Source organism: Streptomyces sp. NPDC051940 (assembly GCF_040680895.1).
In the GTDB taxonomy this organism is placed as follows: Bacteria; Actinomycetota; Actinomycetes; order Streptomycetales; family Streptomycetaceae; genus Streptomyces.
The window spans coordinates 1-55,613 of sequence record NZ_JBFAXR010000037.1; the positions used below are offsets into that span (position 1 = coordinate 1).

A 55,613-nucleotide genomic window follows, 5' to 3' on the forward strand; every position below is an offset into this window, starting at 1 on the left:
GCGGTGGGCCGGTGGGGTGGCGCCGGCTCCGCTGCGCTCCGCCGTCCGGATGCGAAGCGAGCGGCTCCGCTGGCGCTCCGCCGAGGGATGCCGACGATGGCCCGGTGCGGCTGGACCGTCTCCGCTGCGCTGCGCCGGCATTCCAGCCCGACCGGCACCGATCCAGCCCGTCCGGCGTTTGAGGACTGAGGCGCGAAGCGCCGAACCGCGCCGCAGGCGCCAGCGGAAGCCGCGGTCTCCAGCGGGACCGGCGTTTGAGGACTGAGGCGCGCAGCGCCGAAGCGCGCCGCAGGCGCCCGCGCGACCGCACCGGACACAGCCCGTCCGGCGCCTGAGGACTCCCGCCGAAGGCGGGGGCGCGGCACCGCGACGGCCACCCCCGCCAGGGGGCTACGCGCGGTGCTGCGCGTCCAGCAGGGCCGCGGCCGTGAAGAGTTCGACGCCGACGGCGACCGCACCCTCGTCGACGTCGAAGTCACCGGAGTGGAGATCGCGCGCAGCGCCCGTGTCGCCGACCGGGCGGACCCCGAGCCGGGCCATCGCGCCGGGGACGCGCTCGAGGTACCACGAGAAGTCCTCGCCGCCGAGCGACTGCTCCGTGCCCTCGACGGAGCCGACCCCCTGCCGCGCGGTCATCGCCTCGCTGAGGAGGCGGGTCGTGGCCGCCTCGTTCACCACGGGCGGGACGCCCTGGATGTAGGAGATGGTCGCCTTCGCGCCGTGGAGGGCGGCGACCTCCTCGACCGCAGCGTGGACGAGGTCCGGCGCCGAGCGCCAGGTGTCGATGTCGAGCATCCGGCACGTACCGGACAGCTCCGCGTGCTGCGGGATGACGTTGCACGCGTGGCCGGTCTCCAGCCGGCCCCAGGTGACCGCCAGCCCCGCGCGGGTGTCGACGCGGCGGGAGAGGACCGCCGGGACGTCCAGCGCGACCCGCGCCGCCGCCGTGACCAGGTCCGTCGTCAGGTGGGGGCGCGCGGTGTGGCCGCCCGCGCCGTCGAGGCTGATCTCCAGGCGGTCGCACGCCGAGGTGATCGCGCCCGTACGCAGGCCGATGCGGCCGACCTCGACCCGGGGGTCGCAGTGGACGCCGATGATGCGGCCCACGCCGTCGAGCGCGCCGTACTCGATGACGTCCGTGGCGCCGCCCGGGAGCACCTCCTCGGCCGGCTGGAAGATGAGCCGGACCGGGGCCGGGAGCCGGCCCGCGCGGGCCAGGGACGCCAGGACCAGTCCCGCGCCGAGGACCACGGTCGTGTGCACGTCGTGGCCGCACGCGTGTGCGCGGTCGGGGAAGGTGGAACGATACGGCGCCGACTTGGTGTCCGGGATGGGCAGCGCGTCGATGTCGGCCCGCAGCGCCAGGAACGGGCGGGTGCCGTCCCAGCCGTCCATGCCGATGTCGCAGACCAGGCCCGTGCCGGGCGGGAGGACGCGGGGCTTGAGGCCCGCCTGCTCCAGCCGGTGCTTGATCACGGCCGTGGTGCGGAACTCCTGGTTGCCGAGCTCCGGATGCATGTGCAAGTCACGGCGGAAGGCGATGAGTTCGGCGCGCAGCTCGGATGGCAGCGCGCCGGCCAGTCCCCCGCCGGGGGAGTCGTCGGCGGTTGCCTCGGTGGCTGACGGAGGCGACATCAGTTGGTTCACCTTTGACAGCGTAGAGCGCCGAGGGCCCCAACTGATACTCGATCAACAAAAATTCAGCCCGATGGGGGGTTAGCAGGCTGCCGGTCTGGGTATCCTCTGCCATTCTTCTGTGCCGACTTGTCACGCCGCGGGTGATGCTATCGGCAACTGCACGGCTCTGGCGCCTTTCTCCCGCTGTGCCGCCCCCGCGACCGAGGTGAGGAAGCCGTGGGCGCGCGGCGAGGCGTGCGCGGTGAGCCAGGTCGCGTCGATGTTGATCACCGCGACCTGTACGCCGGTGCCCGCGAGGGCCAGCGGCAACGTGTGTACCACGGTGCTGGGGAAGCTCACGACCGTATGGCCGATGGGTCCGCGGCGCGCGATCAACTCCAGCGGGAGGTCCGGACGTACGATCTCCAGTCCCGTCTCCTTGTGGATCTCGTGCAGCTTCGCCGCGCTCTCCCTGCGGTGCGCGAAGTAGCGCGTCGCGCCATGCGTACGGGCCAGCAGACGGACCGCGTCGAGATACCGGGCCTGGTCCACGACACCCGTCTCCACCAGCGACGTTCCGACCAGGTCGGTGCCGCGGCCGACGCGCGGCGGGCCGAAGCGGGCCCTGGTCCAGGCGAACTCGCAGCGGGTGACCCGCACTCCGGGCGGCGGCGTGACCGGCATCGAGCTGAAGACCTCGATGTCGCGGTCGGTGTTCGGGGTCAAGCGGCGGCGCGCAGCGCCTGACACGGGAGCGAACACGAGCGCCCGCGCCCCGCCGCGACCCCGTCCGCTGCGATGCCAGCGGACGAACCGTTCCCCCCGGGCCAGCTGCCCGACGAACTCCATGGTGGCCGTGCCGTCGTCGACGACGACCACCTCGGGGGCCCGGGTGAGGGCCAGGAGCAGCTGCATCCAGCGGGAGAAGGGGTCCCCCACGATGATCCGGCGCGCGGCGCGCATCGGGGCGTACAGCCGGCGCAGCGTGTCGAGCGCACCGCCGCGCGCCTCCTCCCAGCGCACCGCGAGCCCCTCGCCCCGGGCCAGCTCCGCCATCCGGCGCAGCTGGCCCCGGGACATGGGGTCGAGCGGGGGGAGGACGATCACCGTGCAGGGGGTGACCGTTCCTCCCCGGTACGCCCACTCCAGGACGTTGAGCAGCTGCACCGGGCTCTCGACCAGTGCGAACGTCTCCTCCGCCGGCGCGGTCATACGGCGACCGGCTCCTTCTCGCCCTCGGCCTCCGCCACCACGCCGGCCACCCGGCGCAGCTTCTTCATCGGGCCGAGCTCGGAGTCGTAGACCTTCTTCACGCCGTCGCCGAGCGACGCCTCGATGGTGCGGATGTCGCGCACCAGCCGGGCGAGGCCCTGCGGCTCGACGGAGGCGGCCTGGTCGGAGCCCCACATCGCGCGGTCGAGGGTGATGTGCCGCTCGACGAAGACCGCGCCCAGCGCGACCGCGGCGAGGGTCGTCTGCAGGCCCGTCTCGTGGCCGGAGTAGCCGATCGGCACGTTCGGGAACTCGCTCTGCAGGGTGTGGATCATGCGGAGGTTGAGCTCCTCCGCCTTCGCCGGGTAGGTGGAGGTGGCGTGGCACAGCACGATGTTCTCGCTGCCCAGGACCTCGACCGCGTGCCGGATCTGGCGCGGGGTGGACATGCCGGTGGAGAGGATCACCGTGCGGCCCGTCGCCCGCAGGGCGCGCAGGAGTTCGTCGTCCGTGAGGGAGGCGGAGGCCACCTTGTGCGCGGGGACGTCGAACTTCTCCAGGAAGGCGACGGCCTCGGTGTCCCACGGCGAGGCGAACCAGGCGATGCCCCGCTCGCGGCAGTGCTCGTCGATGGCGCGGTACTCGTCCTCGCCGAACTCCACGCGGTGGCGGTAGTCGATGTACGTCATCCGGCCCCACGGGGTGTCGCGCTCGATGTCCCACTGGTCGCGCGGGGTGCAGATCTCCGGGGTGCGCTTCTGGAACTTCACGGCGTCGCAGCCGGCCTCGGCCGCGGCGTCGATCAGGGCGAAGGCGTTGTCCAGGTCGCCGTTGTGGTTGATGCCGATCTCACCGGTGACGTAGACGGGGCGGTCCGGGCCGACGGTGCTGTCGCCGAGGGTGCGGAAACGCTGGGTGGAGCTCATACGGATGTTTTCCTTACGTTGGTGTTTCTGCGGGGGTCAGAGGGAGGGGCCGAGGATCCAGGAGGCGATCTCTCTGATCGCTCCGTCGCCCCCCGGGGTGCTGGTGACGGCGCGGGCCGCCCGGCGCACCACGTCGTGGGCGCTGGCGACCGCGACGGGCCAGCCGACCAGCCCGAAGCAGGGCAGGTCGTTCACGTCGTTGCCGACGTAGAGCACGCGCTCGGGGTCGAGCCCGTGCTCCTCGCACCACGCCTTCAGCGCCTCGTCCTTGCGGTCGATGCCGTGCAGCACGGGGATGCGCAGCTTGCGGGCCCGGGCGGCGACCACGGGGTTGGTCTCCGTGGACAGGACGAGGAGCTTCAGCTCGGCGCGGCGCAGGGCGGCGATGCCGAGGCCGTCGCCGCGGTGGACGGACACGTACTCGCGGCCGTCCGCGTCGATCAGCACCCGGTCGTCCGTCTGGGTGCCGTCGAAGTCGAGGACCACGGCGTCGATGTCGGCACGCCTGGGCAGCTCGGCCAGGGTGGCGGGGCCCACGTCCAGCAGCGGGGCCAGGGCGCGGGCGCGGGCCAGGTCGTGCGGGTCGTCGATCTCCAGGACGCGGGCCGGGTCCGTACGGACGGGGGCGGTGCGGCCGAAGAAGCGGTGCCGGTGCTCGCGGAAGCCGTCGGCGCGCATGGCGTACGCGGCGCCGGTCTCCAGCAGGTCCTGGGGGCGGTCCTGGCGGCGCGGGCGGTACGACTTGTCGTGGTTGACGCCGTAGCCGCGGGAGGCGGTGCGGGTGAGGACCCCCGTGTCGCCGTTCGCCTCGGCCACCGTCCCTGCGCTGTCGGCGGCCGGGGGCTCATCCGCCTCGTCGCGCCACAGGAAGCCGTGGAACGGCGCCACGGTGAGCGCCGTGTCGGCGCCCTCCTTCAGCACCGCCGCCGCCACGCCGTCGACGTCCGCCGCGGTGAGGAACGGGCTCGTGCACTGGGCGAAGACGACGGCCTCCACCGGCTGCCCGGACATCGCCTCGAAGGCGTCCATGGCGTGCAGGACGGCCGACTCGCTGGTCGCGGTGTCCCCGGCGATGTCCACCGGGCGCTGTACGACCTGGGCGCCGGCCGAGCGGGCGGCGGCCGCGATGCCGGGGTCGTCCGTGGAGACGACGACGTCGGTCACCAGCCGGGCGGCCTGGCACTGCCGGACCGCGCGGACGACCAGGGAGGCGCCGCCCACGGTGGCGAGGTTCTTGCCGGGTACCCCCTTGGATCCACCGCGTGCGGGGATGACGGCCAGCACCCTGGCGGGGTCGGCTGCGGGCATGGCTGCTCCTTGTGGGGTGGGGGTGTGCGCGGCGCGGGGTATCACAGCGACCCCATCCGGCGGATCACGGGGGCGACGCGCTGGACGCCGGAGCGGTACGCGCCGCGGGCGGCGCGGCGCATCACGCTCCGTCCGGCGCGGTGAAGTGCGCTCCGCTCGCGCTGCGGAACGGAGGCGAGCGGGCTGCCGTCGGGGGCGAAGCCGTAACGGGCCAGCAGTCCGGGGAGGAAACCGGCGGCCCTCCGCTCGTCGAGGTACGGGGACAGGGGCGTGCGGGGTGCGGCGGTGAGGGCGGCGAGCCGGGCGCGTACGGCGGTGAACGTGGCGTCGGCGGCGCCGTGGTGGGCCGTCCAGCCGGGGTCCGCCTCGGGCAGGTGGCCGCCGTCCAGCTGGTCCCAGGAGGCGTAGCAGCCGGAGCCGAGGAAGTAGTGGTTGCCGAGCGGCTCGCGGATGCCCAGGTCGGTCAGCACCGCGGTGGGGATGCCGCGGTGCAGGGACTCCAGGGCGGCGGTGGAGCTGACGGTGACCAGCAGGTCGGTGCGGTCGAGGAGTTCGCCCATGTGCCCGTACACCAGTCGGCAGTTGGCAGGGAGCCCGCCGGGCAGTTGGCGGGCGATGCGCTGGTACGGCAGCTCCTCCACGTGCGTGGTGTGCTCCCCCGGCCGGCTGCGCAGCTTGACCAGCACCTCGCGGTCCCGGTGCAGCACCGCGTGCTGGACGGCGCGGCGCAGCAGGTACGTCCGCTCGGCGCGGGTGTCGGGGACGGAGGGCTGCACCGCGAAGACGACGGTGTACGGGCGGTCGTCGGCCGGCTTGTACGCGGCGCCCCGGAGGAAGGGCAGCGCGCCCTCCACGACGCAGGTGCTGTCGGCGCCCACGCCGTCGTACACCGCGCGGAAACGCTCCGCGTCGTGGCGGCTGTTGGCGAGGACGACGTCGGCGCCGTGGCGCAGCAGCAGGCCGTCGGTGAGCTTCTCGTAGACGACGCCCACATAGCCCGTGACGACGGCCGGCCGGGTCTCCAGCCGGGCCAGACCGTGCAGCAGCGCCTGGACGCCCCGGCCCACGAGCGCGAGGACGACGGCGTCGTACGCGCCGGCCTTCGCGGCGAACTCCGGTCCGGTGACCTCGCCGGCCACCTGGACGTCCACCCCCGTCTCCGCGAGCTGGCGCGGGGTGGGTGTGGCCCGGCCGCGCAGCAGGTAGCCGTCGACCGGCGCGGCGGGCGCGATGCGGTGTGCGGTGAGCACACCCCATTTCCACCGGGTGTCGGAATCGGCGATTACCGCTAGGCGCGGCTCGTGGGGGAAGTCGGGCACGACGCCGACGCTAGGGAGGCATTCCGGTTGGCGGCCCAACACCGTTCGTACAGCTGGTTAACAACACCTCGCCGGATCGCGAATCAGGCCGGCCGTACCCACTGTTCACCGATGCGCGGCGCGTCGTTCACCGAAACGACCTCCGCCGGACCGGTCACCCTCCGGACGTGGCCCTATGGTGCTCGTGTGCCAGGTACCAGCGCTCCCTCACCGGCCGGCTCCCCCGCGTTCCCGGGGCTGCAGATCTACTCCGCCACGTCGCCCTTCTCGATGGCGGCACTCGCCGCGGCGGTCGATTCCGGCTGCTTTCCGGAAGCCCGCGGAAGAATGCTGGTCATCGGAAATACGAGCGAAACTCCCGAGACTTCTTCACGCATCGAGGAAATGACCGGGTTCGACAAGTTGAGCGCGCGCTTCGACCGGATCGTGTCGTGGCACGACGTCATCGCGCCGCTGCATCCCGCCGAGTGGCGGATCCGCGCGCACGACGCGCCGGCGTGGGAACGGCAGCTGCGCCAGTGGTGGCGGCTCGGCGACGAGCCCGTCGGGCTGGTGCTCGACTCGCTCGCCGACGGCCAGTCGCTCGCGCTCGCCGAGATCTTCGCCTCGGCGCAGCTCGCCCTCTGCACGGGCGGAGCGGACGCGTACGCGCCGACACCGGCCGGGCTGCCGCGTCCCCTCGGTCTGCGGGTGCGGGAGCTGCTGCACCTGGATCTGCTGCCGGGGACGGCGCCGTTGTGCCTCAGCGAGTTCGGCGTCCCGGTACGGGCGCTGCCGCCGCAGGCGGTACGGGACGCGGTGGCACCGGTGACGTCGCCCGGCGGGCCGGCCGAGGGCGCGGCGCTGCTGGTGGCCCCCTCCGAGCCGGAGCTGTGCGAGCTGCTGACGCACGCGCGTGCGGCGGGCTACGGCCCGGTGGTCGCCGTCGGCCTGCCGTCCGGCGTCCGGCTGCGGGCGCTGGAGCGGACCGCGCGGGAGCAGAGCGCTCCGCTGACGGTCGTCGAACCGCCGCAGGTCACCGAGGCGTTGTACGAGGAGCTGCGCCCGGCCGCGCTGGTGTCCGCCGACCCGTCGCTGCTGCTGCGCGCCCGGGCGCTGTACGGCGTCACCCCCGTGCCGCGCATACCGTCGCCCCGTACGGCCGACGCGGCGCTGGCGACGGCGGCGGCCGCCCCCCTGCCGCCGGACCTGGCCGCGCTGGCCGGCGCCCTCGCATACACCGAACAGCCCCGCGTCTACGCCTCCTTGCGCCCGGAGGCCGCGGCGTACCTGCGCGCCGCCGGCCGGGCCCCGTACTTCCCGCGCCGCCGGCTGATGGCCCTGGGCCTCCCCGGCGGCGCCCCGGCCCCGCTGCGCCCGCTGCTGCGTACGTCGACGCTCCCGCGCCTGGCGCGCGCCGCGCTGCGCAACCGCCGGCTGCGCGGGGCGGCGAAGCGGATGCTGGCGCGCAGCGGCGCGGCGCGGGGGCTGGCGGCGCGGGTGAAGGGGCTGTAGCCGCTGGGGTTCGGGGTCCGGGCGGTCCCGGACACCGCTGGGCCCGTGGCCCGGGTGGTCCCGGACGCCGGTGTCAGACCCAGCGCCTAGAGTCCTCATGTGAAGGAATTCGCCGGTGAGTTCGAGATCCATCTGACCGTGCTGCCCGCCCCTGACCTGGGCATACGCCAGTGGGCACGCGAGCGCGGGGCCAAGTACACGCGCATCGTGCTGGACAGCGGGGCGACGCCCGACCAGCCCATGCTGACCTGGCGCGCCCGCGGCACCCTGTCCGCCCTGCGCCGCGCGGCGCACACCCACGCCGAGGCGCTGCGCCGCGCCGGACTCGAACCCACCCGGATCAAACTCGAGGCCGCCCCGTGGAACGAGGACGTACCGCGGACGGAAGCCGAGGCCGCCGAGCTGCACGACGGCTGCTACTTCGAGCACCATCTGAAGCTCCTGCTGCACGGCTCCGCCGCCGTCCCCGCGCTGCGGGCGGTGACCGCGCCGCACGGGGCACGCGTGTCGCGCAACGCCCGCCGGGCGCTGGACGCTTCGGGGCGGCACGAACGGTTCGTGACGCAACGCCGGTACGGGGTCGGGCGGGCGGACGCACGACGGGATCTGGACATGCTGCGGGCTGCCGTGTTCGCCGCGGGGTACGAAATCCTGGAGGCGGAGGAGGAGTTCGTCGTCCTGGACGACAACCCCGCCGTGGACGCGGGCTGGCTGGACGCGGCGGGCGTACAGCCGGTCGTGGACGCCGGCCGGCGCGGATGACCTCCGGGCCGGCCGCGCACCGCGCGGCTCTGGACCACGTGCTGGCCGTGATCGCCGCGCAGCCGTGGTCCGAGGCGCTGGTGCTGCGGGGCAGCATGGCGATGCTGGCCTGGGCGGGCGCGGCGGCGCGTCCGCCGGCGGACCTGGACTTCGTGGTGCGGCCGTCGCTCGCGGTACCGGTCGATCCGCTGGATCCGTATCCCTACCTCCCGTCACCGGCCGCCGTCCAGCAGTGGCCGGAGGCGCTGGACGGGGCGGGGGCGTACGAGTTCTGGCGGGAGGAGGAGCTGGAGACCGGCGGGCTGCGGGTGGCCGTCCCGCCGGAGGGCCTGGAGTGGGTGATCGAGCCGGAGGAGGAGCAGCCGCCGTACCGGGACCTGCTGCACCTGCTGACCGAGCACCCCGCGCCCGGCGTCCGCTTCGAGCCCGGCAGCGCCGAGCTGGCCGACTGGGACTACGACTACGTCTTCGGCCCGTCCACGGGCCCGCCGAGCGTCCGTCTGCTGATCCCGTACGAGGCCGACGACGGCCACCGCAGCCGCGTCCAGCTGGACTTCGCGGCGGACGAGGAGTTGCCCGAGCCGCCGGTGGACGCGCTGGTCCCGCGCGCCGACGGCCGCGGCTCGACCCTGATACCGGCCGCGGGCCGCGAGCTGTCGCTGGCCTGGAAGCTGCTGTGGCTGCGGACGGACGCGGCCGCGGAGGACGTGGTCCGGACGAAGGACCTGTACGACGCGGTGCTGCTCGCCGAACATCCGGCGACCCGGATGACACCCTGCCTGCTGCGGCGCGTCCTCGGCCAGGAGCCGCTCGACACCGCGGCGGTGCGCGGCTGGCGGGCGGACGGCCCGCTGCCCGGGGACCCGCGGGCGTGGACGGAGAGGCTGGCGCGGGTGCTGGAGGGGTGGTGACGGGGGCTGGAGGGGCGGGTGAGATGTGCGGTTGAGCCGGGCCCGGTGCTCGGGCCAGTGGTCCGGTCGGTTACCCTGCCGGTCCGTCACCGCCCTCTGGAGGCCCCATGACCACCGGTTACGCGCACTGGCCCGGCTACGGGCCCCGGTTCGCGCCGCCCACCGGGCTCGCCTCCACCCTGAGCGTGCTCGGCGCCGTGTGCATCGGGGCCCATGCGCTGCTGGCGGCCCTGGCCGTGGCCTTGCTGCGCGTAGACGCGCCGGCCACCGCGGCTCTGACACCGCCCGCGGTGAGCGGGTTCGCGGCCATGGGCCGGCCCATGGCCTCGCCCCTCGTCGCCGCGCTCCTCCTCACGAGCCTGCTACTGCTGCTGGCGGCGCTCGCGCTCGTGCTCCTGCACGTGGTCGCCGGCGTGGTGTTCCTGTTCTGGTTCGCACGGGTGCGACGGAACGCCGGGATACTCCACCCCGCCGCACCGCACCGGCACAGCCCCGGCGCCGCGATCGGCGGCTGGTTCGTGCCCGTGCTCAACCTCTGGCTGCCCAAACGGGTCACGGACGACATCTGGCGGGCCGGCCGTCCGACGGTGTCGCGGCGCCTGGTCGACGCCTGGTGGGCCGTCTCCCTCGGCACCCTCGCGTCGGGCGTCACGACGCTGGCCGTTCCGCACCACCTGCCCTGGTTCCTGGTCACCGAGGTGCTCGCGGTGGGCGCCGGCGTCCTCACGCTGGTGCTGGTGTGGCGGCTGACGTTCCGGCAGAACGCCGATCACGCAGCCGCCACGACGACCTTCGCGTATCAGAACGCGTCGGTCGGGATGTAGGTCCCCCACACCTCGCGCAGGGCGTTCGAGACCTCGCCGACCGTGGCGCGGGCGCGGAGGGCCTCCTTCATCGGGTAGAGGACGTTGTCCGTGCCCTCCGCCGCCTTCTTCAGGGCCGCCAGGGCCGACTCGACGGCCCCGTTGTCGCGCTCCGCGCGGAGCTTCGCCAGACGGGCCGCCTGCTGGGCCTCGATCGCCGGGTCGACGCGCAGCGGCTCGTACGGCTCCTCCTCGTCGAGCCTGAAGCGGTTGACGCCGACGACGACCCGCTCGCCGGAGTCCGTCTCCTGCGCGATGCGGTAGGCGCTGCGCTCGATCTCGCCCTTCTGGAAGCCCTGCTCGATCGCGGCGACCGCGCCGCCCAGCCCCTCGACCTTGGCCATCAGCTCCAGGGCCGCGGTCTCGACCTGGTCGGTCAGCGACTCCACGACGTACGAGCCGGCGAAGGGGTCGACGGTGGCCGTGACGTCCGTCTCGTACGCCAGGACCTGCTGGGTGCGCAGCGCCAGGCGCGCGGACTTGTCCGTCGGCAGGGCGATCGCCTCGTCGAAGGAGTTGGTGTGCAGCGACTGCGTTCCGCCGAGCACGGCCGCCAGGCCCTGCACGGCGACGCGCACCAAGTTGACCTCGGGCTGCTGGGCGGTGAGCTGCACGCCGGCGGTCTGGGTGTGGAAGCGCAGCATCAGCGACTTGGGGTTCTTCGCGCCGAACTCGTCCTTCATCACCCGCGCCCAGATCCGCCGGGCCGCCCGGAACTTGGCGACCTCCTCGAGGATCGTCGTACGGGAGACGAAGAAGAAGGACAGCCGGGGCGCGAAGTCGTCGACGTCCATGCCGGCGGACACCGCGGTACGGACGTACTCGATGCCGTCGGCGAGGGTGAACGCGATCTCCTGCGCGGGCGAGGCGCCCGCCTCGGCCATGTGGTAGCCGGAGATCGAGATCGTGTTCCACTTCGGGATCTCGGCCCTGCAGTACTGGAAGATGTCCGCGATCAGCCGCAGGGAGGGCTTCGGCGGGAAGATGTACGTGCCGCGGGCGATGTACTCCTTCAGCACGTCGTTCTGGATCGTGCCGGTGAGCCTGTCCGCCGGGACGCCCTGCTCCTCCCCGACGAGCTGGTACATCAGCAGCAGCAGCGCCGCGGGCGCGTTGATCGTCATCGACGTGGACACCTGGTCCAGCGGGATCCCGTCGAACAGCACCCGCATGTCGTCGACCGAGTCGATCGCCACGCCGACCTTGCCGACCTCACCGTGCGCGAGCGGCGCGTCGGAGTCGTGGCCCATCTGCGTGGGCAGGTCGAAGGCGACGGACAGGCCCATCGTGCCGTTGGCGATCAGCTGCTTGTAGCGGGCGTTGGACTCCACGGCGGTGCCGAAGCCGGCGTACTGGCGCATGGTCCACGGCCGGCCGGTGTACATCGAGGGGTAGACGCCCCGGGTGAAGGGGTACGAGCCGGGCTCGCCCAGCTTCTCCGCCGCGTCCCAGCCCGCCCCGGCCAGGCTCTCGGGCCCGTACACCGGCTCGATGGGCAGACCCGACTCCGATTGCCGCGCCATGACTCCTGTGCCTCCCGCTGGTCCGGTCCCGCGCCGCTGTCCCGCGCCGCCTCCGTGCTACGTCACCACGGACTGTAGCCACGGCCGTGCGAGCGGTGGAGTGCTCCACGCTGGGACCTTGCTCACAGCACCCGGGGGGCCTTACGTTCGGTCCCCCACCGCGGGTGTTCATGGAACTCCGCGGCAGGGAAGACAGCAGGCGAGGGCGGTATTCATGCAACCCGGGGGAGCCCATGGGACGTCAAAGAGATGTGACGAGACACACCATACGGAGAGCGGCCGCCGCGATCGCGGCGGCCCTCATATGCGGCGGGGCGGCGGCTGGCTGCTCCGCGAAGGCGGGGGCGTCACCGAGTACCCCGCAGGCGTCGGCGAGCTCCTCGCCGAGCGCGTCGGCCTCGGCTTCGGCCGGCCCCTCCGCGAGCGCGTCGGCGAGCCCGTCCGCGTCGCCGTCGGCCTCGCCGTCGAAGGCGCCGCCGAAGATCCTGCTCAAGCAGGGCGACAAGGGCGGCAAGGTCCGTGAACTGCAGGCACGGCTCCGCCAGATCGCCTGGTTCAACGCCGCGATCACCGGCAACTACGGCTCGATGACGACGACCGCCGTCAAGGGCTTCCAGGGCAAACGCGGGCTGCCGAAGACCGGTTCGGTCGACGAGGTCACCTGGCAGCGGCTGCTGAAGATGACCCACGAGCCGTCCCGGGCGGAGCTGCACGCCGGGGCGCCGGGCGCGCTGGACGCGCCGGATCCGCGCTGTATGACCGGGCGGGTGCTGTGCATCTCCAAGGCGAGCAACTCGCTGCGCTGGATGATCGACGGCAAGGTGCAGATGACGGTGCAGGTCCGCTTCGGCTCGGCGTACACGCCGACGCGCGAGGGGCAGTTCAGCGTCTTCCAGAAGAGCCGCGACCACTGGTCGACGATCTACAACACCCCGATGCCGTACGCGATGTTCTTCAGCGGCGGCCAGGCGGTGCACTACTCGGCGGACTTCGCCGCCGTCGGCTACAACGGCGCCTCGCACGGCTGCGTCAACGTCCGCGACCGCGCGGCGATCGCCACGCTCTTCGATCTGGTGCGGATCGGCGACAAGGTGGTGGTCTACCGGTGAGGCGGGGGCCGCTAGGGCCCCGGAACGAGAAGCGGCGCGGCCGGAGTTGGGGGAACGCACTCCGGCCGCGCCTTTCATATGCGAAGCCGTAGGTACGGGGGGAACCCCGGCTCCGCTCGGGCCGATGACCAGTCGGCACATTCCTTACAGCGCCAGGCGCCCCGAAAACGTCACACTCGCAGCTCAGCCCTCCCCGAACAGGTCCGACGAGAACCCGGCCACCGGCAGCAGACCGCGTCCGTCCGTCCGCCAACGCGTGAGCCCCGCCCCCTGCCGTAGCAGGGAGGCGGGGCTCAGGCGCGTGTCGCGGTGGCCGGTCGGCAGGTCAGAAGCGGCGCGTGATCAGCGCTCGCTTCACCTCCTGGATGGCCTTGGTGACCTCGATGCCGCGGGGGCACGCGTCCGTGCAGTTGAACGTCGTACGGCAGCGCCAGACGCCGTCGCGGTCGTTCAGGATCTCCAGGCGCTGCTCGCCCGCCTCGTCGCGCGAGTCGAAGATGAAGCGGTGCGCGTTGACGATCGCCGCCGGGCCGAAGTACTGGCCGTCGTTCCAGAACACCGGGCACGACGAGGTGCACGCGGCGCACAGGATGCACTTGGTGGTGTCGTCGAAGCGGGCGCGGTCCTCGTCGGACTGCAGCCGCTCACGCGTCGGCTCGTTCCCCTTGGTGATCAGGAACGGCATGACGTCCCGGTACGCCTGGAAGAACGGCTCCATGTCCACGACGAGGTCCTTCAGGACCGTCAGGCCCTTGATCGCCTCGACCGTGATCGGCTTCTCCGGGTTCAGGTCCTTGATCAGCGTCTTGCAGGCAAGGCGGTTCTTGCCGTTGATCCGCATCGCGTCGGACCCGCAGATGCCGTGCGCGCAGGAGCGGCGGAACGTCAGCGTGCCGTCCTGGTCCCACTTGATCTTGTGGAGGGCGTCCAGGACGCGCTCCTTCGGGTCCATCTCGACCAGGAAGTCCTGCCAGATCGACTCGCCCGACACCTCCGGGTTGAAGCGCCGGATCCGCATGGTGACGGTGATGTACGGGGACGCCGCCGACGAAGCCTCGACCTTGTCCAGAACAGGAGTGCTCATCAGTACTTACGCTCCATCGGCTGGTAGCGGGTCACGACGACCGGCTTGTAGTCGAGCCGGACGGAGTCGCTGCCGTCCGCGTCGACCTCCCGGTACGCCATGGTGTGGCGCATGAAGTTGACGTCGTCGCGGTTCGGGTAGTCCTCGCGGTAGTGACCGCCGCGGGACTCCTTGCGCGCCAGCGCGGAGATCGCCATGACCTCGGCCAGGTCGAGCAGGTTGCCCAGCTCGATGGTCTCCAGCAGGTCGGTGTTGAAGCGCTTGCCCTTGTCCTGGACGGACACGTTCTTGTAGCGCGCGCGCAGTTCGGCGATCTTCTCGACGGCCGTCTTGATGGTCTGCTCCGTACGGAACACCATCACGTTGGCGTCCATGCACTCCTGCAGCTCGCGGCGCAGGTCCGCGACCCGCTCCGTACCGGTGGAGTTGCGCAGCCGCTCGACCGTCTCGACGACGAGCGCCGCCGGGTTCTCCGGCAGCTCGACCCAGTCGGCCTTCACGGCGTACTCCGCGGCGGCGATGCCCGCGCGGCGGCCGAAGACGTTGATGTCGAGCAGCGAGTTGGTGCCCAGGCGGTTGGCGCCGTGCACGGACACGCACGCGACCTCGCCGGCGGCGTACAGGCCGGGGACGACGGTGGTGTTGTCGGCCAGCACCTCGCCCTCGACGTTGGTCGGGATGCCGCCCATGGCGTAGTGCGCGGTCGGCTGGATCGGGATCGGGTCCGTGTACGGCTCGATGCCCAGGTACGTCCGCGCGAACTCGGTGATGTCCGGCAGCTTGGCGTCCAGCTGCTCCGGCGGGAGGTGCGTGAGGTCGAGGTAGACGTGGTCGCCCTCGGGGCCGCAGCCGCGGCCCTCACGGATCTCCGTGTAGATGGAGCGGGACACGACGTCGCGGGAGGCGAGGTCCTTCATGACGGGCGCGTACTTCTCCATGAAGCGCTCGCCGTCCTTGTTGCGCAGGATGCCGCCCTCACCGCGGGCGCCCTCCGTGAGCAGGATGCCCATCCGCCAGATGCCGGTCGGGTGGAACTGGAAGAACTCCATGTCCTCCAGCGGGATCCCGCGCCGGAAGCAGGCCGCCTGGCCGTCGCCGGTGAGGGTGTGCGCGTTGGAGGTCACCTTGAAGAACTTGCCGGTGCCGCCGGAGGCGTAGATGACCGCCTTCGCCTGGAAGACGTGGATCTCGCCGGTGGCCAGCTCGTACGCGACGACGCCCGCCGACTTCTTGACGCCGGTCTCGGGGTCCTCGGTGATCAGCTGGTCCAGGACGTAGAACTCGTTGAAGAACTCCACGCCCTCCTTGACGCAGTTCTGGTACAGCGTCTGGAGGATCATGTGACCGGTGCGGTCCGCGGCGTAGCAGGACCGGCGGACCGGGGCCTCGCCGTGGTTGCGCGAGTGGCCGCCGAAGCGGCGCTGGTCGATGGTGCCGTCCGGGGTGCGGTTGAACGGCAGGCCCATCTTCTCGAGGTCCAGGACCGAGTCGATGGCCTCCTTCGCCAGGATCTCGGCGGCGTCCTGGTCGACCAGATAGTCGCCGCCCTTGATCGTGTCGAAGGTGTGCCACTCCCAGTTGTCCTCCTCGACGTTCGCGAGGGCGGCGGCCATGCCGCCCTGGGCGGCGCCGGTGTGGGAGCGGGTCGGGTACAGCTTGGTGAGCACGGCGGTGCGGCTGCGCTTCGTCGCCTCGATGGCGGCGCGCATGCCGGCGCCGCCCGCGCCGACGATGACGGTGTCGTACTTGTGGATCTTCATTTCGGGGGTACCTCAGCCCTCAGCGGATGTTCGGGTCGAAGGTGAAGATCACCAGCGTGCCCAGCAGGACGGTGAAGACGGTGGCCGTGTAGAGCAGCATCTTCAGCCAGAAGCGCGTGCCGTCCTTCTCCGCGTAGTCGTTGATGACCGTACGCAGGCCGTTGGCGCCGTGCAGCATGGCCAGCCAGAGCATGGCCAGGTCCCAGATCTGCCAGAACGGGGAGGCCCAGCGGCCGGCCACGAAGGCGAAGCTCACCTTGGACACGCCGCCGTCCAGCACCAGCTGGATCAGCAGGTGGCCCAGGACCAGGACGACCAGCACGATGCCGGACAGGCGCATGAACAGCCAGCCGTACATCTCGAAGTTGCCGCGGGTGGCCTTCGGGGTCTTCCCGGTGCGCTTGCGCGGGGGCTCGATCACGGGGGCGGGGCTGTCGACGCCGACGGCCGCCGAGGACTCCGTCATCTGGATCTCAGAAGTGCTCATGTCTCGCCTCAGCTCCCGAACAGCTCACGTGCGGCGTGCCCGAGGACGGGGTAGAGCGCCCCGGCCATCAGGACCAGCCAGATGCCGACGACGGTCCACAGCATCTGCTTCTGCAGGCGCGGGCCCTTGGCCCAGAAGTCGACGGCGATGACGCGCAGGCCGTTCAGGGCGTGGAAGAGGACGGCCGCGACGAGGCCGTACTCCAGCAGGGCCACGATCGGCGTCTTGTACGTGGCCACGACGTCGTCGTACGCCTCCGGGGAGACGCGGACGAGGGCGGTGTCCAGGACATGCACGAACAGGAAGAAGAAGATGAGGACGCCGGTGACTCGATGAGCCACCCAGGACCACATGCCTTCCCGGCCGCGGTACAGCGTTCCAGCCGGCACGGAAAACCCTCCGGTGCGTTGAAGGGGGTACAGCCGGCTTTGGGTGTCGGTCAATACCCGGCCGGGTACGGTCCACCGGCCGCGGCCATCGTATCGACGCGCCGTCGGTTCCCCCGCCCGGGGGCCACATGTGTGATCGATCAGGCACGGACGTCACTCGTATGACGGACAAACGCGGGCGTTTGCGACGTCGCTTCAGCGGCGGGCGGGTGTGAGGCTGCCCCGGGCGAGGCGGGCCAGCCTGGCGCGGGCGAGCTTGCGGAGCTCCTCCGCCGTGACGGTCAGCTCCTCGTCCGGGGAGTGGGAGAGACGCGTGCGGATGCCGCCGAGGACGCGGTCGAGGTGCTCGGTCGGGTCGTGGCCGTCCAGGCAGACCACGAACACGTGCCCGAAGCGGCTCTCGTACGCGGCGTGCGCCGCCTGCAGCGCGGTGTGCGCGGCGAGGCTCGGCAGGGCGGGGGGTCGCGCGGCCTGCTCCTGGGTGAGGGCCTCGCCCAGATCGGCGGGGGTCAGGTCGTACGCCGCCTCGTCCGCGGCGGCGAGCAGCGCGCCGAGATCCGGGTACGGGCGGTGCGCGGCGAGCCTGCGGGCCCAGCGGTGGCTGCCGTGACAGGCCGCGAAGACGGCCTCCGCGTCCACGGGCGGGGCGGCGTTGAGGGCAGCGAGGCCGGCCAGGGCGGGCTCCTGTTCGGGAGTGGTGTGACGAGGGGTGCGCGTGTGGGGGCGGTCGGGCGACGCTGCGCCACGGTAGTGGACGGACTCGGCGGTCCGCCCACGGGTGCGTGAACTTCACTCGTACGGGGAGGGTTTGGGCCGCTCACGTGGACGTCCCTGGGGGGTGTCCTGGGGCTTTTGCGTGCGTCCGCGCCGGCGGGGTGGGCGGATGCCTTTTCGGGGCCGGCGCCGCCCCGCGCCTTCGGCGCGGGGGTTGCCCCCGCCCGCACGCCACCCGTTACGGGGTGTCTTGCCTGACGCCGGCGCCTTCGGGTGCGGGGTCGGTGGCGGGCCGTGCCTGCCGTGGGCGGGGTGTGGGGTTTGGGGTGGAGGGGGTTGGGGAGGTGAGCGGTCGCCGTGGGGGCGTGGAGCGTTTAGCGTCGCCGGAGGGGCCGGCAGCAGCGAGCACCGGAGGTTTTCATGGTGGACCCGCGCGGAGGGCGGCGTGCGCGGGGGCGGCACGCGCGGCTTCCCCGGCCCGTCCCTGGCGCCCGCAGTCGACTCCACGCAGTCCGCCGGTCCCTGTCCGCCGTCCGTGACCAGCTCTGGGTACTAGTCCAGAGCCTGCTCCACGCGGTCGCCCGGACCGCTTCCGACGTCGGAGGCCGGCTCCGCGCACTCGCCACGACGCCCTCCCGAACCCGGAGCCTGAACCACGCACTCGCCCGGACCGCTTCCGGCGTCCGAAGCCGGATCCGCGCACTCGCCACGACCCCCTCCCGAACCCGGAGCCTGAACCACGCGCTCGCCCGGACCGCTTCCGGCGTCCGAAGCCGGCTTCGCGCACTCGCCGGGACCGTCCGGAGCTGGTTCTCCGTCCTCGTCCGGACGACTTCCGGTGCGCGAGGTTCGTTCCGGATACCTTCCGGTGTCCGGAGCCGGTTCCGGGGGCCGCTTCCGGGCCCCGCCCGTCTGCGGGCCCGGCTCGCAGGGGGCGCCCCGCGGGGCCGGCTGCTGTGGGTGGGCGTTGCCGTCGTCATCGTCGGCGTCGCCGTGCCCGTCGGGGTCGGCCTCGGCGGGGACGGGGCGCGTCGCCCGGGCGGGCTACCCGAGCGGGCGCGGATTTCGCGGCAGGCCGCCGCGGAGCCCACGCGGTACGCCGTCGCGCCGCGGGCGCCGCGGACCGTGCCCGCGGTGCGGGTGTACCGCGCGGGAGGCGGGCCGGGGTGGCGGCCCGTGGACGGGGCGCGGGTCGTCGCACGCGCGGGGGCTCTCGCCGACGAGGCGCGCCGGGTCGCGGGGGAGCTGGGGCTCGGCAGTGGGAGCGGGCGGGGAAGGACGGGGGATGTCGAGCTGGCCCTCGACAAGGGCGTGCCGGGCGGGCGCGAGGCCTACCGGATCACCGTTCCGGTGAACGGCCCCGTGCGGATCACCGGGCCCTCCGACGCCGGCGTCTTCTACGGCACCCGCACCCTGCTGCAGGCCGTGCGCTCCGGCGGCGGCCTCCCACCGGGGGTGATCGATGACCAGCCGGACCGGGCCCAGCGCGGGTTCATGCTGGACATCGCCCGCAAGCACTTCCCCCGGGCCTGGATCGAGGAGCGGCTGGTCGAGCTGGCGGACCTCAAGTACAACCAGTTGGGGCTGCACTTCTCCGACGACCAGGCGTTCCGTATCGAGAGCGACACCCACCCCGAGGTCGTGTCCGATCCGCATCTGACGAAGGCGGACGTACGGCGGATCGTCGCGCTGGCCCGCGAGCTGCACATCGAGGTGATCCCGGAGATCGACTCCCCGGGCCATCTGGGCGCCGTCCTCGCCGCCCACCCCGCGCTGCGCCTGCGCAACGCCGACGGCGACGTCGTACCGGGGGCCGTGGACGTCACGAAACCCGCCGCCGCGCGGCTGGTCGACGAGCTGCTGGGCGAGTACGTCCCCCTCTTCCCCGGCCGCTACTGGCACATCGGCGGCGACGAGTACGCCCCCCTGCTGTCCACGGACCCCGAGGCGCGCTATCCGCACCTCGCCGCCGCGGCGCGCAGGAAGTACGGCCCGAACGGCCGCGTGCAGGACCTCGCCGTCGGCTGGCTGAACGACCGCGCGAAGGTCCCGGTGAAGGCCGGCAAGCGGGTCAAGGCGTGGAACGACGGCATCTACCCGGGCGGGGTGGCGAAGACGCCGAAGGACCGCGAGGTCGAGTACTGGACGGGCAAGGAGTACCGGGCCCGGGACCCGCAGCTGTATCTCGCGGAGGGACGGCGGCTGGTCAACCTCAACGACGAGTACCTGTACTACGTGCTCGGCGAGCCGAACGACTTCGCGTACCCGACGGGGCGGCGGATCTACGAGGAGTGGACCCCGGCCGTCGTCCGCGGCACCGCGCCCGTACCCGGAGGGCTTTCCGGCCCCGACCGGATCCTCGGCGCGCGACTGGCGGTCTGGTGCGATCTGGCGGGCGCGCAGACGACGGACCAGGTGGCGGCGGGCATCCGGCTGCCGCTGGCGGCGCTGGCGCAGAAGGTGTGGGATCCGCGGCCGCCCGCGCTCTCCTGGGCGGCGTTCCAGGAGCTGGCCGGGCGCGTACGGTGACCGAACGCCCCGTGATGTCCGGAAAAAAGACGACCGGGGCCGCTACCCCCCACAGGAGCAACCCCGGCCGCCGTCCAGGTGCGGACCGACGTTCGATCAGGCCCGCATAACCTTCAGCGCCGAAGCGAGCGGAATTGTCACATCCGCATCTGTCACGCTTCTCACACCTGGTGCGTCCCCGAAATCCCATCCCCCTGGACGCGGGCCCGTCCCGCCACGTAGCGTGCTTGGGCCCGAGCTTTCAGACGCGGGCCACACAGACGCAGGACCGGACCGAAATCGGGCCGGACATCCGGGGGTTACGGAACTGACCGCAGTGCACAAGGACGACGCGGCGCTGACCGCTGCGGTGCGCTCGGCGCAAAGCGGGGACGAGGCCGCCTTCCGCGCCGTCTACCAGGCGGTCAATCCCCGGCTGCTCGGGTACGTACGCACGCTCGTCGGCGACGCCGACGCCGAGGACATCACCTCCGAGGCATGGCTGCAGATCACCCGTGATCTGCGCGGCTTCAAGGGCGACGCGGACCAGTTCCGCGGCTGGAGCGCCCGGATCGCCCGCAACCGCGCCCTGGACCACGTACGCGCCCGCTCGCGGCGGCCCGCCGTGGGCGGCGACGAGTCCGAACTCACCGACCACGCCGCCGAGGCGGACACCGCGGCCGAGGCGATCACCGCCCAGGCCACGCGGCGCACCCTGGCCCTGATCGCGCGCCTCCCCCGCGGCCAGGCGGAGGTCGTCACGCTGCGCGTGGTGATGGGCCTGGACGTGAAGCGGACGGCGGAGCTCCTCGGCAAGCGGCCGGGGGCGGTGCGGACCGCGGCGCAGCGCGGTCTGAAGCAGCTGTCGGAGTGGCTGGACGGCGATCCGGGTGTGACGGAAACGGCGGCACGGACGCTTAAGGGAATGTGATGGCCGAAAAGCCCCTCGCATGGCTGGACGAGGAGGCCGCGGAGCTTTTGCTGCGTGGCGAGAACGTCCTGCCCGCTTCGGGTTCGGCCCGCGACCAGGCCGACGCGGACCAGCTCGCCGCGTTCATCGAGGTGCTGGCGGCCACCGGTCGGCCCGGGCGGCCGGATGGGCCGGGCCAGGAGGCGGCGGTGGCCGCGTTCCGCGAGTCCCGCACCTCACGGCGCCGCTCGCACGGCGTCCTGTTCGAGCTGACCCGCCGGCTCCGGCCGGCCCGGGCCGCGGTCGCCGTGGCGCTGCTCGCGTGCACCGCGGGCGGGGTGGCGGTGGCCTCGACGGCCGGCGTACTGGACCCGTTCAGCGACCCGTCGGCGCCCCCGTCGGCGAGTGCCTCCGCCGAACCGGACGCGTCCGTCTCCTCCGCCGGGACGCCGGAGCCCGGCGGCTCCGCGTCGGCGGGTGGGGACGGCGGGGCGCGGAGCGGTGACGGGGACGGTACCGGCGACGGCAAGGCCAAGGGCAAGGACACGGGCAAGGACGCCGGCGAGGGGCAGACCAAGGTCACCGACGCCCAGCTGGACGCGGACTGCCGCGCGTACACGAGCGCGACGAGCAGCGGCGGCAAGGCCGACAAGGCGACGATGAGCCGGCTGGCCACGGCGGCGGGCGGCAGCGGGAAGGTCGCCGCGTACTGCGCGGACCGGCTCGGCCAGGGTGCGCAGGGTTCCGACGCCACCACCCCGGAGCCGGCGCAGTCCACCCCCGACTCCGAGCAGCCCTCCACCGACGGCGGGACAGGCGTGACGGCGGAGGACACGGTGCGTTCCGACAGCGCGACGGAAGCGGCCGCGCGCTGATGTCCGACGCGTGGTCGCTGGGCCGCCGCGGGCGGTTCTGGCTGGCGGTGCCGCTCGTGCTGCTCTTCGGCGGGCTGGCGCTGGCGCAGTGGCGGGACACCCCGGGGGATCACGGCCGCCCGTTCGCCCAACGGCCGCCCGCGGACCTGCCGGAGGGCACGGCGCGGTACGCCGACTGCGGGAAGGGCGAGCTGCGGCGCAGCAAGGGGACGGGGCTCGTGGTGGGCTCGTACGGCTACAGCAACGAGGGCGGCAAGGGCGCCCCGTACCGCTTCACCGTGGGCCTCGGAGTGAACGCGCCGCGCGGGGAACGCCTCGGGCCCGCCGCCGGTTTCCGGGTGCGGCTGGAGTTCTGGGGCGCGCACGGCGAGGGGCTGCTGGCCCGGGCCGAGGGGCTGCGCCCGGTGACCCGCGGCGGCGGTTCCGGCACTGGGGCGAGCCCCTCGGCCCGTCCGGACGACCCGGTGGACGTGTCGGTGGAGCTGCCCCTGTCGGGGCTCTGCGCGGGCCTGACCTTCTGGGACCTCATGGGCCCGCACGAGGGCAACGACGCCGCGGACACCCCGCCGTTGCTGGCGACCGTCGAGGACCCGGCGACCGGTCTGAGGTTCACCACCGCCTGGCCGCCCGAGACGCCGCCCGCGCCCACGCTTCAGGCACGCGCCGCCGGGTGAGGCGGGCGCCTCCCTTACGGACGGGCGGCTGCCGTACGGACGGGCGTCAGCCCGCGATCGTGCCGTAGAGGGCGAGCGCGAGCGCCAGCAGTCCGGTGAGCGCGGCGATCGACGGGAGCGGCCAGCGCGACCGCTCCAGCGCCTCGATGCGGTGGTCGTGCTCCTCGAGGATCTTCTCGGCCTGGTCGGCGCGCTGGAGGAGCAGCGCCAGATCACCCCGGGTGGTCGCGAAGCCGACGTCGATGGCTCTGCGGACGCGTTCGAGTTCCACGGCTACTGATGCCGGGGCTTCCGGCGGCGAATCGGTCATGGGGCGGAGGGCTCCCTTCCGAAGGATTCGAACGAGTGAACGATTCTATCGGAAGTGGGCCTCAGTCCGCGGCATATGCGGGCGGCGGCACGTCGCGAATCCGCCCGGCGCCCGCACCCCGCACACCCCCGCCCACGACCCGCACCGCGACACCCGCCGCGAGCCCCGCCACCAGCCCGCTCAGCAGGGCCGGCGGAGCCGCCCCGGCCAGCGCCGACAGGGCGGCGTCCGGCACCGCGCCCCGGGCGTACGGCGCGGTGGCCGCCAGCACGGCCGCCGCGGTGCGTACGACCGCCGCGACCGCCACCGTCGCGCTCACCGCGGCCAGCGCCACGGACCACACCCCCGGGCGGCGGAGCAGCGGGACCAGATGGCGCAGGGCGGACCAGAACAGGACGACGAAGGCGACGTCCAGCGCGCGCAGCGCGAACCAGCGCCAGTCGGGGGCAGCGTCCGGGACCTGCCACACGTCGAAGAAGACCCACCGGACGACGAAGTCGTTCGCCTCCGCCAGCCGGCCCCAGCCGAAGTCCACCGCCTGCACCTCGGCGCGGAAGCGGAAGTGGTTGAGCGCGGCCAGCCAGAGGGCCAGTACGGCCGCGCCGACCGTGGCGCCGAGCCGGGCGGGGCGGTCCGTGACCGGGGGCACGGCACCCTCGACCGGTGCGGCCTCCCCGGCCTCCCCGGCCGGCGCGACGTCGAGCACCTCCGTGCTCCCGTCGTGGACACGCAGGACCGCGGTCTCCGCCTCCGGGTCCACCCGCTCCGCCGCCGCGACCGCCACCGCCGCGAACACCAGCGCCGCCGCCATCCCGAACACCGCGACGACCGGCAGCCCCTCGGCCACCCGGTGCGCGACCTGGCGGGCCGGCATGTAGTGGCCCTGGCCGCTGCCCGCCACCAGCCACGGCGCCGCGGCGGTCGTCGCCAGCACCGCCGCGGCCACCGTCCACGTCCAGCACACCGCCATGGCCACCGGCAGCCGGCGCCGGGTCGTCGGCGGCAGGTTGCGGGCGGTCCACAGCGCGCCCAGGAAGGTGACGAGGACCAGCAGCAGGGTCCGCACCCGGATCCCCGTCCGCCGGAAGCCGAGGCGGCGCGGGTCGTCGGGTCCGGCACCGTACAGGGGGTCGTGCACCCAGGCGCCCAGCCACTGGCGCACCAGGTCGCGCACCCCGTCGACGGCGCTCTGCGACGGCGGGCCGGCCACCTCCGGGCGGGCGGTCAGCCACACCAGCGCGAGGAGCGCGGCGGTCGCCGCGGCCGCCGGTATCCACGCCCGTCTGAAGGGCATACGCCCCCTCCCCTCCCCGCGGCTCCCCAGCCGATCTTGCGTTTGTGACGCACAGCATACGCACCTGGCGGTCAAGGGAGTTGAACGTGTTCAAGCAAGTCGCTACCGTCCTTCCCGTACCGCCTTTTGAACACGTTCAAGAAGGGCTGGAGCCATGGATCTCACCGTGCTCACCTATGTGCTGTACATCGCGGTCAGCATCGGGCTGACCGTCTGGGTCGCCCGCACCCTCAGCCGCAACGGCAAGGTCTTCCTCGCCGACGTCCTGCGCGGCAACGAGCAGCTGGCGGACGCCGTCAACCACCTGCTGGTGGTCGGCTTCTACCTGATCAACCTGGGCTTCATCGCCCTGTTCCTGAAGACCGGCGCCGACATCGACACCCAGCAGGAGGTCGTCGAGACACTCGCGAACAAGCTGGGGATCGTGCTGCTCGTCCTCGGCGGGATGCACCTGACCAACGTCTTCGTCCTCAACCGGTACCGCCGGCGCAGCCTGCTCGACCGCGGGCAGATCCCGCCGGTGGAGCCCGACGACTGGGCCGGCACCGCGCCGACCGCGGCCGGGATCTGACCGGCGATGCGTCTCACCCAGGACGCCGCGACCCGGGGCCCGGCACCGGCCCCGGTCCGCCGGCTGACCGTGCTGTACGACGCTGGGTGCTCGCTGTGCGTCCACCTCAGGGGCTGGCTGGTCCGCCAGCGCCAGCTCGTCCCCCTCGACCTCGTGCCCTGCGGTTCGGACGAGGCCCGGCGCCGGTTCCCGGAGCTGGACCACGCGGCCACCCGCGAGGAGATCACGGTGGTCGGCGACTCGGGTCAGGTCTACCGGGGTCAGCGGGCGTGGATCGTGGTGCTGTGGGCCCTGGCCGGCCACCGCGGCACCGCCCACCGGCTGTCCTCCGGGGCCGGGGCGGGCGTGGCCCGCGCGGCGGTGCTGGCCGCGGCCAGGTACCGCAAGGCACGGGCGGGCCGGACCTCCGCGTGGGGCGGCGGCTCGTACCAGGCCCCGGACGGCTGGCGCTACGATCCGGCCGGCGGCTGGAGCCGTACCTGCACCGAGGGCGGATGCCCCGCGCCGCCCGGTTAGTCTGTCGACCCATGAAGGCGGAAGCCGACGCGGCAGCGAACACCGGACCGGCCCCCGACGCGGATGCGGGGGCCGGCCGTTCCGCGCCCCCTTCGCAGACGCCGGCCCGTACCAAGGGCGAGGAGACCCGCGCGCTCATCCTCGAGACGGCGATGCGGCTCTTCCAGGAGCGCGGGTACGAGAAGACCACGATGCGGGCCATCGCGGCCGAGGCGGGCGTCTCGGTCGGCAACGCGTACTACTACTTCGACTCCAAGGCCGCGCTGATCACCGGCTTCTACGACCGGATGTCCCACGAGCACGCTGCCGACGCGCGCGCCCGGATGGAGGGCGTGAAGGACTTCAACGAGCGGCTGAACATCGCGGTGCTGTCCTGGGTGGACTGCGCGGCGCCGTACCACGAGTTCGCCGCGCAGTTCTTCAGCACGGCGGCCGATCCGGACAGTCCGCTCAGCCCGTTCTCCGACGAGTCGCACCCGGCGCGGGCGGAGGCCGTACAGATCTTCCGCGAGGTGCTGGACGGCTCGCAGCTGGGGCCGAAGGTCGACGCGGAGCTGCGCGGGCTGCTGCCGGACCTGCTCTGGCTGCACCTGATGGGGGTCGTCCTCTACTGGGTCTTCGACCGCACGGAGGACACCGAGCGCACCCGCGCCTTCGTCCGCCGGCTGACGCCGGTGGTGGCCAAGGTGGTCCGCCTGACGCGCTATCGCGCGTTCCGTCCGCTGGTGCGGGACGCGGTGGGGCTGATGGAGGAGTTCGTGATCCCGAAGGTGCGGGCGGGCGCGAAGCTCTGACCGTCTGTCCGTCTGACCGTCTGTCCGTCTGTCCGTCTGGCCGTCTGGCCGTCTGGCCGTCTGGCCGTCTGGCCGTCCTACGGCTGGGCGTCGGCCCGCAGCAGGACCTGGACGTCGCCCGCGTGCGCCGTGTGGGAGACGATCATCCGCGCCGGGCGCAGGCCCTCGTGGGCGAGGTAGAGCTCGCGCAGGCCCGCGAACTCCCCCGAGGACGTCGCCCGGGCCGCCGCGTCCAGCAGGGCGTAGTCCGCCGCGCCCATCAGCTCGGGGACCGCCTCCGCCAGCCCCCAGCCGTCCCACGGCAGCACCTCGACGCGGTTGAGGGCGGCGAGGTCCTTGAGCAGGTTGGCCAGCACCTCGGGCAGTCCGCGCAGCGCGGGCAGGTGGCTCACGCCGAAGGTCTGCGGATCGCGCCGGCCCGTACGGCAGGCGCGCCAGGCGTCGCCCGCCACCAGGAACCGGTCCCGGGGGACCCGCAGCGGGTCGAAGGACACGGCGTACCCCTCCTTCTCGGTGCGCGCGGCGACCGGGTCGGAGAACAGCTGCGCGTCCGCGAGCGTCCAGCCGCGCTCGTCGTCCCAGTACTCCGTCACCCAGTGGTCCTCGTGGAAGCCCTCGATGAAGTACGTCGCGAACCCGCAGCGGATCCGCGCGGGCACGCCGGCGCGCCGCAGCAGGGCGCTGTGCAGCAGGGAGAAGTCGCGGCAGGTGCCGACGAACCGGTCGGCGAGCGGGCGCGGTTCGGTCAGGGGCGAGGGGTTGCGCGCGAGGACGAGGCGCAGGATGTCCGCCGCGTACCGGGTGTCGGGTTCGGCGTCCAGCCGGCCGTCCGGCAGCTCCACCTCGAACCGCCAGGACACCTCGGCCCGGTGCAGCACCAGGCCGCGGACCAGCCCCGCCAGCTCCCCGGGGTCCGCGGGCAGCCCGTCGAGCTCCGGGAGGGCACCCGGGTCCGAGGCGGAGCTCGGGCGGAGGTAGAAGGCGCGTTCGGCGTCGGTCAGCATCGGCGTACTCCCGGACCAGCGGCAGCGATCTGATCAGGCTGACAGGAATTCGGCGAATTGTTCAAGGAGCCGTCGGGCCTCTTGACCTTCCCGATAGGGTCGATCCCTTTGCGTGTACGGGGCAGTGGTCCCGCTCCTACGTGGGGCGGTCCCGCCCGGCCTCGTCGCGCTCGGCCTCCACCATCACCCGGCGCAGGAGTGCGGACAGTTGCCCCCGTTCGGCCTTGCTGAGGACGCCGAGCAGCCGCTCCTCCTCGTGGCCGAGCATGCCCAGCGCCTCCCGCCACGCCTTCTCCCCCGCGCTCGTCCATCGCACGTCGACGCGGCGGCGGTCGGCGGCGGAGGGTGTACGGCGGACGAAGCCGCGGTGCTCGAGGGCGTCGAGGCGGCCGGTGACGGACGCCGGGGCGAGGCCCAGGTCGCCGGCCAGCTCGGAGGGCGTGGCCCGGCCGCGGCGGCCGGCGAGCTTGTGCAGGGTGTCGAACTCGTGCCGCTCCAGGCCGGTGGCCTTGAGGGACCGTTCGCGGGCGCGGCGCAGATGCTTGGTCAGCAGCATGGCGCGGGTGACGGTGCCCTCGACGTCCGGGTCGAGGTCCGGCAGGACGGGCAGCCAGCGTTCGACGTGGTCGTCGGTCCAGTCGCGGGGGGCGGGCATGGCGTCATGGTAGCGGCCTCCCGTCGATAATTCGTTGACGAATTATTCGGCGCCGAAGTAGTTTGCGGTCATGCCTGCCACCGCGAAGCCCCAAGACGCCGCCGCCGTCCACCCGTTGCGTACGCGGCCCTTCCAGCTCGTGTTCGCCAGCCGTGCGCTGGCGCTGCTGGGCGACGCCGTCATCCCCGTCGCGCTCGCCCTCGCCGTACTGCGGATCACCGGCTCCAGCAGCGATCTGGCGCTGCTGCTCGGGTGCGCGCTCGTACCCCGGCTGCTGCTCCTGCCCGTCGGCGGGGTGGCCGGCGACCGCTTCGACGTGCGGACGGTCGCCGTGGTCACCGCGCTCGTACGGGCCGCGGCCCAGGTCTTCGTCGGCGTACAGCTGCTCGGCGGGGAGCCGCGGCTGTGGGAGCTGGCCGCGGCGGAGGCGGTCGGCGGGGTGGCGACGGCGTTCGCCCAGCCGGCGTTCTCGCCGCTGGTCATCGGGACCGTGCCGGGGCCGGGTCGGCAGCAGGCCAACGCCGCCGTCGGGGCCGCGGCCAGCGCGGCGCGCCTCGGCGGGCCGGGGCTGGCGGCGGTGCTGGTGTTCGGGGCGCAGCCGGGGTGGGCGTTCGTCGCGGTGGGGCTCGGCTTCGCGCTGAGCGCGGCCCTGCTGGCGCCCGTGCGAGTGCCCCATGTGCCCGGGGAGCGGCGGGCGTTCGCCACCGATCTGCGGCAGGGCTGGCGGGAGGTGCGCTCGCGCGACTGGTACTGGAGCAGCCTGATCGCGCACGCCGTGTGGAACGGCGGCGCCGCGGTGCTGGCCACGCTCGGGCCGGTCATCGCCGAGCGGGAGCTGGGCGGCGAGGGCGTCTGGGTGGTCATGTCGGTGGTCGCCGGGGCCGGGCTGCTGCTGGGGTCGCTGCTGGCGGGCCGGGCGCGGCTGCGCAATCCGGTGCTGGCGGGGAACGCCGTGCTCGCCCTGTACGCCGCGCCGCTGGCGCTGCTGGCGGTGCCCGCGCCGGCGGCGGTGGTCGTACCGGTGTACGGGCTGGCGATGGCGGGGCTGGGGTTCCTCAACCCGGTGTGGGAGACGGCCGTCCAGCAGGCGGTGCCGGCGGAGGTGCTGGCGCGGGTGGTGTCGTACGACTGGCTGGTCTCGCTCGCCGCGATGCCGCTCGGCTATGTGCTGGGGCCCCTGGCTGCGGAGGCCTGGGGGCCCGGCGTGCCGCTGGCGGTCGCGGCGGCGCTGGTGGGCGGGTCGTGTCTGGGGACGGCGCTGGTGCCGGGGGTGCGGGCGTTCTCGCTGCGGCCCGCGGAGCGGGTTGTCAGTGGGGTGGCCTAAGGTCGTGGTTGCAACACTTGTTCGGCCTGTACGGGGAGGACCGATGCCGACGACGGACCTGCGGGCGGCGGTGACCGCGCGCTACACCGAGGTCAACGGGGAGCATCCGATGACCGCGGCCGACGACGCCTATGTGAGCGCGCAGTTCACGGTGCTCGAGGAGCTGTGCGCGACGCGCGGCCGGGACGCGGCCGAGGTACGGGAGCTGATGCTGGCCGGCCGGCTGCCGCTGCCCGCGTATCTGCGCTCGGACGGCGCGGAGATGGTGCCGGTGGACTACTTCGCGCTGGCGGACCGCGCGGGCGGCGTGGACGCCCTGCGCGCGTGGTTCACCGCGCACTGGGCGGACCCGGCCCGGGGCGCGGAGGAGTGGGAGGCGTACCTCAGCGGCCGGTACGTGTGCCTGGTGTCGGTCACACCGACGACGATCCAGCGCAAGGACCAGCTGGTCGCAGCGATAGAGACGACCCTCGCGACCCCGGCCCCGCAGTCCCCGGAGTGGCTACGGGACCTGCACGCCCTGGTGGACGAACTCCACGTCCTGGAACCGTCGTTCACGCAGTACGACCGCCTCCGCTTCGGCGGCCCGACATCACGCGACCGCTGCATAACGGCGGTCCGCGAACGCTACCCGCGCCGCTCGTCGAGCCCGTCGGGCGTCTGACACGGAGACGCCCAGCGCCCGCGGCCAGGCATTCGGGCGGAGGGCCACCCCCAGCCCGTCCGGCGTTTGAGGACGAGGCGCGCAGCGCCGACACACCGGCGGCCAGGCACGAGGGCGGAGGGCCCAAACCCAGCCCGTCCGGCGTTTGAGGACGAGCGCCGCAGGCGCGATGCGGGCGCAGCCCGCGACGGGGGGCCGGGGGCGGAGCCCCCGCAGCGGGAGGTGAGGGACGGACGCTCACCCCACCGCGCGGGTGACGCGCGCCGCGAGCTCGCGGAGGTGCTCGCCGAGCGCCGCCGGCTCATGGACGGTGAAGTCGCACCCGAGCATCGCCAGCCGATACCCCACCCACTCCAACGCCTCCGCCTCCATCCGCAACCGGCACGCATCCTCCCCCACACGCTCCAGATGCGACGCCGCATCCCCGAGCCGGGGAGCGATCTCCCGATAGGGAGCGTGCAGCGTGACGTCCACGCGATACGACGCCCCCTCCCGAGTCATCCGCGAGGCGATGAACGCGGCAGGGTCCTTCGCGGGCAGCGACCGCGCAGCGAACCGCACACCCGTGAGGAACGGCTTCGTGACCCGGTCCACCCGGAACACCCGCCAGTCCGCACGGTCGTCGTCCCACGCCACGAGGTACCACTTGCGCCCCGCCGACACCAGCCCGTGCGGCTCGACCAGCCGCTTGCTCTCCGCCCCGTCCCCCGCCCGATAGCCGAAGCGAAGCCTCTCCCGCGAGGCGGACGCCGTGGCCAGCGTCGTGAGCACCGCGGGGTCGATGCGCGGACCCTGCCAGCGGTTGAGGGAGGACGTCGCCGACCCCAGCGCCTTCACCCGCCGCCGCAGCCGCGACGGCAGCACCTGCTCGAGCTTGGCCAGCGCCCGTACCGACGCCTCCTCCACGCCCTCCACCTCGTGCCCCGCCGCGCTGCGCAGACCGACGGCGATGGCCACCGCCTCGTCGTCCTCCAGCAGCAGCGGCGGCATGGCGGTGCCGGCCACCAGCCGGTAGCCGCCGACGGCGCCCATCGACGCCTCCACCGGATAGCCGAGATCGCGCAGCCGCTCGACGTCCCGGCGCACCGTCCGCGTCGTCACGCCGAGCCGCTCGGCCAGCTCGCTTCCCGGCCATTCCCGGGGTGTCTGCAGCAGTGAGAGGAGCTGCAGCAGCCTCTTCGGAGTCTCCGTCGTCATGTTTTCCAGACTGCCCGCCAACTAGGACCGAACCTGTCCTACATGGGGTCTAGCTTAGAGGCATGACCTCAAAAGACACCCTCGAAGCCACGAACGGCAAGGACGCCGCGGCCGCCGACCGGCGCCGCTGGATCGCGCTCGCCGTCCTGCTGACGGCCTCGTTCATGGACCTGGTGGACGCGACGATCGTCAACATCGCGCTGCCGTCCATCCAGCGGGACTTCGGCTCCACGTTCAGCACGCTGCAGTGGGTGACCGCGGGCTACGCCCTCGCGTTCGCCATCGGTCTGATCACGGGCGGCCGCCTCGGCGACATCTACGGCCGGCGGAAGGTCTTCCTGCTCGGTGTCGGCGGGTTCACGCTGGCCTCGCTGCTGTGCGGCATCGCCGCCGACCCGGGGATGCTGATCGCATCGCGGCTGCTGCAGGGCGCGATGGCCGCGCTGATGGTGCCGCAGGTGCTGAGCATCATCCACGTCACGTTCCCCGCGCACGAGCGCGGCAAGGTCTTCGGGATGTTCGGCGCGGTCGTCGGCCTCGGCGCGGTCTCCGGCCCGCTGCTGGGCGCGCTGCTCACCGAGTGGGACATCGCGGGGCTCGCCTGGCGCCCGATCTTCCTGATCAACCTGCCGGTCGGGATCGCCGGCGTGATCCTCGGCCGCCGCTTCATCCAGGAGTCGAAGGCCCCGCACGCGCTGCGCCTGGACCTGGTCGGCATGCTGCTGGTCACGCTCGGCTTGCTGGCGCTGCTCTACCCGCTGACCACGGGCCGCGAGCACGACTGGCCGGTGTGGGGCTTCGTCTCGATGGCCGCGAGCCTGCCGGTGCTGGCCCTGTTCGTCGCGTACGAGCGCTACAAGGGCCGTAAGGACGGCTCGCCGCTGGTGGAGCTCGGGCTGTTCAAGGTGAAGAGCTTCGCGGCCGGCATCGGCGTGCAGATCGCCTTCTCCACCACGATGGGCATCTTCTTCCTGGTCTGGACGCTGTACATGCAGCTGGGCCTGGGCTGGTCGGCGCTGCACGCGGGTCTGACCGGGGTTCCGTTCTCGATCGCGTGCTCGGCCGCGGCCGGCATGTCGGTGGGCAAGCTCGCCCCCCGCCTCGGCGCCCGGCGCACGCTGCAGACCGGCGCGCTGACGATGGCCGCGGGCGCCCTCGTCTACCTCGGCTTCGCGGAGCGGTACGGCGCGGGCATCGCGTCCTGGCAGATGGCGCTGCCGTTGGTGCTGATGGGCGCGGGCATGGGCCTGGTGTTCGCGGTGCTGACGGACGCGGTGCTCTCCGAGGTCCCGCAGCAGCACGCGGGTTCGGCCTCGGGCCTGATCAACACGACCAACCAGATGGGCTTCGCCCTGGGCCTGGCCTTCACCTCGGTGGCGTACTTCTCGGTCGTCGACGACCGGATCGCGGTGGAGCGGGCGGGTGCCTTCGTCACGGCCTTCGGGCACGCGATGTGGTGGGTCGCGGGGATCCTCGGCGTCGTCTTCCTGCTGATGTTCGCCCTCCCCAAGCGCACGGCATCCGCGCACACGGAGGCGCCGGCGGAGTCCGCCGAGGCCCAGGAGGAGGAGCGGGAGCTCGTCGCGGCGGGGTGACACCGAGGTCACGGCGCGACAGGCGAAGGGCGGCGGGTCCGACGGACCGGCCGCCCTTCGGCGCGTACGGCGGCCTCAGCCCTCGACCAGGTTCACCAGGGGGAACGCGATCGGCCGGCCCCTCGGCACGGTGCAGGTCCGCTCGGCGTGACCGCCGAACGTCCCGGCCAGGAACCAGATGTCGTCCGGCTGGTTGCGCGCGCAGTCCGCACCGCTGTCGTCGGTGACGGGGTTGGTCGCCTCCGGTTCGCCGGCGGCCCACTCCCACCACCGGCTCGGCGGCGGACGGCGATGAGTTCGCGGTCGTGGGCGGGTCTTGATTCGGGGATGCCCTGCCCGTAACGACGTGTCTGGAGGCGACCATGGCGGACCGCGAGGACTTCGCGCGGCTGGCCGATCCGTACCGGGGGGAGTTGCTCGCCCACTGCTACCGGATGCTCGGGTCCGTGCACGACGCCGAGGACCTGGTGCAGGACACGTACGTACGGGCGTGGCGGGCGTTCGACCGGTTCGAGGGGCGGGCGTCGGTACGGGCCTGGCTGTACCGGATCGCGACCCGTGCCTGTCTGACCGCGCTGGAACGCCGCGGGCGCCGGCCGCTGCCGTCGGGGCTGGGCGCACCTGGGGCGTTCCCGGAGCTGGGCGCGGGTCCGGTCGTCGACGCGGTGGAGTGGCTGGAGCCCTATCCGGGCGGCGGGCCGGACGATCCGGCGACGGCCGTGGCCGCACGGGAGAGCGTGCGGCTGGCGTTCGTCGCGGCGCTGCAGCATCTGCCCGCGCGGCAGCGCGCCGTACTGCTGCTGCGGGAGGTGCTGGGGTGGTCCGCCGCCGAGGTGGCGACACTGCTCGACACCTCCACGCCCGCCGTCAACAGCGCGCTGCAGCGCGCCCGGGCGCAGCTGCGGGCGGTCGCGCCGCAGGAGGACGACACCGCGCCGGTGCTGTCCGACGAGGCGGCGCAGGGGTTCCTCGAGCGGTACGTGGAGGCGTTCGAGAAGGCCGACGTGGCGGGCCTGGTGGCGCTGATGCGCGAGGACGTGGTGGTGGAGATGCCGCCGACGGCGGTGTGGTTCCGGGGCCGGCGGGACGCGGAGGTGTTCTTCGGCGGGAGGGTGTTCCGCTTCGGCCCCGGGTACTTCCGGCTGCTGCCCGTCACGGCCAACGGACAGCCGTCGTTCGCGACGTACGCCCGCACGGAGCACGGGCGTTACGAGGCGCACACGCTGCAGGTGCTGGAGCTGGGCGCGGGCGGCTTCGCCCGGATCACCGCGTTCCGCGACCGGCCGTCATACTTCACGCGCTTCGGGCTCCCCGAGGTGCTGCCGGACTGATCCGTCCGCCGTCGTGCGATGAGTCGGACCCTCCTCGCGGGTCTCATTCCCGTCAACTCACCGGGTACGAAGCGGGAGACCGAAGCAATGCCGTACGACGAATCGAAACGCCACCGGACGTGGACGCTGCTGCTGGCGTCCCTCGGTGGCTTCATGGCCACCCTGGACACGCTGGTGGTGGCCACCGCACTGCCCGTGCTGCGCGTCGATCTGGGCGCGAGCCTCGCCGATCTGGAGTGGACGGTCAACGCCTACAACCTCGCCCTCGCCTGCCTCATCCCCACCGCCGCCGCCCTCGGCGACCGGCTGGGACGGCGGCGGGTGTTCGTGACGGGGCTGGCCGTGTTCACCGCCTCCTCCGCCGCCGCCGCGCTGGCGGGCGGCGCCGGAGCGCTGATCGCCGCGCGCGCCGTGCAGGGCGCGGGCGCGGCGCTGATCCTGCCGCTGACGCTCACGCTGATCAGCGACGCGTTCCCGGCCGAGAAGCGGGGGCTGGCCATCGGCCTGTGGGGCGGGGTCAGCGGCGTGGCCGTCGCGGCCGGACCGCCGGTCGGCGGGGCGATCCTGGAGGGCATCAGCTGGCAGTGGATCTTCTGGCTGAACGTGCCGGTCGGGCTGGCGCTGATCCCGCTGTCGCTGCTGAGGCTGCGCGAGAGCCGCGGCCCGCGTCCGCAGCTGGATCCCGCCGGGCTGGTGCTGGCCGGGGCCGGGCTGTCCGCGCTGACCTGGGGGCTGGTCCGGGCGCCGGGCAGCGGCTGGGGCAGCACGGAGGCCGTCCTCACGCTTGCCGCCGGGGCGCTGCTGCTGGCGGCGTTCCTCGGCTGGGAGCGGCGGGCGCCGTCGGCGATGCTCCCGCTGGGGTTCTTCCGGCGGCGGGACTTCAGCGCGGCGAACGGGGTCGCGTTCCTGCAGCTCGTCTCGCTGTTCGGGGCGCTGTTCATGTTCGTCCAGCTGATGCAGACCGCGCTGCGGTACTCCCCGCTCGAAGCGGGCGTGCGCATCCTGCCGTGGACCGCGACACCGGTCGTCGTGGCGCCGCTGGCCGGTGCGCTGGCGGACCGGATCGGCAACCGGCCGCTGCTGGTCGGCGGGATGGCGCTGCAGGCGGCGGGGCTGGCCTGGGTCGCCTCGGCGGCGGGCGTGGACGCGTCGTACGGCGACCTCGTGGGCGGGCTGGTCACCGCGGGCGTGGGCATCTCCATGTGCCTCGCGCCCGTCGCCAACGCCGTGGTCGGTGCGGTGCCGCCGGCCGAGGCGGGCGTGGCGTCGGGCGTGAACAACGCCGTACGGCAGCTCGGCGGGGCGGTGGGCGTCGCCGTGGCGTCGGCGGTCTTCGCGCACAGCGGCGGGTACGCCGACGCCCGGTCGTTCCTCGACGGCTTCACCCCGGCGGTCTGGGTCACGGCGGGGGTGGCGGCGCTCGCGGTCCCGGTGGCGCTGTTCACGGCGCGGCCCGCCGCGCCCGCGCCGGCGCCGGACGTCGGGGCTGAGGACCGGGGGCGGCGGGCGGTGGTGTGAGGCGGGGTGCCGCCCTCCCGGGCCGGGTGCCGCCGACATGCGGGCGGTGGCACCCGGGGCTATAAGTGCTGGTAGCCAAGGCGGCGGCCCGGTGGGCGGCGGCTGGACCAACACGAGACCCCCGGGAGACCGCCGTGCCCCCAGCCGAATCGCCGTCGCCCTATGAGCCCCGGCCGCAGTCCGGGGAGTACGGCTCGTCGTCGCCGTCGTACGGATCGTCCCCGTCGTACGGCGGATACGACGGCCAGCCCGCCCCGTACGACGGCCACGCCGCCTCGTACGACGGTTACTCCGCTCCGTACGACGGCTACTCCGCCCCGTACGACGGCTACTCGGACGGCCACGTCCAGTCGGCCCGGCCCCGCGTCGACGCCGGGCGGCTCTGGGCCGGGGGCGTGATCACCGCGCTGGTCGCGGCGCTGACCGCGCTCGTCGCGCTGGTGCTCGTACGGGGCGTGTTCGGGCTGTCCGTCTTCGCGCCCGAGGGCGACGGGGCGATGGGCGACGCCACCACCGGCGTCCTCGCGATCGGCTCCGCGGTGGCCGCGCTCGCCGCGACGGCGGTGCTGCACCTCCTGCTGCTCGTGGCGCCGCAGCCGGGCCGGTTCTTCGCCTGGATCATGACGCTGGCGACGGCCTTCATGGTGCTGCTGCCGTTCACCCTGTCGGCCGACACCGACGCCAAGCTGGCCACGGCGACGGTGTACCTCGCGATCGGCGTCACCATCGGCGCGCTGCTGTCGGCCGTGGCCCGCAGCGCGGTCCGGCCCGCGCGGTAGGGCCGCGGGGCCGGGGTGCGGGCCGTCGGTCAGTAGGAGGGCCCCTGCGGGTAGCCGCCCTGGACGGGGTAGGGCGGGATGCCCGAGCCGGGGGTCAGGCCGAGGCTGTGCTTGACCTCCTGCATGGAGGTGAGCTTGCGGACGAAGAGGATGGCGAGGACCGCCGCGGCGATGTCCAGCACGTCCGCGAGCATCATCTGGCCGATGGCGTCGCTCAGCGCGTCCGGCTCCTCCGCGTTGTTGTACGCGGTGGCGGAGAAACGGTCGATGATCGTCGAGGCGACGAACAGGGCCCACCAGCCGGTGACCAGACCCGTCTTGGCCACCTGCCACGTGCCGCCGGGCGGCGGCGGGGTGCTGGCCTGCCAGACGTCGTTGGCGATCTTCTTCGGGATGAAGAAATTGCCGATGGGGATGAACCAGCCGCCGATGGCCCAGCCCGGAGAGTGCCGCAGCACGGAGGCGTCGAACAGCTCCGCGTTCTTGCGGGCCTTGAAGAACCACACGATGAACACCACACCGGTGGCGACCAGGGCGATCAGCTGCAGCACGCCCGTCAGCCCGTACAGACCGTCCGCGGCGTCGATCTCGCTGTCCGTGGCGGTCTCGATCCGGTCCAGCAGGCTCCGCACGTGGGCGCCCGCGAAGAGCGAGAAGACGTCGGCCGCCATGCACAGCCCGAGCAGCGCGTACAGCGCCACGGCCAGCCCGCCGAGCCTGCTGAAGGAAGGCGGCGGGGGGTATCCGTACGCCGGCTGCCCGGCATAGGGCATGCCGTGCGGGGGCTGCCCGGCGTACGGCATGCCCGGCTGCGGCTGGCCCGCGTACGGCATCCCCGGCTGGGGCTGCCCGGCGTAAGGCGTCCCCGGCTGGGGCTGACCGGCGTACCCGGGCCCGCCCGGCTGCTGCGGCGGGGTCAGGTCGTACGGGGTCGTCCGGCCGTCGCGCGGGGTGTTGAACGCCGTCGGCGCCTCACCGAAGCCCGCCGGCTCCGGCGCGGGTGCGGACGGCGCGGCGTCCTTCGTGAGCGTGGGAGCTTCGGCCCCGGCGCAGTCGGCGCAGCGGCCGTCGGGCGTGGTGGCGGGCTGGTTGCCGCACGTGCTGCAGAGCATGTCGTCCCCCTGTTCGGCGCGGCCTCCCACCGCGATGGCGAGCGGAATCTACGTCAGCCGGAGTGGCCCCGTCCACCTCCGTGGCACGGCCATCTTTCACAGCTGGCTCACGATCGACGGATCGGTGATCGAATCGTCGTCGGCCAGCAGCATCGCCTTGCTGAGGATGACGGCGAGGGTCCGGTCGCCCTCGAAGGGCAGGTATCCGCCGCCGTCCGGCGTCGCTCCCCCGGCCTGCGGCACGATGCACAGATAGCGGTCCTGGGGGGCGATCAGGATGTTCCCGGAGCCCAGATGGATCTTGTACGTGTGCCGCCGCCCCTCGACGTACAGGAACCGGCCGTCGATCCGGCTGCGGTCGCGTATCGCGAGGCGCGGCAGCAGCCGGCCGAGCAGTTCGCGCCGGGTCTCGGCGGTCTGCGACAGCTCGCCGAAGCTGTACTCCGCCCAGTACTCGCGGTGGCGTCCGCCGGGGCCGCCGTCCTGCCAGGCCGGGTCGTTGCCGACGCTGGCGACGCCGACGAACAGGTCGACGTCGCGCAGGACTTCGCTGAGCACCACGGGCGGGATGTCGGCCAGGGGCAGGGGGTCGGCGGACAGGCCCTCACCCCACGTGTCGCGGCGGTAGCCCCCGCCGCCCGCGTGGGCGGTGTTGCCCCGCGACCCGGACGGGTAGAAGCGCACCTGGTCGGTGGCCAGCCGCAGATAGGTGCCGGGGGACGCCAGCTCGTGGTGGTCCACGCCCTCGACCCAGAACTCGGCCCGCAGCCCCCACTCGGGGAGCTCCCGCTCCGCCGGCGGGAACTCGTCGTCCACCGCCAGCCGCAGCTTGTCCCGCCAGCCGCGGGCCGCGGCCAGGGCGTGGAACTGGTGCTGGCGCAGGATGTGCGCCGCGAAGCGGTTGGAGTACGTGCCGGTGGCGCGCTCGGCGTCCGTCAGCACGTACACCTCGCGGTGGGCCTGCTTGAACGGCTGGGTGACGCCGTGCCGTTCGAGCCACGCGCGCCAGGCGAGCACCTCGTCCGTGTCACGGCCGACGGGATGCCACAGCTCGACCTCCGAGCCGTCCGAGGCGGCGACCGGAACGCCGTCCACGCCACGCAGCGCGCCGTCCGCGAAGCCGCAGGACGTGCCGTCCACGGTCCACAGCAGCCGTCGCGCGAGGGCGCCGACCAGGGGGTGGTCCAGGTGGCGCGCCCGCCAGACCCGGTACGTCCACTGCCTGCGGGCCGCGAACTGGCGGTCCAGGCGCTCGGACTGGGCGGTGAGCATCTTGTCGATGTCCTTCACCCGGGCCCTGAGCGCCTTCAACTCCTCGGCGTGGTCGCGGCGTACGGCGGCGGGCGGGCTCTTGACCGCCTTTCCAGCGGCGTTGCGCCAGCCCAGCACCGCCTTGCTCCCCTGTACGGCCAGCTCCGCCACGGCTCCGCCGAGTTCGTGCGTGCTGCTCCCCGCCCCGTTCAGCCCGTACGCCGGCACGGCCAGCTCCTCGACCTCGGCGCGGCTCAGCCCGAGCGCCTGAGCGCGGGCGTCCAGGGCGGTGTTGATCTGCTTCAGCGTCGTCCGGAACGTCACCCGGGCGGACAGCCGCGCCAGCTCCGCCAGCGCCTCCTCGCCGTCGATACGGCCGAGCGCGACGACACCGGCGCCCGCGACCCGGGGGCTGCGGGGTCCGACGCCGGGCACCTTCCGCAAGGAGGTCTCGACGAGGTGACCGAGGGCGCGCGCGGTGTCGGCGTGCGGCGGGAGGAAGGACAGCAGCCAGGCGATGCCGCGGAGCGCGTCCGCGTTGAACGGGTCGTAGGTGTCGTTCGCTCCCGCGTCATAGGTGTCGGTGAACGGGAGGGTGCGCGGGCGGCCCACCGGGACCAGCCAGGACACCAGACGCTCGCGTACGGCATCCGCGCCCAGTTCGCCGATCAGGGCCCGTGCGGCCTTCTCCCATCGGGCCGACGGCCTGGCGGCGGACGCGGTACGGGCATGGACCACCAGCCGCCGCCACGCCTCGCCCAGCGCGGGCAGCTCGGCGAGCACCGGATCGGACCACGCCTCGCCCGGGTTCAGTACCGGATCCGCAAGTCCGCTCACCAGCTCGGCCAAGGCGTCCTTGCCGTACCAGGCGGTGAGATGGCTACGGCGGATCACCGCGACGAACTCCGGCGGGAGCGCGCGGCCCTCGGCGAGTTCGAGCCGGGCGAGCCGCTGCAGCTGGTGGGTGTCCGTGAACACGTCGTGCCGGGCGGCGACCCGCATCCGCTCGGGGATGTGGTCCAGGGGCGACCGCGACGGATCGACGCGCAGCCGGCCGAGCAGGCGGACGATGCTGCGCTGCACGAAGATCCCCGCGCCGCCCGCCACCGCGTCGTGCCGGTCCAGCAGCGCGTCCGTCAGCCTCCCGTGGCACCCGTCGCCGAGCGCCCTCAGCTCCTTGAGTAGCCGCTCGATCACCGGCCGCGACTCCTCCCCGCCCCAGTCGTCGCCGCACCGCTCCCCGACCGCGAGCAGCTCGTCCACCAGCGGCTGCGGATCGCCCGCGCGCAGCGCGGTCATCGCGTCCGCCGGGCGCGGACCGGCCGGGGCCGTCATCCGCCCACCAGCGGTACCAGCTTCAGGAACGTGACCTCCGTGCCCAGGGGCAGCTCTATCTCCTCGTCCAGCTCCTCGATCTGGCGGTCCCCCACCAGCACCAGGAAGCCGTTGCGGCCGAAGGCGGCGACCGCCAGCCCGTACTGCTTCTCCGGGTCGATGCGGCGGCGCTCGCGCAGCGCGTAGCCGTTGAGCGTGCGCTCGGCGTCCGTGGGCTGGACCAGGCCCCGGAAGAACTCGGGCGTACGGGCGTTGTACTCCGCGACCTCCTGGAACACCCGGCGCCGGATCAGCTCGCGCAGCGTGAGCCGCTCCTCGGCGATGTCCAGCGCCCAGGCGTCGCCCCGGGTGCCCGCGGTCGTCTCGTCGACGAAGGTGACCGTTGTCATGAGGAGGACGGTAGGGGGCGGGTCTGACAACGCGAAGCCTCGCGGCAGGGGTTGCGGCCGGGCCGGGTCCGATGTCAGTGGGTGGCGATAGCTTCGGCGGCATGGAGAACGAGGAGGGGTCGGCCGCACGGCGCCGGGAGGCGATGCGGTCGCACGAGAGTGCCTGTACGGGGTGGGACGCACCGCCGTGGCACCTGCGCCAGGACCATCGCGGGCTGGGCTGGACGGTGGCCGAGGCCGAGAGCCTGTTGGGCCGTCTCGCCGGCGACGGCGCCGTGGTGACGCCGCACCGGTTCCGCGAGGGCTTCGTGTATCTGCTGCCGATACCGCTGACCGCCGCCGCAGAGGCGTCCGCGGCCGAGCGGGAGCGGCTGCGGCCGCTGCTGTCGGCGGTGCGCGCGCTGCTGCCGGGCCGCGCGTACAGCGACGCGGCGGTGCCCTTCCGCAACCGGATCGACGTGCTGCTCGGGGACGTCCCGCAGGACGGCGCCGGTCTGCGGGCGGACCTTCTCGACGACCTCGACGGCTACGGCCCCTCGATGCGCCGTGCCCACGCCGGACTGCTGTCCTCGCCCGGTGTGGCCGCCCTACTCGTCCACGCACGCTCGCTCGGACAGGTCCGGCCCACCAAGCGCTGGCAGAAGCGGGCGACCGAGCTGACCGCCGCGGCACCGCGCGGGGCCGAGGCGGTACGCGCACTCGTGACGGGTCTCGCGGCCCAGCCCGAGAACGAGGTCGTCACCTTCGCCCACTCCGAGGACGGCTGGCGCTTCGACGGCATCGTCAGCGACGGCAACGCCGTCCTCGCCCGCGGCCTGATCTGGATCGCCGCAGCCCTCGACGAGGCGTGGGTGGTGCCGGCCGTCGGGGAGATCGCGCGGAGCACCGGGACCGGGGTGGGCGGTTCCGGCGGCTGGTGCCGCAGCCAGCCCGTGGCGACCGGCGCGGCCGCCGCCCTCGGCAGCTTCGGCGGCGAGCAGGGCGCCCAGGCGATCCAGGCACTCGCCCGCGTCAAGGACAAGGTGCGCAACCGCACCGTGCTCAAGGGCGTCGCGCGCGCCGTCGCCGACATAGCCGAGCGCAGCGGGATCACGCCCGCGCAGCTGCGCGAGCGGTCGATACCGGACGCCGGCCTGGACGCGGCGGGCGTCCGGCGGGTCACGCTCGGCGCGTACACCGCGGTACTCGCCGTGACCCCGGACCGCGCCGCGGAGTTGAGCTTCCGCGGGCCCGCGGGAGCGGTGCTGAAGTCCGCCCCGAAACAGGTGCGTGAGGCGCACAAGGAGGAGCTGACCGGGCTCAGGGCGGAGCTGAAGCAGCTGCGCTCCCTGCTGGCCTCGGAGCGGCAGCGGCTGGAGGACCAGCTGGCCGCAGGGACCGTGTGGCCTGCCACGGACTGGCGGCGCTACTACCGCGACCACCCTGTGACGGGGGTGTTCACCCGCGCGCTGCTCTGGGAGTCCAGCGGCGACGGCGGCGGTACGTGGCAGGTCACACTGGGTGGCGACGGGGTGAAGGACGGCGATCTGGTCCGGCTCTGGCATCCGGTACGGGCCGGGTCCGGGGAGACCCTGGCGCTGCGGGAGGAGTTGACGGGGCGGGAGCTGCGCCAGCCCTTCAAGCAGGCGTTCCGCGAGATCTACCTGCTCACCCCGGCCGAGGAGGGCACCCGCGGCTATTCCAACCGCTTCGCGGCGCACCTCCTGCGCTATCCGCAGGCGCGGGCGCTGATGGTGGAGCGCGGCTGGCTGAGCCACGCGCTGGGCTACCACAGCGAGGGGTACGCGGCCGAGGCGGTGAAGGAGCTGCCGCCGGCCGGGCACCTGCCGGGCGCGCGGACGGAGTTCTGGCGGGCCCGCTTCTTCATCGAGCTGGTGGAGAGCGACGAGGAGCGGTGGGGCGTACCCGCGCTGTGCGCGACGGACCAGGTGCGCTTCGAGCGCCGGCGCGGTCCGCGCGGGGAGTGGACGGCCGCGGACGTCACCGAGGTACCGCAGCCGGCGCTCTCCGAGGCGCTGCGCGACGTCGACCTGTTCGTCGGCGTGGCCTCGATCGGCGCGGATCCGGAGTGGCACGACCGGGGCGCGGAGCGGACCCACGACTACTGGCGCCGCTACTCCTTCGGCGAGCTGGGCGAGTCGGCGCTGATCCGCCGGGAGGCGCTGGCGCGCCTGCTGCCCCGGACGAAGCTCGCGGACCGCACGGAGCTCGACGACCGCTGGCTGCGGGTGCGGGGCAGCCTGCGCACGTACCGGATCCATCTGGGCTCGGGGAACATCCTGATGGAGCCGGACGACGCGTATCTGTGCATCGTGGCCGACCGGGTGAAGGGGCGCTCCCCGGGCAAGGTCTTCCTGCCGTTCGAGGAGGGGATGCTGTCGGTGATCCTGTCGAAGGCGTTCCTGCTGGCGGACGACGCGCGCATCACGGACGAGACGATCCTGGGCCAGATATCCCGGTAGCCGGGCCCCGGGCGGGTGCGTCTCACGGGGGAAGACGCACCCGCCCGGGCGCTCACGCGGCGCGGGCTCACGCGGCGCGCGCGAGGCGCGGGCTCACTCGTCGAGCGTGATGCTCAGGTCCTGCTCCACCGCGCCCGTCCCCACCAGGACGTGCGCGCTCGCCGCGCCCAGCGCCGGCGAGGTGGCGACCAGGGTGTACGAGCCGCTGCCCGGCACCGCCATCTCATACCGGCCGTCCTCGCCGCTGCGCCCCTTGGCCAGCTGCCGCCCCGACGCGGAGAGCAGCGTGAGCGCGCACCGCGGCAGCGGCACCCCGAGCGAGTCGCGGATCGTGCCGCGGATGAGCGTCCCGCCCTGCCCGGATACGCCCGAGGACGGCGCAGCGGTCTTGGCCAGCAGGGCCGCACCGGAGGCGTCCGGAGCGGGCGCCCCCACCGGCACCAGCTCCCGCTCGGGCTCCGACGCCGGCACGTCCACGTCCGCCACCGCGTCCTCGGCGGGCTCCACCGCCACGTGCGGCAGCCGCTTGTCGAGCCAACCGGGCAGCCACCAGTTGGCCTTGCCGATCAGATGCATCGCGGCCGGCACCAGCATCGTCCGGATGATGAACGCGTCCAGCGCCACGGCCCCCGCCAGCCCGACACCGGCCATCACTCCGCCGATGTCCCCGGAGAGGATGAACGCCGAGAACACGCACACCATGATGAGCGCAGCCGAGTTGATCACCCGGCTGGACTCGGCGAGGCCGACTCGCACGGCACGGGCGTTGTCCCGGGTGTGCACCCACTCCTCGTGCATCCGGCTGACCAGGAACACCTGGTAGTCCATCGACAGTCCGAAGAGCATCGCCAGCATGATCACCGGCAGGAAGGAGTTGATCGGCACCTCGTCGCCGAGCCCGATCAGGGAGCTGCCCCAGCCCCACTGGAAGACCGCCACCAGCATGCCGAACGCGGACGCGGCGGCCAGCAGGTTCATCAGCCCCGCGGTCAGCGGCACGACGATCGACCGGAAGGCGAGCATCAGCAGGACGAAACCGAGCGCGATGATCACGCCGATGAACAGCGGCAGTTTGTCGGTGATGACGGCGGCGAAGTCCTTGTTGATGGCCGTCACCCCGCCGACGTGCACCTGGAGCGTCGAGCCCTGTTCGGCTTCCGGGACCACGGAGTCCCGCAGCCGGTCGATGAGTTCGTCGGTCTGCTTCGACTGCGGCGAGGTCTCCGGCACCACCTGTACGACGGTCAGCCGCGCCCCCTCCGGCACGGGCGGTGCGACGACCGCAGCCACGCCGTCGGTCTCCCGCACCTCGGCCACCAGCCGGTCCAGCGCCGCCCGGTCGCCGGCCGCGGGCACCTCGGCGACGAGCTGCAGCGGCCCGTTGAAGCCCGGTCCGAAGCCGTCGGCCAGCAGGTCGTACGCCTTGCGCGTGGTGGACGACTCGGGGTCGTTGCCCTGGTCGGTGGTGCCCAGGCGCAGGGAGAGCAGCGGCAGGGCGATGAGGATCATGACGGCGGTGGCGAGGGTGGCGAGGGTGCGCGGGCGGCGCTGCACGAGCGCCGACCAGCGCGCGGACCGCCCGGTGGCGGTCTCCGGCTCGGGCCCGTGCTCGGCCAGCCGGCGCCGCTGCCGCCGCGACAGCACCCGCGTCCCGAGGATGCCGAGCAGCGCGGGCAGCAGGGTGGTGGCCGCCGCCACGCCGAACAGCACGGTGACGGAGGACGCGATGGCGACGCCGTTGAGGAAGCTCAGCCCCAGCGTCAGCATGCCTAGCAGCGCGATGCATACGGTGCCGCCGGCGAACAGCACGGCCCGGCCGGCGGTGTTGAGCGCCCGTACGGCCGCCTCCTCCGGCTGGAGGCCGCGGCGCAGCCCGGTGCGGTGCCGGGTGACGATGAACAGGGCGTAGTCGATGGAGACGCCGAGGCCGATCAGCGAGCCGAGCAGCGGTGCGATGTCCGCCATGTCGAAGGTGTGGCTGAGCAGGCCGATGGTCATCAGCCCGGTGCCGATGCCGAACACGGCGCAGACGATGGGCAGCAGCATCGCGAACACCGACCCGAAGGCGATGGTGAGGATGACCGCGGCGGCGAGGATGCCGACGCCCTCGGCGAGTCCGCCCGGCGGCTCCTGGGTCTGCTGGATGGCCTGGCCGCCCAGTTCCACCTCGAGCCCGTCGACGTCGTCGCGCGGTTCCCGGGCGGTGTCGATGACCTTCTCGATGTTGCCCTTGTCGAGGTTGAACGCCTGCTCGGTGAAGACCACCTCGGCGTAGGCGATCCGTCCGTTCTCGCTGATCTGCGCGGCGCCGCTCTCGTCGTACGGGCTGCGCACCTCGCCCACTGACGGGACCTTCGCGACGGCGGTGAGGGCGGCGGTCATGGCGTCGCGGACGTCGGCGTCGCGGACGGTGCGGCCCTCGGGGACCTGCCAGACCACGGTGTCGGTGTCCCCGGCCGAGTCCGGGAACTCCTCCTTCAGCAGGTCGACGGCGTGGCTGGACTCGGTGCCGGGCAGTTCGAAGTCGTTGGCGTATTTGGTCCCCGCGGCGCTGCCGGCCAGGCCGACGCCCACGAGGGCGACGACCCAGAGCAGCAGCACCACGAACCGGTGCCGGAAGCAGAAGCGTGCCAGTGCGGCCACGGACGGTCTCCTTGGCGTGGGCGGAACGGATGAACGGCGAAACGGGCGTACGGCCCACGGCGAGCCGACTGTTCAAGGCTCAGCCCCGCCCGCCGCCATCCCAAGCCGACTCAGCGGATGCCCAGGGGGTTCTCAAGGGATTCACAGGAACCGGACCGGCCGCTCCCCCCGCGCCCCCTGGATACTGTCGGGATGAGCACCGCCACCGTTCTCATCGTCGAAGACGAACCCGGTATCGCGGACATCCTGCAGATCACCCTCAGATTCCACGGTTTCACCACGTACACGGCCGCCGACTGCGCCGGAGCGCTGGCCGCGGCCCGCGCGCACAGTCCCGATCTGGTGCTGCTGGACGTGATGCTGCCCGACGGCACCGGCTGGCAGGTCTGCCGCGAGCTGCGCGCCGGCCGCGAGGATCCGGCGGTGATATTCCTGACCGCCCGCGACGCCCCGTCCGACGTGCTCGGCGGGCTGGCGCTGGGGGGCGACGACTACATCACCAAACCGTTCAACGTCGACGAGGTCGTCGCCCGCGTGCGCGCCGTCCTGCGCCGCACGCGCGGCGCCGCGGCGCCCGCGCAGCGGGTGCTCGTGCACGGCGATGTGGAGCTCAACGAGGACACGTTCACCGTCCGCCGCGCCGGACGGCCCGTCGAGCTCACCCCCACCGAGTTCAACCTGCTGCGCCATCTGATGCGCAACCCGGAGCGGATCCTCACCAAGGAGGAGCTGCTGCGCCAGGTGTGGAGCTTCGACTCGGCGGTGGAGTCCACGGTGGTGGAGACGTACATCAGCTATCTGCGCCGCAAGCTCGACCCGCTGGGCTCCCCGCTGATCGAGACCCGCCGCGGGGTGGGCTACGGACTGCGGGAGGTGGCATGAGCTGCAAGGGCAAGGTGCACCGCCCGCACACCCTGCGGGGCAAGCTGAGCCTGGTCAACGCCCTGGTGCTGGCGGTCGGTCTGGTGCTGGCGGGGTGCGCGAGCATCGCGGGTACGTACATGCTGCTGATGAGCGAGGTCGACGACGCCGTACGCACCGAGGTGCAGGGGCTGTCGGGCACCCGGATCAACTCCGAGGCGCTGGAGAGCATCTGCGCGTTCGCCGCGGGGATGGGCGGCGACCACGACGACAGCCGGATCAAGGACAGCTACCAGCGGCAGGCGTTCCTCCTGCTGGACGCGAAGGGCAGGCCGCTGCCCATGTGCGAGATCTTCAGCCACACCCCCGTCGTGGACTCCGCCGCGTACGTCGAGGCGATCGGCGATCCGGTGGCGCTCGCCCGGTCCGGCGAGGTGGTCTCGGTGGAGATCGACGGGCAGCACCACCGCGTCGGCGTGGCCCGCCTCGACGACGGCGCGCTCGCCGTCACCAGCACCCGCTACGACGGCGTGCTCAAGGCCGTCCACAAGCTGTTCTACGTCGAGGCCGCGATCGCCGTCCTCCTCGTCATCAAGCTCTTCCTCATCTCCAACACCGCCGCCCGGCGCAAACTGCGCCCGCTGGAGGACATGGTGGAGACGGCGTCCGCCATCTCCGAGGGCGATCTGTCGCGGCGCGTGGACACCTCCAGCAAGGGCTCGCTGGAGGTCGAGCAGCTGCGCGAGGCGCTGAACGTCATGCTCCACCAGATCGAGGGCGCGATGCGCACCCGCGAGCACGCGACGGCGCAGCTGCGGCAGTTCCTCGCGGACGCCTCGCACGAGCTGCGCACCCCGCTGGCCACGGTCCGCGGCTATCTGCAGCTGTACGAGAAGGGGATGCTGGCCGGCGAGGAGAAGGAGCGGGGCCTGACCCGGGTCGCCGAGGAGGCGGAGCGGATGAGCCGGCTCGTCGACGAACTCCTCGCCCTGGCACGGCTGGAGGCGCATCCGGTGCGCGACCGCGGCCCCGTCGACCTGGCGTGCCTGCTGCGCGACGCGGCGGCCGACCTCGCGGCGCAGCAGCCGCGGCGGGTCGTGGAGGTGTCCGCGCGCGAGCCGGTCACGGTGACCGGCGACGAGGCGCAGCTGCGGCAGATCGCCGCGAACCTGCTGGCCAACGTCCGTACGCACACGCCGGAGTCGGCGGCGGTGTCGGTCTCCGTGCGCGCGGTGGGCGGTACGGCGGTGCTGCGGATCGCCGACACGGGGCCCGGGCTGCGGGAGGAGGACGCGGCGCGGATCTTCGACCGCTTCTTCCGCGCCGACCCGGACCGCGCCCGCGTCGCCGGCGGCAGCGGTCTGGGCATGGCGATCGTGCAGGCGGTGGTGGAGGCGCACGACGGCCGGGTCACCATCGACACGGCGCCGGGCGAGGGGCTGGCGGTGACCGTACGGCTGCCGCTGGCCGTACGGCCGCTCAGCGCACCAGCACCACGTACTGGTCCTGCTGGAACACCACCCGCCATTCGTACCCCGGATGCAGCGACCGTGCGTACATAGCCGGATCGGCTCCGGCGTACGACGTGCGCACCGCGATCGCGTCGGGCGTGACGCCCTTCGCGCCGCCCAGCCAGTACACCGTGTGGTCGGACGTCAGATGCGCCAGGAACGGCACGTCGGCCTCCACCGAAGCGCCCGCGGGGACGGCCTTCACGGCCTCCCGCGCCGCCTCGACGCGGGCGTCCGCCTGGTACGTCTGCGTACGCAGCAGGTCCCGCAGAGGCAGATGCTGGGTGAGGGCCAGCGACACGGCGACGACCACGGGCACGGCGACCGCGGCGTACGAGGCGAGCCACGGCTGCGGGGAGTGCCGGGCGCGGCGGATGCCGTCGACGAGGGCGAGGAAGACGACCGGCATCAGGGTGGCGCTGTAGTGCCAGCCCATCCCCCAGTGGTACGGCTCGTGGGACAGCAGCCGCCAGCCGAACGTGGGCAGGGTGAGCGCGACCAGCGGGGAGCGCAGGGCCAGGAAGCCGGTGATCGCGAAGACGAAGAAGACCATCTCGATCTTCTCGCTGTTGGTGAAGACGTCGAGCACCGTCGCGAGGAAGCCCGGCTGCTGGTCCTCGCCGCTCACCGAGACCTTCGTCCAGTAGTCGTAGCGGCCCGCGGAGTTGACCGCCGGGATCAGCACCCACACGGTCAGGACGAAGGACATCAGCCCGGTCGCGGTGAGCAGCGCGCCCAGCCGCCGCTGCCCGTACCAGATCAGCATGCCGCCGACGACGGCGACCGTGACCCCGAGGTCCTCCTTGACCAGCAGCAGCGGCAGCGCCCACAGCGCGGCGGCCCGCCACCGCTCCAGCAGCAGCGCCCGGCAGACGAGGGCGAGGAGCGGCACGGCGAAGGCGATCTCGTGGAAGTCGGCCTTCACCGCCTCCTGCAGCCCCCAGGACAGCCCGTACGCGATCGCGATCCCGATGCCGGGGAGGCGGCCGAGCAGGTCCCCCGCCGTACGGCCGACGACCGCGACCGACACGGCGAACAGCGCGGCCTGCGCCACCAGCAGCAGCTGCGCCGACGGCCAGAGCCAGTACAGCGGCGCCAGCAGCGCGATCACCGGGCTGAAGTGGTCCCCGAGGATCACGAAGCCGGGCCCCTTGATGTCCACGATGGGCGAGGAGAACTCGGCGTAGGAGCGCACCTCCTGCTCGAAGATCGCCAGGTCCCAGGAGGGCGAGTTGAAGTGGGCGAGCTGCAGCAGCGGGAAGAGGGCGTAGAGCGCGAGGAAGACGGCCGCGGTCAGCAGGTACGGCCGCCACGGCACCGGTGGCGGACCGTCCGGCGGGACGCCGCCGCTCTGCTGCCCGACGAACGTCCCTGTCTGCGTACCGGACACCCCGGCCCCTCCCTCGCTCACGCCTGCCGCGACGCCAGCTCGACCACGGTGATGTCCGACTCGGCCCCCACCCGCACCGGAGGCCCCCAGGCCCCGGCACCGCGCGTCACGTACAGCTGAGTGTCCCCGTAGCGCTCCAGTCCCGCCACCGTCGGGTTGGCGAGGGCCGCCACGTAGTTGCCGGGCCACAGCTGGCCGCCGTGGGTGTGGCCGGAGAGCTGCAGGTCGACGCCGTGGTCGACGGCGTCGTGGATGACGACCGGCTGGTGGGCCATCAGCACCACGGCCCGCGAGGTGTCGCGGTCGCCGAGCGCCTTTTCGAAGTCGGGGCCGTCGCCCTCGTCCTCGCCGGCAACGTCGTTGACGCCCGCCAGATCGAAGCCGGCGAGCTCCGTGCGGGCGTTCTCCAGCGGGTGGATGCCCAGCTCGCGGACGTGGTCGACCCACTCGGCGGCGCCGGAGAAGTACTCGTGGTTCCCGGTGACGAAGAAGGAGCCGTCCCGGGCCCGGAGGCCCCGCAGCGGCTCCGCGGCCGGGCCGAGGTGCTCGACGGTGCCGTCGACGAGGTCGCCGACGACGGCGATCAGGTCGGGGTTCGTCCGGTTGATCGTGGCGACGATCCGCTCGGTGTGGTGCCGGCCCAGCACCGGGCCGAGGTGGATGTCGCTGACCACCGCGATGCGGTAGCCGTGCGCGGCGCGCGGCAGCTTCGCCAGCGGCACGGTGACCCGCTTCACCTTCGGCGCGCGGCCCAGCACGCCGTACGCCCCGTAGCCGACGGTGCCGACGGCCGCCGCGGTCGCGCCGACGGCGACCGTGCGGGCGACGAACAGGCGGCGGGAGAGATCGGCCGGCTCCGGCGCGGCGCTCTCCGGCGCGGGGGCGTCGGGTTCGTCCGGCAGCAGCCCTCCCCCGCTGCCGGCCGCCCCTTCCCTGTCGCCTACCGCGACCTTCTGCGCCAGCGCGGCGACGGCCGCCTCCCGGCCCGGATCGGCGACAGCCCCGGTGACCGCCTCGTCGGCCGCCCGGCGCGCCGCCCGGCGCTCCAGGAAGCGGCGCAGCAGGGGACGGACCAGCTCGCCGGCGAAGAGGGCGAGGGAGAGGTAGAGGAGCGTGGCCAGCCACAGCATGCCGGGCCAGGCCAGCACCCGCTGCAGGGTGAAGTTCGCACCGGCCCGCTCGGTGGCGAGCCCGGCGAAGGTCGTCACGGGCAGGGCGATCAGGACGACGGTGAGCACGCGGCGGGTGCGGCTGCCCGGGGTGGTCGTGTCGCGGACGAGGCGCCGCCACAGATACCAGTGCACGAGGGCGACCAGGGACACGATGACCCCGATCACGACGATCACCAGCGGATTCATGCGCGGCTCCTGTTCGCCCGTACGCCCCGCAGGCCGATGAGCCCGACCACCGTCCCCAGGACGAAGGACGCCACGGCCAGCAGCAGGTGCACCCAGAAGTATCCGGTCGGATCCCCGGCGTCGTCGAAGGCGAGGCCGCTCCCGTCCTGCCAGAGGTTCTTCACGAAGGTGATCCAGATGAACCAGGACCACACGCCGAAGGCGGTGAGGAACCAGGACACGCGGGGGCTGAGCTTCATCGGTCGTCCTCCCGGACGGGGCGGGTCTGCGTACGTGCAGGGTAAGCAGACCCGCCGAACGGGTGCCGCCGAGGGGTCACGAGCGCGCCATGACGGGGTCACAGGCCCGCCAAATGGACCCCCGCGGGCTCCCCTTGTCCCCTACGGCCAGGTAGGTTCGGCCCGTGCCGTCCTCTTATCTGACCAGAACCGTGGCGAAGGTCACCGCCACCGCCCTGTTCCTGCTCGGCCCCGCCTCCGGGATCGCCGCCGCCCAGGACAAGACGCCCATGCCCCCCGACACGATGTCCAACATCGGCGGTGACCGGCTCGCGCAGCCCGGCACCCAGGCGGACATCGCCGTCGGGGCGCCACAGCTGCCCAAGAAGCTCACCGCGCGCTCGTGGATCGTGGCGGACGCGGAGAGCGGCCAGGTGCTGGCGGCACACAACGCCCACTGGAAGCTGGCGCCCGCGTCCACGCTGAAGATGCTCTTCGCCGACACCCTGCTGCCGAAGTTCCCGGCCACCCAGCAGTACAAGGTGCTGCCCGCGGATCTGCAGGGCATCGGCGCGGGCAGCAGCGCGGTGGGCATCAAGGAGAACGAGACGTACGCGGTGAAGGACCTGTGGCTCGGGGTCTTCCTGCGCTCCGGCAACGACGCCGTGCACGTGCTGACCTCCATGAACGGCGGCAAGCAGGCCACCGTGGCGGAGATGAACGCCAAGGCGGTGGACCTGGGCGCGCTGGACACGAAGGTCGTCGAGCCCGACGGCTACGACGCCAAGGGCCAGTCCTCCAGCGCGTACGACCTGACGCTCTTCGGCCGCGCCGGCATGCAGAACCCGGACTTCCGCTCGTACGCGGCGACCGCCACCGCGCAGTTCCCCGGCGAGAAGAAGAAGAGCGGCAAGCGCGACACGTTCGAGATCCAGAACACCAACCGGCTCCTGACCGGCGACTACGACGTCGACGTCTACCCGGGCATCGCCGGCATCAAGAACGGCAACACCACCGAGGCCGGCGCGACCTTCACCGGCATCGCCGAACAGGGCGGCCGGGTGCTGCTGGTGACCGTGATGCACCCGGCGGAGAGCGCCGGGCACAACGCCGTCTACCGGGAGGCCGCCAAGCTCCTCGACTGGGGCTTCAAGGCCGGCGACCAGGTCACCCCGGTCGGCGAGCTGGTGCCGCCGAAGAGCGCCGCGCCGCAGACCGAGGACGCCAAGCCCACCGAGAAGGACGCGCAGGCGGACGCGGCGAAGGACGACGCGGACGGCAAGGCCGAGCAGGCCGCGCGGAAGAACCAGGGCGGGGTGGGCATGGCCCTGTATCTGACCGGTGCGTCAGTCCTGCTCCTCGCCCTGATCGTCTTCGTCGTCCACCGCTTCCGGCCGCTGCCCGCCCTGGTGCGGGGCGGCCGTCCAGGCCGAGCAGTACAGCAGGAGCCGGGCCATGAAGTTGATCCACAGGACCAGCGCGATGGGGACGCCGAACGCTCCGTAGACGCTGCGGCCGGCGACGCCGGAAAGGTAGCCGCTGAGCAGAAGCTTTAGCAGCTCGAACCCGACCGCCCCGATCAGCGCCGCCACGACGGTGTCCCGGCGGTCCGGCCACACGCCGGGCAGCCGGGTCAGGGCGTACAGCAGCAGCAGGAAGCCGGCGGCGACGGACGCGGCGTAGGCGGCGGCGCTCAGCAGCCAGACGCCGGGGCCGTCGCCGTCGAGGCCCAGGGCCTTCACGATGCTCTTCGCGGCGGTGGCCGAGCCCACGGAGACGCCCACGGTGAGCAGCAGCGCGCCGCCGAGGCCGACGAGCACGGCGGCGTCCGTGACCTTGCCGAGGAAGAAGTTGCCGTCGGTGTCGTCGCGGTCCCAGACCGCGCGCAGGCAGGACCGTACGGAGCCGATCCAGTTCAGCCCGGTCACCAGCAGGAAGCCCAGCGCGATCGCGCCGATGGTGCCGGCGTTGTGGAACAGGGCGCCGAGATCGAGCTGGTCGGCGATCCCCGGCACCTGTTCGCCCATCCAGTCCTCGAGCTCCGCGCGCTGCTCGGCGTCGAGGAACATCGCGGCGACCGCGGCGATGCTGGTGATGAGGGGGAACAGGGCGACGAAGCTGGAGAACGTGATGGCGGCGGCGAGCCGGCTCCAGTGCCGCTCCTGGATGTACTCGTAGACCCGCCACACCCGGGTGCGCGTCCCCCACGCGGCGACGCGTCCGACCACGGGCAGCCTGGTGAGCCAGTCCATGCGGGCCAATCTACGAGATTCCGGCGGGCCCGGGACTATCCGGAGGACGCCGCCGTCCTCGCGCCCTGCGCGGGAAGCGACGGCCGGCCGGCGAAGCCGAACTCCCGCTGCAGGCGCCACACGCCGTCCTCGGCGCCCTGCTCGTAGAGCGCGAAGCCGGCCACCGACCACGCCGCCTCGAAGTCGGCCAGCTCGGCCAGCGCCTTGTCCATCGCCGTCTCGTCTATGCCGTGCGCCACGGTCACGTGCGGGTGGTACGGGAACTGCAGCTCCCGGGCCAGCGGCCCGCCCGTGTCCCGGACGAGCCGCTGCAGCCAGGAGCACGACGCGGCGCCCTCGACGACCTTCACGAAGACGACCGGCGTCAGCGGCCGGAAGGAGTCCGTGCCGCACAGCCGCATCGGAAAGGGCACCCCCCGGTTCGCGATGCCCGCGAGGTGCTCCTCGATCGCCGGCCGCAGCCCCGCCTCGACCTCCGTCGGCGGCAGCAGCGTGACGTGCGTGGGAATGCCGAGGGCCGCGGTGTCCCCGAAGCCGGTGCGGTGCTGCTGGAGCAGGCTGCCGTACGGCTCCGGGACCGCGATCGAAACGCCGAGCGTCACGGTCCCCACGTCGTCTCCTAAGGGTCCTGAGGGCGCGGCGGGCGCGAGGCCCGCGTCAGTGCTTGGCGGGCAGGAAGCCCACCCTGTCATACGCCTGGGCGAGCGTCTCCGCCGCGACAGCGCGGGCCTTCTCGGCCCCCTTGGCGAGGATCGCGTCCAGGCTCTCGGTGTCGTCGAGGAACTCCTGCGTGCGGGCGCGGAAGGGCGCCACCCACTCGCTGACGACCTCGGCGAGATCCGTCTTGAGCGCACCGTAGCCCTTGCCCTCGTACCGCTGCTCCAGTTCCGGGATGCTCGCCCCGGTGAGGGTGGAGTAGATGGTGAGGAGGTTGCTGACGCCCGGCTTGTCCTCGACGTCGTAGCGGACCACCGTGTCCGTGTCCGTGACCGCGCTCTTGATCTTCTTCGCGGAGACCTTCGGCTCGTCGAGCAGGTTGATCAGGCCCTTGGGGGAGGACGCCGACTTGCTCATCTTGATCGTCGGGTCCTGCAGGTCGTAGATCTTCGCCGTCTCCTTCAGGATGTACGGCGCGGGCAGCGTGAACGTCTGCCCGAAGCGCGTGTTGAACCGCTCCGCGAGGTCGCGGGTCAGCTCGATGTGCTGGCGCTGGTCCTCGCCGACCGGGACGGCGTCGGCCTGGTACAGCAGGATGTCCGCGACCTGGAGGATCGGGTACGTGAACAGGCCGACCGTGGTGCCCGCGGCGCCCTGCTTGGCCGACTTGTCCTTGAACTGGGTCATCCGGGACGCCTCGCCGAAGCCCGTGAGGCAGTTCATCACCCAGCCGAGCTGCGCGTGCTCGGGCACATGGCTCTGGACGAACAGCGTGCAGCGCTCGGGGTCGAGGCCGGCGGCCAGCAGCTGGGCGGCGGCCAGCCGGGTCGAGGCGCGCAGCTCCGCGGGGTCCTGCGGAACCGTGATCGCGTGCAGGTCCACCACCATGTAGAAGGCGTCGTGGGAGTCCTGCAGCGCGACCCACTGGCGGACGGCGCCGAGGTAGTTGCCGAGGTGGAACGAGCCTGACGTGGGCTGGATCCCGGAGAGCACCCGGGGACGGTCACCGATGAGAGCTGCCATGAACTCATTCTCTCAGGTACGGAACCGAACCCCGGCGTCCGGTGTATGAACCGCACAGGACGCGGGAGCGCGGGAGGGGGACCGGAGGATCAGCGGGGGCGAGGCGGAGATCATCGAGCGCGTACGCCGCGGGGAGACGGAGGCGTACGGCGAGCTGGTGCGCGCCCACGCGCCGTTGGCCCAGCGGGTGGCGCTCGCGCTGGGCGCGGGGGCGGACGCGGAGGACGTGGTGCAGATCGCCTTCCTCAAGGCGTACCGCTCGCTGGGCGGATTCCGCGACGGCGCCGAGTTCCGGCCGTGGCTGCTGCGGATCGTCGCCAATGAGACGAAGAACACGGTGCGGGCCGCCCGCCGCCGGCGGGGCCTGCACGAACGGGCGGCGGCGCTGGAGGGCTTCCGGCTGTCCGCCGTCGCCCCGGCGCCGGGCCCCCGTCCGGCGCCGGGCGCGGGAGACGAGCCCGCGGCCTCCGGGACCGGGGCGGATCCGGCGGCGGCGCTGCTGGACGCCGAGCGGCGGGAGGAGTTGCTGGACGCGCTGCGCCGGCTGCGCGAACCGCAGCGGCTGGTGGTCGTGCACCGCTATCTGCTGGGCCTGGACGAGGCGGAGACGGCCGCGGCGCTGGGGATACCGCGCGGCACGGTGAAGTCGCGGCTGAGCCGCGCGCTGCGCGAGCTGGAACGGCTGCTGCCGCACGGCGAGGGAGGTGGGGGCAGGTGAGCGACCGGCTGGCACGCGAGCTCGAGGCCCTCGGCCGGGCCCTGGCCGACGAGGTGGAGCGTTCGTACGACCCGGGCGGCACCGCCGACGCGGTGCTGGCGCTGATCGGCGACGAGCCCGTCCCGGCCCCGGGCCGCGCGCTGCGCGCCCGGCGCTGGCTGCGCCGCCGGTGGCGGCTGCTCGGCGCGCTGCTCACGGCGCTGGCGGTGGCGCTGGTCCTCACCCCGCCGGTACGGGCCGGGGTCGCGGGCTGGTTCGACCTGGGCGGGGTGAGCGCGCGCGTCGAGCCGCCGCCGGTGGTCACGTCGGGGCCGCCCGGGCCGGGGTCCTCGTCCCCGCCGCCGGTCACCCCGGACTGCGGCGACCTGGACCTGGACGGGGCGCGGCGCCGGATCGGCTTCACCCCGCTGCTGCCCGCCGGGCTCGGGGCGCCCGA

The 55,613-nt window shown here is 73.2% G+C and carries 49 protein-coding genes and 1 pseudogene (1 of these 50 running past the window's edge); 24 read left to right on the plus strand and 26 right to left on the minus strand.

All coding sequences use genetic code 11. The features are described 5' to 3' along the window. Positions 1 to 390 precede the first annotated feature (390 nt). The 5 genes from AB0M28_RS16820 to AB0M28_RS16840 form a co-directional block, all read right to left on the minus strand. Positions 391 to 1,635 (minus strand): amidohydrolase, encoded by a 1,245-nt coding sequence (locus tag AB0M28_RS16820; RefSeq protein WP_365404538.1) that lies wholly within the window; start codon positions 1,633 to 1,635, stop codon positions 391 to 393. A 132-nt stretch (positions 1,636 to 1,767) separates the two neighbouring features. Further along, entirely contained in the window at positions 1,768 to 2,829 is a 1,062-nt protein-coding gene (locus tag AB0M28_RS16825) for a hypothetical protein (RefSeq protein ID WP_365404541.1), read from the minus strand. Continuing rightward, positions 2,826 to 3,755 carry an N-acetylneuraminate synthase family protein gene (locus AB0M28_RS16830; RefSeq protein WP_365404544.1) on the minus strand — a complete coding sequence of 310 codons (930 nt, stop codon included), beginning with the start codon at positions 3,753 to 3,755 and terminating at the stop codon, positions 2,826 to 2,828. The genes AB0M28_RS16825 and AB0M28_RS16830 overlap by 4 nt, the downstream gene beginning before the upstream one ends. 36 nt (positions 3,756 to 3,791) lie before the next feature. Continuing rightward, positions 3,792 to 5,063 (minus strand): acylneuraminate cytidylyltransferase, encoded by a 1,272-nt coding sequence (locus tag AB0M28_RS16835; RefSeq protein ID WP_365404546.1) that lies wholly within the window; start codon positions 5,061 to 5,063, stop codon positions 3,792 to 3,794. Positions 5,064 to 5,104: 41 nt separating this feature from the next. Next, positions 5,105 to 6,382, minus strand: a complete 1,278-nt coding sequence (locus AB0M28_RS16840) for a DUF6716 putative glycosyltransferase (protein WP_365404549.1) — start codon at positions 6,380 to 6,382, stop codon at positions 5,105 to 5,107. Positions 6,383 to 6,766: 384 nt separating this feature from the next. On the opposite strand from AB0M28_RS16840, the gene AB0M28_RS16845 reads away from it, so the two are divergent. The 4 genes from AB0M28_RS16845 (at position 6,767) to AB0M28_RS16860 (ending at position 10,373) form a co-directional block, all read left to right on the plus strand. Continuing rightward, positions 6,767 to 7,876 carry a hypothetical protein gene (locus AB0M28_RS16845; RefSeq protein WP_365404552.1) on the plus strand — a complete coding sequence of 370 codons (1,110 nt, stop codon included), beginning with the start codon at positions 6,767 to 6,769 and terminating at the stop codon, positions 7,874 to 7,876. A 99-nt stretch (positions 7,877 to 7,975) separates the two neighbouring features. Beyond that, the gene (locus AB0M28_RS16850) at positions 7,976 to 8,638 is read left to right on the plus strand and encodes a hypothetical protein (RefSeq protein ID WP_365404555.1); all 663 of its coding nucleotides are present in this window, start codon (positions 7,976 to 7,978) and stop codon (positions 8,636 to 8,638) included. Then, complete coding sequence (locus tag AB0M28_RS16855) at positions 8,635 to 9,549, plus strand: nucleotidyl transferase AbiEii/AbiGii toxin family protein (RefSeq protein WP_365404557.1); 915 nt, start codon at positions 8,635 to 8,637, stop codon at positions 9,547 to 9,549. The genes AB0M28_RS16850 and AB0M28_RS16855 overlap by 4 nt, the downstream gene beginning before the upstream one ends. Before the next feature lie 107 nt (positions 9,550 to 9,656). Beyond that, positions 9,657 to 10,373 carry a DUF4328 domain-containing protein gene (locus AB0M28_RS16860; RefSeq protein WP_365404560.1) on the plus strand — a complete coding sequence of 239 codons (717 nt, stop codon included), beginning with the start codon at positions 9,657 to 9,659 and terminating at the stop codon, positions 10,371 to 10,373. Here AB0M28_RS16860 and AB0M28_RS16865 read toward each other — a convergent pair. Next, positions 10,349 to 11,935: a methylmalonyl-CoA mutase family protein gene (locus AB0M28_RS16865; RefSeq protein ID WP_365404562.1), complete on the minus strand. Its 1,587-nt coding sequence runs from the start codon at positions 11,933 to 11,935 to the stop codon at positions 10,349 to 10,351. The genes AB0M28_RS16860 and AB0M28_RS16865 overlap by 25 nt on opposite strands. A 251-nt stretch (positions 11,936 to 12,186) precedes the next feature. Between AB0M28_RS16865 and AB0M28_RS16870 the strand changes: the two genes are divergently transcribed. After that, the gene (locus AB0M28_RS16870; RefSeq protein ID WP_365404565.1) at positions 12,187 to 13,044 is read left to right on the plus strand and encodes a L,D-transpeptidase family protein; all 858 of its coding nucleotides are present in this window, start codon (positions 12,187 to 12,189) and stop codon (positions 13,042 to 13,044) included. A gap of 325 nt (positions 13,045 to 13,369) precedes the next feature. Here the strand turns inward: AB0M28_RS16870 and AB0M28_RS16875 are convergent, their stop codons facing one another. From AB0M28_RS16875 to AB0M28_RS16895, 5 genes are all read right to left on the minus strand, one after another. Continuing rightward, complete coding sequence (locus tag AB0M28_RS16875) at positions 13,370 to 14,128, minus strand: succinate dehydrogenase iron-sulfur subunit (RefSeq protein WP_365404568.1); 759 nt, start codon at positions 14,126 to 14,128, stop codon at positions 13,370 to 13,372. Further along, the gene (gene sdhA / locus AB0M28_RS16880) at positions 14,128 to 15,888 is read right to left on the minus strand and encodes a succinate dehydrogenase flavoprotein subunit (RefSeq protein ID WP_365404571.1); all 1,761 of its coding nucleotides are present in this window, start codon (positions 15,886 to 15,888) and stop codon (positions 14,128 to 14,130) included. The genes AB0M28_RS16875 and sdhA overlap by 1 nt, the downstream gene beginning before the upstream one ends. Positions 15,889 to 15,907: 19 nt before the next feature. Continuing rightward, positions 15,908 to 16,375 carry a succinate dehydrogenase hydrophobic membrane anchor subunit gene (locus tag AB0M28_RS16885; protein ID WP_365404574.1) on the minus strand — a complete coding sequence of 156 codons (468 nt, stop codon included), beginning with the start codon at positions 16,373 to 16,375 and terminating at the stop codon, positions 15,908 to 15,910. 8 nt (positions 16,376 to 16,383) lie between these two features. Further along, positions 16,384 to 16,764: a succinate dehydrogenase, cytochrome b556 subunit gene (gene sdhC / locus AB0M28_RS16890; protein WP_365404577.1), complete on the minus strand. Its 381-nt coding sequence runs from the start codon at positions 16,762 to 16,764 to the stop codon at positions 16,384 to 16,386. Between the two features lie 195 nt (positions 16,765 to 16,959). Beyond that, positions 16,960 to 17,439, minus strand: a complete 480-nt coding sequence (locus AB0M28_RS16895) for a 2-oxo-4-hydroxy-4-carboxy-5-ureidoimidazoline decarboxylase (protein WP_365404692.1) — start codon at positions 17,437 to 17,439, stop codon at positions 16,960 to 16,962. 999 nt (positions 17,440 to 18,438) lie between these two features. On the opposite strand from AB0M28_RS16895, the gene AB0M28_RS16900 reads away from it, so the two are divergent. From AB0M28_RS16900 to AB0M28_RS16915, 4 genes are all read left to right on the plus strand, one after another. Further along, the gene (locus AB0M28_RS16900) at positions 18,439 to 20,007 is read left to right on the plus strand and encodes a glycoside hydrolase family 20 protein (protein ID WP_365404580.1); all 1,569 of its coding nucleotides are present in this window, start codon (positions 18,439 to 18,441) and stop codon (positions 20,005 to 20,007) included. Positions 20,008 to 20,323: 316 nt separating this feature from the next. Further along, on the plus strand, positions 20,324 to 20,917 hold the full coding sequence (locus tag AB0M28_RS16905; RefSeq protein WP_365404583.1) for an RNA polymerase sigma factor: 594 nt from the start codon (positions 20,324 to 20,326) through the stop codon (positions 20,915 to 20,917). After that, the gene (locus tag AB0M28_RS16910; protein ID WP_365404586.1) at positions 20,917 to 21,771 is read left to right on the plus strand and encodes a hypothetical protein; all 855 of its coding nucleotides are present in this window, start codon (positions 20,917 to 20,919) and stop codon (positions 21,769 to 21,771) included. Before AB0M28_RS16905 ends, AB0M28_RS16910 begins: the two co-directional genes overlap by 1 nt. Then, positions 21,771 to 22,445 (plus strand): hypothetical protein, encoded by a 675-nt coding sequence (locus tag AB0M28_RS16915; RefSeq protein ID WP_365404588.1) that lies wholly within the window; start codon positions 21,771 to 21,773, stop codon positions 22,443 to 22,445. The genes AB0M28_RS16910 and AB0M28_RS16915 overlap by 1 nt, the downstream gene beginning before the upstream one ends. A 46-nt stretch (positions 22,446 to 22,491) precedes the next feature. Here AB0M28_RS16915 and AB0M28_RS16920 read toward each other — a convergent pair whose 3' ends face one another. Both AB0M28_RS16920 and AB0M28_RS16925 read right to left on the minus strand, forming a co-directional pair. Continuing rightward, positions 22,492 to 22,755 carry a hypothetical protein gene (locus tag AB0M28_RS16920; protein WP_365404591.1) on the minus strand — a complete coding sequence of 88 codons (264 nt, stop codon included), beginning with the start codon at positions 22,753 to 22,755 and terminating at the stop codon, positions 22,492 to 22,494. Between the two features lie 61 nt (positions 22,756 to 22,816). Beyond that, positions 22,817 to 24,049 carry a hypothetical protein gene (locus tag AB0M28_RS16925; RefSeq protein WP_365404594.1) on the minus strand — a complete coding sequence of 411 codons (1,233 nt, stop codon included), beginning with the start codon at positions 24,047 to 24,049 and terminating at the stop codon, positions 22,817 to 22,819. A gap of 154 nt (positions 24,050 to 24,203) precedes the next feature. Between AB0M28_RS16925 and AB0M28_RS16930 the strand changes: the two genes are divergently transcribed. The 3 genes from AB0M28_RS16930 to AB0M28_RS16940 are packed head-to-tail and all read left to right on the plus strand — an operon-like array spanning position 24,204 to position 25,930. After that, positions 24,204 to 24,620 carry a hypothetical protein gene (locus AB0M28_RS16930; RefSeq protein WP_365404597.1) on the plus strand — a complete coding sequence of 139 codons (417 nt, stop codon included), beginning with the start codon at positions 24,204 to 24,206 and terminating at the stop codon, positions 24,618 to 24,620. A 6-nt stretch (positions 24,621 to 24,626) separates the two neighbouring features. After that, positions 24,627 to 25,136, plus strand: a complete 510-nt coding sequence (locus tag AB0M28_RS16935; RefSeq protein WP_365404599.1) for a DCC1-like thiol-disulfide oxidoreductase family protein — start codon at positions 24,627 to 24,629, stop codon at positions 25,134 to 25,136. Positions 25,137 to 25,147: 11 nt separating this feature from the next. Then, positions 25,148 to 25,930, plus strand: a complete 783-nt coding sequence (locus AB0M28_RS16940) for a TetR family transcriptional regulator (protein WP_365404602.1) — start codon at positions 25,148 to 25,150, stop codon at positions 25,928 to 25,930. Between the two features lie 77 nt (positions 25,931 to 26,007). Here AB0M28_RS16940 and AB0M28_RS16945 read toward each other — a convergent pair whose 3' ends face one another. Both AB0M28_RS16945 and AB0M28_RS16950 read right to left on the minus strand, forming a co-directional pair. After that, positions 26,008 to 26,934, minus strand: coding sequence for a transglutaminase-like domain-containing protein (locus AB0M28_RS16945; RefSeq protein ID WP_365404605.1), 927 nt, complete (start codon positions 26,932 to 26,934; stop codon positions 26,008 to 26,010). 136 nt (positions 26,935 to 27,070) lie between these two features. Beyond that, the gene (locus tag AB0M28_RS16950) at positions 27,071 to 27,589 is read right to left on the minus strand and encodes a MarR family transcriptional regulator (protein WP_365404608.1); all 519 of its coding nucleotides are present in this window, start codon (positions 27,587 to 27,589) and stop codon (positions 27,071 to 27,073) included. Positions 27,590 to 27,659: 70 nt separating this feature from the next. Here AB0M28_RS16950 and AB0M28_RS16955 point away from each other — a divergent pair, with 70 nt between their 5' ends. After that, a complete protein-coding gene (locus AB0M28_RS16955) occupies positions 27,660 to 28,913 on the plus strand; it encodes an MFS transporter (protein ID WP_365404611.1) in 1,254 nt (417 codons plus the stop codon). 43 nt (positions 28,914 to 28,956) lie between these two features. Beyond that, positions 28,957 to 29,577, plus strand: coding sequence for a DUF6058 family natural product biosynthesis protein (locus AB0M28_RS16960; RefSeq protein WP_365404614.1), 621 nt, complete (start codon positions 28,957 to 28,959; stop codon positions 29,575 to 29,577). A 237-nt stretch (positions 29,578 to 29,814) separates the two neighbouring features. Here the strand turns inward: AB0M28_RS16960 and AB0M28_RS16965 are convergent, their stop codons facing one another. Next, positions 29,815 to 30,774: a YafY family protein gene (locus AB0M28_RS16965; RefSeq protein ID WP_365404617.1), complete on the minus strand. Its 960-nt coding sequence runs from the start codon at positions 30,772 to 30,774 to the stop codon at positions 29,815 to 29,817. 62 nt (positions 30,775 to 30,836) lie between these two features. On the opposite strand from AB0M28_RS16965, the gene AB0M28_RS16970 reads away from it, so the two are divergent. The 4 genes from AB0M28_RS16970 to AB0M28_RS16985 all read left to right on the plus strand — a co-directional run bounded on the left by AB0M28_RS16970 (position 30,837) and on the right by AB0M28_RS16985 (position 35,997). Further along, positions 30,837 to 32,369, plus strand: a complete 1,533-nt coding sequence (locus AB0M28_RS16970; protein WP_365404620.1) for an MFS transporter — start codon at positions 30,837 to 30,839, stop codon at positions 32,367 to 32,369. 362 nt (positions 32,370 to 32,731) lie between these two features. Further along, on the plus strand, positions 32,732 to 33,700 hold the full coding sequence (locus AB0M28_RS16975) for a sigma-70 family RNA polymerase sigma factor (protein ID WP_365404623.1): 969 nt from the start codon (positions 32,732 to 32,734) through the stop codon (positions 33,698 to 33,700). 87 nt (positions 33,701 to 33,787) lie between these two features. After that, a complete protein-coding gene (locus AB0M28_RS16980; RefSeq protein WP_365404626.1) occupies positions 33,788 to 35,218 on the plus strand; it encodes a DHA2 family efflux MFS transporter permease subunit in 1,431 nt (476 codons plus the stop codon). A 134-nt stretch (positions 35,219 to 35,352) separates the two neighbouring features. Continuing rightward, positions 35,353 to 35,997, plus strand: coding sequence for a DUF6069 family protein (locus AB0M28_RS16985; protein WP_365404630.1), 645 nt, complete (start codon positions 35,353 to 35,355; stop codon positions 35,995 to 35,997). A 29-nt stretch (positions 35,998 to 36,026) separates the two neighbouring features. Here AB0M28_RS16985 and AB0M28_RS16990 read toward each other — a convergent pair whose 3' ends face one another. From AB0M28_RS16990 to AB0M28_RS17000, 3 genes are all read right to left on the minus strand, one after another. Beyond that, positions 36,027 to 37,109 (minus strand): DUF4328 domain-containing protein, encoded by a 1,083-nt coding sequence (locus tag AB0M28_RS16990; RefSeq protein WP_365404633.1) that lies wholly within the window; start codon positions 37,107 to 37,109, stop codon positions 36,027 to 36,029. Between the two features lie 96 nt (positions 37,110 to 37,205). After that, positions 37,206 to 39,695, minus strand: a complete 2,490-nt coding sequence (locus AB0M28_RS16995) for a DUF4132 domain-containing protein (RefSeq protein ID WP_365404636.1) — start codon at positions 39,693 to 39,695, stop codon at positions 37,206 to 37,208. Further along, entirely contained in the window at positions 39,692 to 40,084 is a 393-nt protein-coding gene (locus AB0M28_RS17000) for a hypothetical protein (RefSeq protein WP_365404639.1), read from the minus strand. The genes AB0M28_RS16995 and AB0M28_RS17000 overlap by 4 nt, the downstream gene beginning before the upstream one ends. 101 nt (positions 40,085 to 40,185) lie before the next feature. Between AB0M28_RS17000 and AB0M28_RS17005 the strand changes: the two genes are divergently transcribed. Beyond that, positions 40,186 to 42,546: a DUF4132 domain-containing protein gene (locus AB0M28_RS17005; protein WP_365404642.1), complete on the plus strand. Its 2,361-nt coding sequence runs from the start codon at positions 40,186 to 40,188 to the stop codon at positions 42,544 to 42,546. A gap of 93 nt (positions 42,547 to 42,639) precedes the next feature. On the opposite strand, the gene AB0M28_RS17010 is transcribed toward AB0M28_RS17005, so the two are convergent. Then, on the minus strand, positions 42,640 to 45,189 hold the full coding sequence (locus tag AB0M28_RS17010; RefSeq protein ID WP_365404645.1) for an MMPL family transporter: 2,550 nt from the start codon (positions 45,187 to 45,189) through the stop codon (positions 42,640 to 42,642). 192 nt (positions 45,190 to 45,381) lie between these two features. Between AB0M28_RS17010 and AB0M28_RS17015 the strand changes: the two genes are divergently transcribed. Continuing rightward, positions 45,382 to 46,071: a response regulator transcription factor gene (locus tag AB0M28_RS17015; RefSeq protein WP_365404648.1), complete on the plus strand. Its 690-nt coding sequence runs from the start codon at positions 45,382 to 45,384 to the stop codon at positions 46,069 to 46,071. Then, a complete protein-coding gene (locus tag AB0M28_RS17020; protein ID WP_365404651.1) occupies positions 46,068 to 47,612 on the plus strand; it encodes a HAMP domain-containing sensor histidine kinase in 1,545 nt (514 codons plus the stop codon). Before AB0M28_RS17015 ends, AB0M28_RS17020 begins: the two co-directional genes overlap by 4 nt. Here the strand turns inward: AB0M28_RS17020 and AB0M28_RS17025 are convergent. Genes AB0M28_RS17025 through AB0M28_RS17035 form a run of 3 tightly spaced genes read right to left on the minus strand, consistent with a single transcriptional unit; the run spans position 47,530 to position 50,548 of the window. Further along, a complete protein-coding gene (locus AB0M28_RS17025) occupies positions 47,530 to 48,951 on the minus strand; it encodes a DUF2079 domain-containing protein (protein ID WP_365404654.1) in 1,422 nt (473 codons plus the stop codon). The genes AB0M28_RS17020 and AB0M28_RS17025 overlap by 83 nt on opposite strands. A 17-nt stretch (positions 48,952 to 48,968) precedes the next feature. Next, complete coding sequence (locus AB0M28_RS17030) at positions 48,969 to 50,309, minus strand: metallophosphoesterase (protein ID WP_365404657.1); 1,341 nt, start codon at positions 50,307 to 50,309, stop codon at positions 48,969 to 48,971. Next, positions 50,306 to 50,548, minus strand: a complete 243-nt coding sequence (locus AB0M28_RS17035) for a hypothetical protein (protein WP_365404660.1) — start codon at positions 50,546 to 50,548, stop codon at positions 50,306 to 50,308. Before AB0M28_RS17035 ends, AB0M28_RS17030 begins: the two co-directional genes overlap by 4 nt. A gap of 215 nt (positions 50,549 to 50,763) precedes the next feature. Here AB0M28_RS17035 and AB0M28_RS17040 point away from each other — a divergent pair, with 215 nt between their 5' ends. Beyond that, positions 50,764 to 52,083 carry a D-alanyl-D-alanine carboxypeptidase gene (locus AB0M28_RS17040; protein ID WP_365404694.1) on the plus strand — a complete coding sequence of 440 codons (1,320 nt, stop codon included), beginning with the start codon at positions 50,764 to 50,766 and terminating at the stop codon, positions 52,081 to 52,083. Here AB0M28_RS17040 and AB0M28_RS17045 read toward each other — a convergent pair. The 3 genes and pseudogenes from AB0M28_RS17045 to trpS all read right to left on the minus strand — a co-directional run. Then, a pseudogene (locus AB0M28_RS17045) lies at positions 52,003 to 52,779 on the minus strand (YihY/virulence factor BrkB family protein); the annotation flags it as partial. The gene AB0M28_RS17040 and the pseudogene AB0M28_RS17045 sit on opposite strands and share 81 nt — an antisense overlap. 35 nt (positions 52,780 to 52,814) lie before the next feature. Beyond that, a complete protein-coding gene (locus AB0M28_RS17050) occupies positions 52,815 to 53,390 on the minus strand; it encodes a 2'-5' RNA ligase family protein (RefSeq protein WP_365404663.1) in 576 nt (191 codons plus the stop codon). A gap of 46 nt (positions 53,391 to 53,436) precedes the next feature. Next, positions 53,437 to 54,459: a tryptophan--tRNA ligase gene (gene trpS, locus AB0M28_RS17055; RefSeq protein WP_365404666.1), complete on the minus strand. Its 1,023-nt coding sequence runs from the start codon at positions 54,457 to 54,459 to the stop codon at positions 53,437 to 53,439. Positions 54,460 to 54,568: 109 nt separating this feature from the next. Between trpS and AB0M28_RS17060 the strand changes: the two genes are divergently transcribed. After that, positions 54,569 to 55,177 (plus strand): RNA polymerase sigma factor, encoded by a 609-nt coding sequence (locus AB0M28_RS17060; RefSeq protein ID WP_365404697.1) that lies wholly within the window; start codon positions 54,569 to 54,571, stop codon positions 55,175 to 55,177. Continuing rightward, positions 55,174 to 55,613, plus strand: the 5' portion of a protein-coding gene (locus tag AB0M28_RS17065) for a hypothetical protein (protein WP_365404668.1). The gene runs 337 nt beyond the window's last position; the window shows 440 of its 777 coding nt (coding positions 1–440); its start codon is at positions 55,174 to 55,176; its stop codon lies off the right edge, out of view. Before AB0M28_RS17060 ends, AB0M28_RS17065 begins: the two co-directional genes overlap by 4 nt.

Excerpts from the sequence above, each read along its gene's own strand:
- AB0M28_RS17035 (WP_365404660.1), bottom strand. The coding sequence starts at position 50,548 with ATGAAGCTCAGCCCCCGCGTGTCCTGGTTCCTCACCGCCTTCGGCGTG.
- AB0M28_RS16910 (WP_365404586.1), top strand. The coding sequence starts at position 20,917 with ATGGCCGAAAAGCCCCTCGCATGGCTGGACGAGGAGGCCGCGGAGCTT.
- AB0M28_RS16835 (WP_365404546.1), bottom strand. The coding sequence starts at position 5,063 with ATGCCCGCAGCCGACCCCGCCAGGGTGCTGGCCGTCATCCCCGCACGC.
- AB0M28_RS17005 (WP_365404642.1), top strand. The coding sequence starts at position 40,186 with ATGGAGAACGAGGAGGGGTCGGCCGCACGGCGCCGGGAGGCGATGCGG.
- trpS (WP_365404666.1), bottom strand. The coding sequence starts at position 54,459 with ATGGCAGCTCTCATCGGTGACCGTCCCCGGGTGCTCTCCGGGATCCAG.
- AB0M28_RS16965 (WP_365404617.1), bottom strand. The coding sequence starts at position 30,774 with ATGACGACGGAGACTCCGAAGAGGCTGCTGCAGCTCCTCTCACTGCTG.
- AB0M28_RS16930 (WP_365404597.1), top strand. The coding sequence starts at position 24,204 with ATGGATCTCACCGTGCTCACCTATGTGCTGTACATCGCGGTCAGCATC.
- AB0M28_RS17030 (WP_365404657.1), bottom strand. The coding sequence starts at position 50,309 with ATGAATCCGCTGGTGATCGTCGTGATCGGGGTCATCGTGTCCCTGGTC.
- AB0M28_RS16940 (WP_365404602.1), top strand. The coding sequence starts at position 25,148 with ATGAAGGCGGAAGCCGACGCGGCAGCGAACACCGGACCGGCCCCCGAC.
- AB0M28_RS16855 (WP_365404557.1), top strand. The coding sequence starts at position 8,635 with ATGACCTCCGGGCCGGCCGCGCACCGCGCGGCTCTGGACCACGTGCTG.
- AB0M28_RS17000 (WP_365404639.1), bottom strand. The coding sequence starts at position 40,084 with ATGACAACGGTCACCTTCGTCGACGAGACGACCGCGGGCACCCGGGGC.
- AB0M28_RS16820 (WP_365404538.1), bottom strand. The coding sequence starts at position 1,635 with ATGTCGCCTCCGTCAGCCACCGAGGCAACCGCCGACGACTCCCCCGGC.
- AB0M28_RS16950 (WP_365404608.1), bottom strand. The coding sequence starts at position 27,589 with ATGCCCGCCCCCCGCGACTGGACCGACGACCACGTCGAACGCTGGCTG.
- AB0M28_RS16975 (WP_365404623.1), top strand. The coding sequence starts at position 32,732 with ATGGCGGACCGCGAGGACTTCGCGCGGCTGGCCGATCCGTACCGGGGG.
- AB0M28_RS16945 (WP_365404605.1), bottom strand. The coding sequence starts at position 26,934 with ATGCTGACCGACGCCGAACGCGCCTTCTACCTCCGCCCGAGCTCCGCC.
- AB0M28_RS16845 (WP_365404552.1), top strand. The coding sequence starts at position 6,767 with ATGACCGGGTTCGACAAGTTGAGCGCGCGCTTCGACCGGATCGTGTCG.
- AB0M28_RS16980 (WP_365404626.1), top strand. The coding sequence starts at position 33,788 with ATGCCGTACGACGAATCGAAACGCCACCGGACGTGGACGCTGCTGCTG.
- AB0M28_RS16915 (WP_365404588.1), top strand. The coding sequence starts at position 21,771 with ATGTCCGACGCGTGGTCGCTGGGCCGCCGCGGGCGGTTCTGGCTGGCG.
- AB0M28_RS16875 (WP_365404568.1), bottom strand. The coding sequence starts at position 14,128 with ATGAGCACTCCTGTTCTGGACAAGGTCGAGGCTTCGTCGGCGGCGTCC.
- AB0M28_RS16825 (WP_365404541.1), bottom strand. The coding sequence starts at position 2,829 with ATGACCGCGCCGGCGGAGGAGACGTTCGCACTGGTCGAGAGCCCGGTG.
- AB0M28_RS16865 (WP_365404562.1), bottom strand. The coding sequence starts at position 11,935 with ATGGCGCGGCAATCGGAGTCGGGTCTGCCCATCGAGCCGGTGTACGGG.
- AB0M28_RS16995 (WP_365404636.1), bottom strand. The coding sequence starts at position 39,695 with ATGACGGCCCCGGCCGGTCCGCGCCCGGCGGACGCGATGACCGCGCTG.
- AB0M28_RS16970 (WP_365404620.1), top strand. The coding sequence starts at position 30,837 with ATGACCTCAAAAGACACCCTCGAAGCCACGAACGGCAAGGACGCCGCG.
- AB0M28_RS16935 (WP_365404599.1), top strand. The coding sequence starts at position 24,627 with ATGCGTCTCACCCAGGACGCCGCGACCCGGGGCCCGGCACCGGCCCCG.
- AB0M28_RS17020 (WP_365404651.1), top strand. The coding sequence starts at position 46,068 with ATGAGCTGCAAGGGCAAGGTGCACCGCCCGCACACCCTGCGGGGCAAG.
- AB0M28_RS16960 (WP_365404614.1), top strand. The coding sequence starts at position 28,957 with ATGCCGACGACGGACCTGCGGGCGGCGGTGACCGCGCGCTACACCGAG.
- AB0M28_RS16830 (WP_365404544.1), bottom strand. The coding sequence starts at position 3,755 with ATGAGCTCCACCCAGCGTTTCCGCACCCTCGGCGACAGCACCGTCGGC.
- AB0M28_RS16920 (WP_365404591.1), bottom strand. The coding sequence starts at position 22,755 with ATGACCGATTCGCCGCCGGAAGCCCCGGCATCAGTAGCCGTGGAACTC.
- AB0M28_RS17015 (WP_365404648.1), top strand. The coding sequence starts at position 45,382 with ATGAGCACCGCCACCGTTCTCATCGTCGAAGACGAACCCGGTATCGCG.
- AB0M28_RS16955 (WP_365404611.1), top strand. The coding sequence starts at position 27,660 with ATGCCTGCCACCGCGAAGCCCCAAGACGCCGCCGCCGTCCACCCGTTG.
- sdhA (WP_365404571.1), bottom strand. The coding sequence starts at position 15,888 with ATGAAGATCCACAAGTACGACACCGTCATCGTCGGCGCGGGCGGCGCC.
- AB0M28_RS16925 (WP_365404594.1), bottom strand. The coding sequence starts at position 24,049 with ATGCCCTTCAGACGGGCGTGGATACCGGCGGCCGCGGCGACCGCCGCG.
- AB0M28_RS16990 (WP_365404633.1), bottom strand. The coding sequence starts at position 37,109 with ATGCTCTGCAGCACGTGCGGCAACCAGCCCGCCACCACGCCCGACGGC.
- AB0M28_RS16860 (WP_365404560.1), top strand. The coding sequence starts at position 9,657 with ATGACCACCGGTTACGCGCACTGGCCCGGCTACGGGCCCCGGTTCGCG.
- AB0M28_RS16885 (WP_365404574.1), bottom strand. The coding sequence starts at position 16,375 with ATGAGCACTTCTGAGATCCAGATGACGGAGTCCTCGGCGGCCGTCGGC.